42 protein-coding genes, 3 tRNA genes and 1 other RNA gene (1 of these 46 running past the window's edge) are annotated in these 57,671 nt (G+C 71.8%); 34 read left to right on the top strand and 12 right to left on the bottom strand.

Annotated features, from left to right (window positions below; genetic code table 11):
* Positions 1 to 1,799 carry the 3' portion of a helicase HerA-like domain-containing protein gene (locus tag DEJ29_RS12300; RefSeq protein WP_111095129.1) on the top strand. The gene continues 238 nt to the left of window position 1, outside the view, so the window shows 1,799 of its 2,037 coding nt (coding positions 239-2,037); its start codon lies beyond the left edge, outside the window; it ends in the stop codon at positions 1,797 to 1,799.
* A 70-nt stretch (positions 1,800 to 1,869) separates the two neighbouring features.
* Here DEJ29_RS12300 and DEJ29_RS12295 read toward each other — a convergent pair whose 3' ends face one another.
* Positions 1,870 to 2,511, bottom strand: coding sequence for a YdbT family protein (locus DEJ29_RS12295; RefSeq protein WP_110863379.1), 642 nt, complete (start codon positions 2,509 to 2,511; stop codon positions 1,870 to 1,872).
* Positions 2,512 to 2,811: 300 nt separating this feature from the next.
* Positions 2,812 to 2,896 (bottom strand) — tRNA-Ser (locus tag DEJ29_RS12290).
* A 121-nt stretch (positions 2,897 to 3,017) separates the two neighbouring features.
* On the opposite strand from DEJ29_RS12290, the gene pta reads away from it, so the two are divergent.
* Both pta and DEJ29_RS12280 read left to right on the top strand, forming a co-directional pair.
* A complete protein-coding gene (pta, locus tag DEJ29_RS12285; protein ID WP_111095128.1) occupies positions 3,018 to 5,126 on the top strand; it encodes a phosphate acetyltransferase in 2,109 nt (702 codons plus the stop codon).
* A 49-nt stretch (positions 5,127 to 5,175) separates the two neighbouring features.
* On the top strand, positions 5,176 to 6,372 hold the full coding sequence (locus tag DEJ29_RS12280; RefSeq protein ID WP_027466390.1) for an acetate/propionate family kinase: 1,197 nt from the start codon (positions 5,176 to 5,178) through the stop codon (positions 6,370 to 6,372).
* An 810-nt stretch (positions 6,373 to 7,182) separates the two neighbouring features.
* Here DEJ29_RS12280 and DEJ29_RS12275 read toward each other — a convergent pair.
* On the bottom strand, positions 7,183 to 7,857 hold the full coding sequence (locus DEJ29_RS12275) for an SDR family oxidoreductase (protein WP_071405018.1): 675 nt from the start codon (positions 7,855 to 7,857) through the stop codon (positions 7,183 to 7,185).
* Between the two features lie 37 nt (positions 7,858 to 7,894).
* Here DEJ29_RS12275 and ffs point away from each other — a divergent pair.
* From ffs to DEJ29_RS12210, 13 genes are all read left to right on the top strand, one after another.
* Positions 7,895 to 7,991, top strand: an RNA gene (ffs, locus tag DEJ29_RS12270) — signal recognition particle sRNA small type.
* 233 nt (positions 7,992 to 8,224) lie between these two features.
* Positions 8,225 to 15,823 carry a choice-of-anchor G family protein gene (locus DEJ29_RS12265; RefSeq protein WP_111095127.1) on the top strand — a complete coding sequence of 2,533 codons (7,599 nt, stop codon included), beginning with the start codon at positions 8,225 to 8,227 and terminating at the stop codon, positions 15,821 to 15,823.
* A 164-nt stretch (positions 15,824 to 15,987) separates the two neighbouring features.
* A complete protein-coding gene (locus DEJ29_RS12260; protein ID WP_111095126.1) occupies positions 15,988 to 18,810 on the top strand; it encodes a DNA polymerase III subunit gamma and tau in 2,823 nt (940 codons plus the stop codon).
* Positions 18,810 to 19,409 carry a recombination mediator RecR gene (recR, locus tag DEJ29_RS12255; protein ID WP_017888680.1) on the top strand — a complete coding sequence of 200 codons (600 nt, stop codon included), beginning with the start codon at positions 18,810 to 18,812 and terminating at the stop codon, positions 19,407 to 19,409. Before DEJ29_RS12260 ends, recR begins: the two co-directional genes overlap by 1 nt.
* Positions 19,410 to 19,525: 116 nt before the next feature.
* The gene (locus tag DEJ29_RS12250) at positions 19,526 to 20,791 is read left to right on the top strand and encodes an aspartate kinase (protein WP_017888681.1); all 1,266 of its coding nucleotides are present in this window, start codon (positions 19,526 to 19,528) and stop codon (positions 20,789 to 20,791) included.
* A 43-nt stretch (positions 20,792 to 20,834) separates the two neighbouring features.
* Positions 20,835 to 21,887 carry an aspartate-semialdehyde dehydrogenase gene (locus tag DEJ29_RS12245; RefSeq protein WP_111095125.1) on the top strand — a complete coding sequence of 351 codons (1,053 nt, stop codon included), beginning with the start codon at positions 20,835 to 20,837 and terminating at the stop codon, positions 21,885 to 21,887.
* A gap of 98 nt (positions 21,888 to 21,985) precedes the next feature.
* Complete coding sequence (locus DEJ29_RS12240) at positions 21,986 to 23,473, top strand: malate:quinone oxidoreductase (protein WP_111029411.1); 1,488 nt, start codon at positions 21,986 to 21,988, stop codon at positions 23,471 to 23,473.
* Between the two features lie 58 nt (positions 23,474 to 23,531).
* Positions 23,532 to 24,686, top strand: coding sequence for an Rv2578c family radical SAM protein (locus DEJ29_RS12235; protein WP_111095124.1), 1,155 nt, complete (start codon positions 23,532 to 23,534; stop codon positions 24,684 to 24,686).
* Between the two features lie 170 nt (positions 24,687 to 24,856).
* Entirely contained in the window at positions 24,857 to 26,077 is a 1,221-nt protein-coding gene (locus DEJ29_RS12230; RefSeq protein WP_111095123.1) for a sensor histidine kinase, read from the top strand.
* Positions 26,074 to 27,321, top strand: a complete 1,248-nt coding sequence (locus DEJ29_RS12225) for a hypothetical protein (RefSeq protein WP_111095122.1) — start codon at positions 26,074 to 26,076, stop codon at positions 27,319 to 27,321. The genes DEJ29_RS12230 and DEJ29_RS12225 overlap by 4 nt, the downstream gene beginning before the upstream one ends.
* Entirely contained in the window at positions 27,308 to 28,009 is a 702-nt protein-coding gene (locus DEJ29_RS12220; RefSeq protein ID WP_035808846.1) for a response regulator transcription factor, read from the top strand. Before DEJ29_RS12225 ends, DEJ29_RS12220 begins: the two co-directional genes overlap by 14 nt.
* Complete coding sequence (locus DEJ29_RS12215) at positions 28,009 to 28,635, top strand: thymidine kinase (protein WP_111095121.1); 627 nt, start codon at positions 28,009 to 28,011, stop codon at positions 28,633 to 28,635. Before DEJ29_RS12220 ends, DEJ29_RS12215 begins: the two co-directional genes overlap by 1 nt.
* A 403-nt stretch (positions 28,636 to 29,038) precedes the next feature.
* On the top strand, positions 29,039 to 30,082 hold the full coding sequence (locus DEJ29_RS12210; protein ID WP_111095120.1) for an LLM class flavin-dependent oxidoreductase: 1,044 nt from the start codon (positions 29,039 to 29,041) through the stop codon (positions 30,080 to 30,082).
* A 75-nt stretch (positions 30,083 to 30,157) separates the two neighbouring features.
* Here DEJ29_RS12210 and DEJ29_RS12205 read toward each other — a convergent pair whose 3' ends face one another.
* The 5 genes from DEJ29_RS12205 to DEJ29_RS12185 all read right to left on the bottom strand — a co-directional run bounded on the left by DEJ29_RS12205 (position 30,158) and on the right by DEJ29_RS12185 (position 35,645).
* Positions 30,158 to 30,775: a response regulator transcription factor gene (locus tag DEJ29_RS12205; protein ID WP_111095119.1), complete on the bottom strand. Its 618-nt coding sequence runs from the start codon at positions 30,773 to 30,775 to the stop codon at positions 30,158 to 30,160.
* Positions 30,772 to 31,806 (bottom strand): sensor histidine kinase, encoded by a 1,035-nt coding sequence (locus tag DEJ29_RS12200; protein ID WP_146248348.1) that lies wholly within the window; start codon positions 31,804 to 31,806, stop codon positions 30,772 to 30,774. Before DEJ29_RS12200 ends, DEJ29_RS12205 begins: the two co-directional genes overlap by 4 nt.
* 157 nt (positions 31,807 to 31,963) lie before the next feature.
* A tRNA-Pro gene (locus tag DEJ29_RS12195) sits at positions 31,964 to 32,037 on the bottom strand.
* A gap of 93 nt (positions 32,038 to 32,130) precedes the next feature.
* Positions 32,131 to 33,087, bottom strand: a complete 957-nt coding sequence (locus DEJ29_RS12190; RefSeq protein WP_071405008.1) for a metallophosphoesterase — start codon at positions 33,085 to 33,087, stop codon at positions 32,131 to 32,133.
* On the bottom strand, positions 33,084 to 35,645 hold the full coding sequence (locus tag DEJ29_RS12185; protein ID WP_111095117.1) for a transglycosylase domain-containing protein: 2,562 nt from the start codon (positions 35,643 to 35,645) through the stop codon (positions 33,084 to 33,086). Before DEJ29_RS12185 ends, DEJ29_RS12190 begins: the two co-directional genes overlap by 4 nt.
* A gap of 50 nt (positions 35,646 to 35,695) precedes the next feature.
* Here DEJ29_RS12185 and sp36 point away from each other — a divergent pair, with 50 nt between their 5' ends.
* Positions 35,696 to 35,854 (top strand): Sp36 family protein, encoded by a 159-nt coding sequence (sp36, locus tag DEJ29_RS12180; RefSeq protein WP_017888699.1) that lies wholly within the window; start codon positions 35,696 to 35,698, stop codon positions 35,852 to 35,854.
* Positions 35,851 to 36,312 (top strand): RidA family protein, encoded by a 462-nt coding sequence (locus tag DEJ29_RS12175; RefSeq protein WP_111095116.1) that lies wholly within the window; start codon positions 35,851 to 35,853, stop codon positions 36,310 to 36,312. Before sp36 ends, DEJ29_RS12175 begins: the two co-directional genes overlap by 4 nt.
* A 79-nt stretch (positions 36,313 to 36,391) precedes the next feature.
* Here DEJ29_RS12175 and acs read toward each other — a convergent pair whose 3' ends face one another.
* On the bottom strand, positions 36,392 to 38,344 hold the full coding sequence (gene acs, locus DEJ29_RS12170) for an acetate--CoA ligase (RefSeq protein ID WP_111095115.1): 1,953 nt from the start codon (positions 38,342 to 38,344) through the stop codon (positions 36,392 to 36,394).
* A gap of 577 nt (positions 38,345 to 38,921) precedes the next feature.
* Between acs and DEJ29_RS12165 the strand changes: the two genes are divergently transcribed.
* The 16 genes from DEJ29_RS12165 (at position 38,922) to DEJ29_RS12090 (ending at position 53,769) form a co-directional block, all read left to right on the top strand.
* Positions 38,922 to 39,998, top strand: a complete 1,077-nt coding sequence (locus DEJ29_RS12165) for a TadA family conjugal transfer-associated ATPase (RefSeq protein WP_375334808.1) — start codon at positions 38,922 to 38,924, stop codon at positions 39,996 to 39,998.
* Positions 39,995 to 40,828, top strand: a complete 834-nt coding sequence (locus tag DEJ29_RS12160; protein ID WP_181438206.1) for a type II secretion system F family protein — start codon at positions 39,995 to 39,997, stop codon at positions 40,826 to 40,828. Before DEJ29_RS12165 ends, DEJ29_RS12160 begins: the two co-directional genes overlap by 4 nt.
* Positions 40,829 to 40,912: 84 nt before the next feature.
* Positions 40,913 to 41,155 (top strand): DUF4244 domain-containing protein, encoded by a 243-nt coding sequence (locus DEJ29_RS12155; RefSeq protein ID WP_111095112.1) that lies wholly within the window; start codon positions 40,913 to 40,915, stop codon positions 41,153 to 41,155.
* 10 nt (positions 41,156 to 41,165) lie between these two features.
* The gene (locus DEJ29_RS12150; RefSeq protein ID WP_181422574.1) at positions 41,166 to 41,471 is read left to right on the top strand and encodes a TadE family type IV pilus minor pilin; all 306 of its coding nucleotides are present in this window, start codon (positions 41,166 to 41,168) and stop codon (positions 41,469 to 41,471) included.
* Between the two features lies 1 nt (position 41,472).
* A complete protein-coding gene (locus DEJ29_RS12145) occupies positions 41,473 to 41,952 on the top strand; it encodes an Rv3654c family TadE-like protein (protein WP_111095111.1) in 480 nt (159 codons plus the stop codon).
* Positions 41,928 to 44,759, top strand: a complete 2,832-nt coding sequence (gene topA / locus DEJ29_RS12140; RefSeq protein WP_071405000.1) for a type I DNA topoisomerase — start codon at positions 41,928 to 41,930, stop codon at positions 44,757 to 44,759. Before DEJ29_RS12145 ends, topA begins: the two co-directional genes overlap by 25 nt.
* Entirely contained in the window at positions 44,756 to 45,391 is a 636-nt protein-coding gene (tmk, locus tag DEJ29_RS12135) for a dTMP kinase (protein WP_111095110.1), read from the top strand. Before topA ends, tmk begins: the two co-directional genes overlap by 4 nt.
* A 25-nt stretch (positions 45,392 to 45,416) precedes the next feature.
* A complete protein-coding gene (locus DEJ29_RS12130; RefSeq protein WP_111095109.1) occupies positions 45,417 to 46,559 on the top strand; it encodes a DNA polymerase III subunit delta' in 1,143 nt (380 codons plus the stop codon).
* Between the two features lie 24 nt (positions 46,560 to 46,583).
* Positions 46,584 to 47,219, top strand: coding sequence for a TetR/AcrR family transcriptional regulator (locus tag DEJ29_RS12125; protein WP_111095108.1), 636 nt, complete (start codon positions 46,584 to 46,586; stop codon positions 47,217 to 47,219).
* A 44-nt stretch (positions 47,220 to 47,263) separates the two neighbouring features.
* Positions 47,264 to 47,336: transfer RNA gene (locus DEJ29_RS12120), tRNA-Thr, on the top strand.
* A gap of 181 nt (positions 47,337 to 47,517) precedes the next feature.
* Positions 47,518 to 48,315, top strand: a complete 798-nt coding sequence (locus DEJ29_RS12115; RefSeq protein WP_071404996.1) for a glycoside hydrolase family 16 protein — start codon at positions 47,518 to 47,520, stop codon at positions 48,313 to 48,315.
* Between the two features lie 188 nt (positions 48,316 to 48,503).
* Positions 48,504 to 48,944: a BLUF domain-containing protein gene (locus DEJ29_RS12110; RefSeq protein ID WP_111031954.1), complete on the top strand. Its 441-nt coding sequence runs from the start codon at positions 48,504 to 48,506 to the stop codon at positions 48,942 to 48,944.
* A 95-nt stretch (positions 48,945 to 49,039) separates the two neighbouring features.
* Positions 49,040 to 50,035 carry a Gfo/Idh/MocA family protein gene (locus DEJ29_RS12105; RefSeq protein ID WP_111095107.1) on the top strand — a complete coding sequence of 332 codons (996 nt, stop codon included), beginning with the start codon at positions 49,040 to 49,042 and terminating at the stop codon, positions 50,033 to 50,035.
* A gap of 73 nt (positions 50,036 to 50,108) precedes the next feature.
* Positions 50,109 to 51,620: a D-alanyl-D-alanine carboxypeptidase/D-alanyl-D-alanine endopeptidase gene (gene dacB / locus DEJ29_RS12100; protein ID WP_111095106.1), complete on the top strand. Its 1,512-nt coding sequence runs from the start codon at positions 50,109 to 50,111 to the stop codon at positions 51,618 to 51,620.
* A gap of 23 nt (positions 51,621 to 51,643) precedes the next feature.
* Entirely contained in the window at positions 51,644 to 52,264 is a 621-nt protein-coding gene (locus DEJ29_RS12095) for an isochorismatase family protein (protein ID WP_181438205.1), read from the top strand.
* Complete coding sequence (locus DEJ29_RS12090; RefSeq protein ID WP_111095104.1) at positions 52,261 to 53,769, top strand: NAD-dependent succinate-semialdehyde dehydrogenase; 1,509 nt, start codon at positions 52,261 to 52,263, stop codon at positions 53,767 to 53,769. Before DEJ29_RS12095 ends, DEJ29_RS12090 begins: the two co-directional genes overlap by 4 nt.
* 70 nt (positions 53,770 to 53,839) lie before the next feature.
* Here DEJ29_RS12090 and DEJ29_RS12085 read toward each other — a convergent pair whose 3' ends face one another.
* The 3 genes from DEJ29_RS12085 to DEJ29_RS12075 all read right to left on the bottom strand — a co-directional run bounded on the left by DEJ29_RS12085 (position 53,840) and on the right by DEJ29_RS12075 (position 57,618).
* On the bottom strand, positions 53,840 to 55,693 hold the full coding sequence (locus DEJ29_RS12085) for an ABC transporter ATP-binding protein (protein ID WP_111095103.1): 1,854 nt from the start codon (positions 55,691 to 55,693) through the stop codon (positions 53,840 to 53,842).
* 7 nt (positions 55,694 to 55,700) lie between these two features.
* The gene (locus DEJ29_RS12080) at positions 55,701 to 55,916 is read right to left on the bottom strand and encodes a hypothetical protein (protein ID WP_027466417.1); all 216 of its coding nucleotides are present in this window, start codon (positions 55,914 to 55,916) and stop codon (positions 55,701 to 55,703) included.
* Positions 55,917 to 56,238: 322 nt separating this feature from the next.
* The gene (locus DEJ29_RS12075) at positions 56,239 to 57,618 is read right to left on the bottom strand and encodes an MFS transporter (RefSeq protein ID WP_284173641.1); all 1,380 of its coding nucleotides are present in this window, start codon (positions 57,616 to 57,618) and stop codon (positions 56,239 to 56,241) included.
* Between the last annotated feature and the right edge of the window lie 53 nt (positions 57,619 to 57,671).

Here is a 57,671-nt window from a genome sequence, read left to right as displayed (position 1 = left end):
CACCGGCTCCCACGACCCCTGCCGCGCCGGTTCACGCGACCACCCCTACCGCGGCGGTCGACACGACCGCCCCGGATCCGGTGGCGACGATGCCCACCGGCACCGTGCCTCCCGTCCGCTCCGAAGGAGGCCCGCTCGGACCGGATGCGGTCGCGGCGATCCGTGACGGCTACGCCGTCGACGGAGGCGCGATCGAACTCGGTGCCCTCGTCAACGGCGCAGCGGTGCCCGACGTGCAGGTCCGGATCCCGCTCGCGATGCTGAACCGGCACGGGCTGGTGGCGGGGGCGACCGGCACCGGCAAGACCCGCACGCTGCAGGTGCTCGCCGAGCAGATCGCGGCGAACGGGGTGCCGGTGTTCGCCGCCGACGTGAAGGGCGACCTGTCGGGTCTGGCCGTCGCGGGGCAGGCGAACGACAAGCTGCTCGACCGCACCGCGGGCATCGGCCAGCAGTGGCAGGGTGTCGCGAGCCAGGCCGAGCTGTTCTCGCTCGGCGGGCAGGGCACCGGCGTGCCGATCCGCGCCACCGTCTCGGGCTTCGGGCCGCTGCTGCTGTCGAAGGTGCTCGGGCTGAACGACACGCAGGAGTCCTCGCTCGGTCTGGTGTTCCACTACGCCACGCAGCAGGGTCTCGCGCTGGTGGACCTCGACGACCTGCGGAGCGTGCTGACGTTCCTGGTGAGCGAGCAGGGCAAGGGGGAACTCGCCGAGCTCGGGGGCCTGTCGAAGCAGACCGCCGGGGTGATCCTGCGGGAGCTCGTCACCTTCGCCGACCAGGGTGCCGACCAGTTCTTCGGCGAGCCCGAGATCGACACGCAGGTGTTCCTGCGGACGGCGGCGGACGGGCGGGGGATCGTCAGCCTGCTCGAGGTGCCCGGTGTGCAGGACCGGCCGGAGGTCTTCTCGACGTTCCTGATGTGGTTGCTGGCGGACCTGTTCAACGAGCTGCCGGAGGTCGGCGACCAGGACGAGCCGAAGCTGGTGTTCTTCCTGGACGAGGCGCACCTGCTGTTCAGCGGGGCGTCGAAGGACTTCACCGAGCAGATCGTGCGGACCGTGCGGCTCATCCGGTCGAAGGGCGTCGGGGTCTTCTTCGTGACGCAGACCCCGAAGGACGTGCCGAACGACGTGCTGGCGCAGCTCGGGTCGCGCATCCAGCACCAGCTCCGCGCCCACATCCCGGACGACGCGAAGGCGCTCCGGGCGACGGTGTCGACCTACCCGACGAGCGACTACGACCTGGGCGAGGTGCTCACGTCGCTCGCGACCGGCGAGGCCGTCGTCACGGTGATGAACGAGCGGGGCGCGCCGACCCCCGTCGCGTGGACCCGGCTGCGCGCACCCCAGGGGTCGATGGACCCGATGCCGGCCGACGAGATGGCCGCACGGGTGCAGGCCTCACCGCTCCTGGCGACCTACGGCACCCGCGTCGATCCGGACTCGGCCCGTGAGGTGCTCGCGCGCCGGATGGAGGCGGCGGCCGCTGCTTCCGACGCCGCCGCTGCAGCCGACGAGGCCGCCGCCGCCGCGGCGGACGCGTCGGCGGATGCCCAGCAGGAGTACGAGCGGCAGCAGCGGGAGTTCGAGCGGGCCGAGCGAGCGTCGGAGGCGCGGCGTTCCGATCGGTCCGGCGGCTCCGGTCGGTCGGGCGGGACGCGGCGATCCGGGACGCAGCGGTCCGGGACGCGGCGAACCGCGGATGACCCGCTGTCGGACCTGCTCGGCTCCGGGCTGGGCGGGACCATCGCGAAGGAAGTGGTGCGCGGGATCTTCTCGACGCTGCGGCGTCGGCGCTGACCGGTGCCGCGTCGACGGGTGCCGTGCTGACGGGTGCCGTGCGGTGGCCGCTGACCGGTCCGCCGGTGGGTCAGCGGGCGTTGAGGCCGGCGAACTCGACGGCGAGCAGCCCGCCGACGACCAGCACGACGAGGCCACCCACGAGCAGGAACGCCGACCGCTGCTCGTACCAGGCGCGGCTCGTCGGGTAGCGCTTCGCGAAGGTGCGGGCGGAGACCGGCCGCGACTCTTCGACGACCTGCACGCCGAGCGCGTCGACGACCCGGTCGAGCCCGTCGTCGCCCCACACGTCGGCGCGGAGCCGGAAGAGGTGGGTGCCGGTCCGGTCGAACGCGACGAGTTCCCGGACGGTCCGGTCCACCGACGAGCCGAAGGTCGTGGCGAGCACCAGGCTGTGCACGCGCTCGCGGGGGATCCGCCGGTGCGCCGTGAGGACCCCGCGGATCGTCAGGCCGTCGTCGTCGATCCCGATGAACGCGGTGTGCAGCCGGACGAACACGATGCCGACGGCCGCGGCCATCGCGACGACGATCCCGGCGAACACGGCCCACGTGCGGAACGGGAACGAGACCCAGACCAGGGCGACGGCGAGCGGCACTGCCGAGAAGGCGATGCTCAGCGCGGTGGAACGGACGAGGGACCGGCGCGGGCGGAGGACCGTGTCGAAGACGGCGGGCCGCACGGGCACTGCGGGCACGGTGGTGTCCCCCATGGCGCGTCTCCTCGTCCCCTCGGGTGTTCCGGGCACGCTGATCAGCACGCCCTCCGAGCGACGCCCCTGCCGCTCGATGCACCGCGGTCGGCTCGTCCCGGAGCCGTTCGCTCGGCCAGCATAGGCGACCGGCGGGTACCGGGGACAGCCCGTTCCACCCCTGGTCGGCGTTTCCCGGCCAACCGAGGGGGAACAGGGCACGCGCTCGTCCGCAGGGTGGGGGACCGATCGACTGTGGAACGACGAAGGACCCGCACCGATCGGTGCGGGTCCTTCGTGGTGGTTCGGTGTTGCTCGCTGCGGAGAATGGGGGATTCGAACCCCCGAGGGCTTGCACCCAACACGCTTTCCAAGCGTGCGCCATAGGCCACTAGGCGAATTCTCCTGACACCGTCTCGCGACGGCGACACCCAATGGTACAGGTTCTCCGAGGTGCTCACGACCGCGTGTCGTCGGCGACGGTGCTCCCAGATGTCGTGACATGTGCGGCGACTACCCTGGGCCTCGTGTCGACCCGCATCTACATCACGTCAGCAGAAGGGCACACGGGCAAGAGCACCGTCGCCCTCGGTGTCCTCGAGACCCTCGCCCGGTCCGTCGGCCGCGTCGGCGTGTTCCGGCCCGTCGCCAGATCGGTCGTCGAACCCGACTACGTGCTCGAGCTGCTGCTGCAGCACACGGGCGTCGGCATCTCGTACGACGACGCGGTCGGGGTCACCTACGACGACGTGCACGCCGACCCCGAGGCGGCCCTCGGCACCATCGTCACCAGGTTCGCGCAGGTCGAGCGGCAGTGCGACGCCGTCGTGGTGCTCGGGTCCGACTACACCGACGTGGGCAGCCCCACCGAGCTGTCCTTCAACGCGAAGGTCGCCGCGAACCTCGGCGCTCCGGTGCTCCTCGTGCTCGGTGGCCGAGACGCCGCCGAGCGTGCGGCCCGTACCCCCGAGGGCATGGCGCAGGTGGCGGACGTCACGACGAGCGAGTTGCGGGCGGCACACGCGCAGCTGTTCGGCGTCGTGGTGAACCGTGCCGACCCGGACGCCCTCGCCGCCATCGTGGCGAGCGTCGAGCAGGCCGTGCACGACGACCACCCGGACGTGCCGGTGTGGGCGATCCCCGAGGACCGCGTGCTCGTCGCCCCGACCGTCCGTGCCCTGCTGCAGGCCACCGGCGCCACCCTGGTCCGCGGTGACGACGCCCTGCTCGACCGCGAGGCCCTCGGCACCGTCGTCGCGGGCATGAGCATGGAGAACGTCCTGCCCCGGTTGATCGAGGGCGGCATCGTCGTCGTCCCGGGTGACCGGAGCGACGTCCTCATCGCCACGCTGCTCGCCAACCAGTCCGAGACGTTCCCGAGCCTGGCCGGCGTCATCCTGAACGGCGGGTTCGAGATCGCCCCGCAGGTGTCGCGGCTGCTCGAGGGCCTGTCGAGCTCGCTGCCGATCGCACAGAACGACCTCGGCACGTACGACACCGCCCTCCGCATCACCCAGACCCGTGGCCGCCTGGCCGCCGACTCGCCCCGGAAGGCCGACCTCGCGCTCGCCCTGTTCGAGCAGCACGTCGACGCCGAGGCCCTGCGCGACCGCCTGCAGCTCGCTCCGTCCGGGGTCGTCACCCCGCTCATGTTCGAGCACGGCCTGCTCGACCGGGCCCGCGGCTACGGCAAGCGCATCGTCCTGCCCGAGGGCGAGGACGACCGCATCCTCCGTGCCGCCTCCACCCTGCTGCAGCGCCAGGTCTGCGAGCTGACGATCCTCGGCGACCCCGCCGCGATCCGCACCCGGGCGACCGAGCTCGGCCTCGACCTCGAGGCCGCGCAGCTCGTCTCGCCGTTCGACCCCGAGCTGCGGGAACGCTTCGCCGATGAGTACACCCGGCTCCGCGCCCACAAGGGGATGTCGATCGAGCTCGCCCGCGACACCGTCACCGACGTCTCGTACTTCGGCACGATGATGGTGCAGCTCGGGCTCGCCGACGGCATGGTCTCCGGCGCGAAGCACACCACAGCCCACACCATCCGGCCGTCGTTCGAGATCATCAAGACCCGTCCGGACACCTCGATCGTGTCGAGCGTGTTCCTGATGGCCCTCGCCGACCGCGTGCTCGTCTACGGCGACTGCGCGGTGATCCCGGACCCGACGAGCGAGCAGCTCGCCGACATCGCGATCTCGTCCGCCGAGACCGCGACCCAGTTCGGCATCGACCCCCGCGTCGCGATGCTCAGCTACTCCACCGGCGACAGTGGCTCCGGCGCCGACGTCGACAAGGTGCGCGCCGGCACCGCGTTCGTGCGGGAACGCCGGCCCGACCTGCTCGTCGAGGGCCCGATCCAGTACGACGCCGCAGCCGACCCCACGGTCGCGTCGACGAAGATGCCGGACTCCCCGGTCGCCGGTCGCGCAACGGTGTTCATCTTCCCGGACCTCAACACGGGCAACAACACGTACAAGGCTGTTCAGCGCTCGGCCGGCGCCGTGGCGATCGGCCCCGTCCTGCAGGGCCTGCGGAAGCCGATCAACGACCTGTCGCGCGGCGCCCTGGTGGGCGACATCGTGAACACCGTCGCGATCACCGCGATCCAGGCCGGCACCGCGACCGACGCGGCCTGACCGCCCGACCCGCACCGCGCCTCCAGGCCCGACAGAAAGTGACCACCCCGTGACCGCAGCCCTCGTCGTCAACTCCGGCTCGAGTTCGTTCAAGTACCAGCTCATCGAACTCGAGGACGAACGCACGCTCGCCTCCGGGCTCGTGGAGCGCATCGGCGAGTCCGCCGGGGCCTGGAAGCACACCAACGCGCTGACGGGGGAGTCGTCGTCCAACGACGCCGCGTCGGTACCCGACCACGCCGCCGGGTTCCAGGCGATGATCGACGCCTTCGCGAAGGTCGGGCCGTCGTTCGACGAGCACCCGCCCGCCGTCGTCGGCCACCGCGTCGTGCACGGCGGCACCACCTTCGACCGCGCGACGGTCGTCACGGACCAGGTCGAGCAGCAGATCGAGGACCTCAACAGCCTCGCACCGCTGCACAACCCCGCGAACCTCGAGGGGATCCGCGCCGCGAAGCAGGTCTTCTCGGACGTCCCGCACGTCGCCGTGTTCGACACCGCGTTCCACCAGACGATGCCGCCGCACGCGTACACGTACGCGATCCCCGCCGACCTGGCCGCCGAGTACGGGATCCGCCGCTACGGCATGCACGGCACCAGCCACAAGTACGTCTCCGAGCAGGCCGCGGAGTTCCTCGACCGGCCGCTCGCCGAGCTCAAGACGATCGTGCTGCACCTGGGCAACGGCGCCTCGGTCGCGGCGATCGACGGCGGCAAGTCCATCGAGACCTCGATGGGGCTCACCCCGCTCGAGGGGCTCGTCATGGGCACCCGCTCCGGCGACCTGGACCCCGCGGTGCTCATCCACCTGCACCGCGAGGCCGGGATGACCTTCGACGAGCTCGACACCATGCTCAACAAGCGGTCCGGTCTGCTCGGCCTGACCGGCAACGGCGACATGCGGGACGTGCAGGACGCCGCCACCAAGGGCGACGAGCAGGCGGAGGCGGCGCTCGCCGTGTACCGCCACCGCATCCGTCGCTACGTGGGCGCCTACACGGCACAGCTCGGCGGGCTCGACGCGGTCGTGTTCACCGCGGGGGTCGGCGAGAACAACGCGCTGCTGCGGCGGCGCGTGCTCGCGGGGCTCGAGCACCTGGGCATCGAGATCGATCCGGACCGGAACGAGCTGGCATCGCGGGACGCCCGCCGCATCTCCACCGACGGCTCACGGGTCGCGGTGCTCGTGATCCCGACGAACGAGGAGCTCGAGATCGCCCGGCAGTCGGCTGCGGTCGCGCTCTGACGCGTGGCGCCGTGCCGCCGCGTGACGCGGCGTCGGGGCGTCGGGGCGTTGCGACGGCACGGTGCGGTGTTCGTGGGCTGGTGCGGGGTTGCCTGGTGGGTGCGCGCTTGCAGCGCGGCACGGGGCGCGGAAGTCCGCACGGGGTGAGCAGGTGCGCACGGTGCGGACGGGAGGCGCGGGGCGGGCTGGCGCCGTGCCTCCCGTCCGCCCGTGGGTCGCGTCCGGCGCATGGTGCGGGGCTGCCTGCTGGGTGCGCGCTTGCAGCGCGGCACGGGGCGCGGAAGTGCGCACGGGGTGAGCAGGTGCGCACGGTGCGGACGGGAGGCGCGGGGCGGGCGGGCTCCGTGCCTCCCGTCCGCCGGTGGGTCGCGTCGCGGCGCACGGTGCGGCGTTCGTCGGTGGGTGCGGGGTTGCCTGTTGGGTGCGCGCTTGCAGCGCGGCACGGGGCGTGGAAGTCCGCACGGGGTGAGCAGGCGCGCACGGTGCGGGGGCGCCTGCTGGGTGCGCGCTTGCAGCGCGGCACGGGGCGTGGAAGTCCGCACGGGGTGAGCAGGTGCGCACGGTGCGGACGGGAGGCGCGGGGCGGGCTGGCGCCGTGCCTCCCGTCCGCCCGTGGGTCGCGTCGCGGCGGCACGGTGCGGCGTTCGTCGGCTGGCGCGGGGTTGCCTGGTGGGTGCGCGCTTGCAGCGCGGCACGGGGCGTGGAAGTCCGCACGGGGTGAGCAGGTGCGCACGGTGCGCGGCCCGGCACCTTCGGCGAGGAGCTCACACGGTGTGACGAAGCGCGCACGGTGCGCGACGCGCGGACGGGTCAGGTGAGCGCGTTCAGCGCCGCTGGGATCGGGGTGTCGCCGCTGGTGACCTCGAACTGCACGCCGACCGCGGCGTCGTCGAGCAGGGCGTGCAGGACGACGGTCGCGACATCCGCGCGGGGGATCGAGCCGCGCGGCACCGTCCGGCCGACGTGGACCGTGCCCTGCGGCGGCGTGTCGAGCAGGCCGCCGGGGCGCACGATCGTCCAGCGGAGGCGTCGGGCCCGCAGGTTCGCGTCCGCCTCGGCCTTCGCCCGCAGGTAGACCTGGAACACCGCGGCGTCGTCCTGCGCTGGCACGACGGCGAGCTCGGGGTCGTAGGTGTCGGCCGCCATCGCGGAGATCATCACGTACCGCTCGATGCCAGCACGCTCGGCGGCGTCGGCGAGCAGGATCGCACCGTCGCGGTCGACGGTGAGCTTCCGTTCGGCGCCGCTGTTCGGCCCGGCACCGGCGGCGAACACCACGGCATCGACACCGCGCAGGCGGAGCGCGAGGTCGTCGTCGCCGAGCTGCTCCAGGTCGGCGACGATCGCACGCGCCCCCTGTTGCTCGACGTCGGCCACGTGCGCGGGGTTGCGGACGATCGCGACGGCATCGTGGCCGGCGTCGGTGATCTGGCGGGCGAGGAGCAGGGCGATCTGGCCGTGTCCTCCGGCGATGGCGATCTTCATGTGTTCGAGTCTGCCCGTCGCGTCCGGTAGACTTCTCGGCGGCTCCTCACGTGACGCCATCCAGGCCAACTCCCCCAGGGCGGAAACGCAGCAAGGGTAACCAGGCTCTGGCGGGTGCGTGAGGAGTCTTCTTCGTTCCGGGTCGAGTCGGCTCCCCGGTGTCCCCCCCCCGTTCGGGAGGTCTCGCGTCCTTTTTCGTCGATGCTTGCGGACAGCTTCCTGATCATGTGTAAAGATCTGCCTCAGGAATCCCCAACCAGGGTTCCGACCCTCCACCGCCTCACCAGCGGAGGAGCCTCCGCCGCCTCACCAGCGGTGGATTCCGAGGATCAGGTGGCGGGCGCGCCCGCCAGGAAAAGAGACACGCATGCGCAGGCACGCGTCGCTGCCCGGTACCCCCGTACCCTCCGCAGCGGACGAACGGACACGACGGATCACCCGCGCCGACGGCCGAGCTCGAGGACGAGCGACGGACGGTCGGCGGTTCCTCCTGCGCGGCGGCGTCGTCGCCACGGTGACGGCGCTCATCGCCGCCACCGTGGCGATCCAACCCGCTGCGGCCGCCCAGACCGACGTCGCCGAGGCCGAGGGGCTGCTGCTCAGCGGCTCCGGCATCGTGAACGCCGACGCGGTCGCCCAGCTCGGCGGCGCGTACTCCGCGCGGGGTGCGACCTCGGGCGGCGGCACCACGAACCAGCCGCTCAACCTGACGGCGCTCAACGCGGTCGGGGTGAACCTCGGCAATGATGTCAACCTGCTGGGCCCGAACGGCATCCTGACCCTCGGCGTCGACGGTCAGTACGCCACGACCTCGGCCACGGGTGCGACCGCGTCGTCGGGGCTCCTGACGAACGACGGCGGCATCGGGGTCGGCACGGGGTCCGGCACCGGCGCCGCGACGCTCGACCTCAACCCGCTGTTCTCGCGCGTCGGCGCCGACACCACGGTGCTGTCGAACGCGCAGCTGCGGGTCGGGGCCCTGGCGTCCCGGATCCAGGCGACGCGCGGCACCACGGTCGGGACGACGACGGACTACCGGATCGCCGGCGCGGACCTGAACCTGACGAGCCCGGCCATCGCCGGACTCAGCACCGCGCTCCGGAACGACCTGCGCACCTTCTCGGGCACGGTGAACTCCGCGGTCGGCGCGAACGGTGCCCTCTCCGGCACCACGACCGCCCTGACCGCCGACATCCAGCGGCTGCTCCGTGGCACGACCCTCGGCCTGGTGAACGTCAACGGCACGAACGTCACCGCGACCGTGGACCTGAACCTCGACGACACCCTGACCCGGGTCCTGCAGGAACCCCTGACCGACGGCGCCGTGACGATCACACCGGCGACGGGCGCGATCACGGTCGACCTCGACCAGCTGACCACGCTGAACGGCCAGCCGGCGAACACGTCGGTACTGACCGAGGCGGCCGTGAGCTCGATCAACCGGAGCATCACGACGATCCTCGGCACCCAGCTGCCGACCGCACTGCAGACGGCGGTCGTCAACACGATCAACTCGACCGCCGTGCGGGTGAACGTCACCGCGAACGTCAACCTCGCGGGCATCCCGCTCACCGCACTGGCCCTCCGCGCGGACACCACGCTCGGCGCCCTCGCCGGCACGTCGCCCGCCACCGCCACGGTGACCGCGACCGGTGGCCCCCTCGGCCTGAACGCGCTCGGCACCCTGCTCGCCCCGGCGGTCAACACCGTCGTCGTCCCGGCACTGCAGACCATCGTGCGTCCCCTGGTCACGGGCACGGCCCTGACGAACCTCGGCACGACGCTCACGGCGACGACCTCGGCCGTCTCCACCCTGCTGAGCCCCGTCGTGCTGCTGCTCCGTCAGGTCGTCGACCTCACCGTGAACGCGCAGGACACCACGGGCTTCCGGGACCCCCGCGGGTACGACACCGGATCGCGGAGCGTGCACGCCCTGCGGCTCTCCGTGCTCCCCGGGGTGAACGTCGCCACCGTGGACCTCGCCACCTCGACCGTGCGCGCCACGGCGTTCGCGGCTCCGACCATCACGGCGCCCACGGCCGGACAGCAGTTCACCGTGCCGTCGGCGACCTCGACCCGCAGCGTCGTCGTGAGCGGGGCCGGCGAGCCCGGCGCCGCCGTGGCCGTCAGCCTCGGCGGAGACCTGACCGGCACTGCGACCGTCGCTGCCGACGGGACCTGGACGACGACCATCGCCGACGTCCCCACCGGTGCGTACACCGCCACCGCGACCCAGACGGTCGGCGGCACCGCAGCAGGCACCGCGACGCAGGAGTTCTCCGTCGTCGCCCAGCGCGCCCTGACGATCACCACCCCCACGGCCGGTCAGACCTTCACCACCACGGGGGAGACCGCCCCGGTCACCCTGACGGGCACCGCGACGGCGAACGCGCGCATCAACGTCGACCTCGGCGGCGGCGTGACCGCGACGGGCACGGCGGACGACGCCGGCGCCTGGAGCGTCACCGTCCCCGAGGTCCCGGTCGGCGAGCAGACGGCGAGCGTCACGCAGACCGTCGGCGACACGACCTCGGCACCCGTGACCCGGTCCTTCCGGGTCGTGGCCGCAGCCGGCCTGAACGTCGACACCCCCACGGCGGACCAGGACTTCCCGCTCGCCGGCGACACCCGGTCCGTCCCGTTCTCCGGCAGCGCACAGGCCGGTGCCCGCGTCGACGTCGACCTCGGTGACGGCCTGACCGCCACCACCCGCGCGAACGCCGACGGCACCTGGTCGACGAGCGTCACGGACGTCCCGGCCGGGGAGTACTCGGCCGAGGTCACCCAGACCGTCGGCGGCACCACGAGCGCCGCGGTCACCCGGGACTTCACCGTGACGGCGGCCCCCGCGCTCAGCATCGACGAGCCGGCCGACGGCAGCACCATCACCGTCGCCGACGACAGCTCGACCACCCCGGTGACGGTGTCCGGCTCGGCCGCTCCGAACGCCCGGGTCACCGTCGGCATCGGTGGTTCCTTCACCGCCGCGGTCACCGCGGACGAGGACGGCGCCTGGACGACGACCTTCGCCGACGTCCCGGTCGGGGAGCGCACCGTCACGGCGCGTCAGAGCGTCGACGGCACCACGTCCGGCCCGGTGGGTACCACCTTCACCGTCGAGGCGGGCGACCCGCTCGCGATCGCCGCGCCTGACGACGGCGACGTGGTCACGGTCCTCGACGCCGACACCACCACCGACCTCGACCTGGCCGGCACGGCCGAGGCCGGCGCCCAGGTGCGGGTCTCGCTCGGCGACGGGCTGACCGCCACCACGACGGCCGACGACGACGGCACCTGGACGCTCACCGTCACCGACGTCCCGGTCGGTCGGTACACGATCTCGGCGACGCAAACCGTCGGCGGGACCACCTCGCCGGCCGTCCGCCAGGTCGTCACGGTGCAGGCGGGCGCTCCGCTCGCCGTCACCGCTCCGGCGCAGGACGCCACCGTCACGGTCGCCACCGACGACTCCGTCGTCGACGTCACCGTGCGGGGCACCGCGCAGCCCGGCGCCCGCATCGAGGTCGTCCTGGACGACGGCGACGCGGTGTCCACGACGGCGAACCCGCAGGGCGCCTGGTCGGTGGTCCTCACCGACGTCGGCACCGGCGACCACACCGCGACGGTCACCCAGACCGTCGACGGTGCGACCTCGGCACCGGTGGACCGTGACTTCGCGGTCGAGGCCGGCGACGAGCTCGTCATCGTGGCACCGGGTGACGCCCAGCAGGTGCCCGCCGGCACCGGCGGCCAGGCCAACGTGGTCGTCCGCGGCACCTCGGAGCCCGGCGCGACCGTCGCCGTCACGATCGACGACGGCGACCCCGTCGAGGTCGTCACGGACACGGCCGGCAACTGGGAGCTCCCGACCACGCAGCTCGGCATCGGCGAGCACACCGTCGAGGCCGTGCAGACCGTGAACGGCACCGACGGCCCGGTGGTCACGCGTGACTTCACCGTGGTCCCCGGCAACGCCATCGTCATCGACACCCCGGCGAGCGGCGCACGCTTCGTCGTGGTCGACGCCGACGCCACCGCGACCGTCCGGATCACCGGCACGGCCGAGCCCGGCGCCGCGGTGACCGTCTCGGTCGGCCCCGGCACCCGGTTCACCACCACGGCTGACGACGACGGGCGGTGGGCGGTCGACGCGACCGGTCTCGCCCCGACCGGCGTCTCCACGGCGTCGGCCAGCCAGGAGGTCGAGGACGTCGTGACGAGCGCCGTCCCGATCACCTTCGAGGTCGTCACGGCCAACGCGCTGACGATCACCGGTCCGGACACGGACCCGATCACGGTCGCCGGACCGGACGTCGAGCGCGACGTCACGGTCACCGGCACCGGCCAGCCCGGCGCCACGGTCACGGCGACCCTCGCCGGCTCCGAGGACCGGGAGACGACGGTCGGGGCCGACGGCACGTGGTCGGTCACGTTCCCCGACCTCGGCGTCGACGTGCACCGGGTCACGGTCACCCAGACCCTGGCCGGCACCGTCTCCGACCCGCGCACCTCCGACCCGGTCGAGCGCACGGTCACGATCGAGGTCGCCGAAGCCGTCACGATCACCGCACCGGGGACCGACGCGGTCCTGCTCGTGCCGGACGCCGACGCGACGCGCGACGTCGTGGTCACGGGTTCGGCGGAGCCGGGCGCGCCGGTGACGGTGCGACTCGGCGACGACGAGGCGACCACCACCGCGGACGCGGACGGCGACTGGACGGTCACGTTCGGCGGGGTCGGTGTCGGCACCCCGACGCTCACCGCCAGCCAGACGGTCGGCGGGACCACCGCCTCCGGTCCGGACCAGACCGTCACCGTGCGGGCCGGGACCGCGCTCGCCATCGTGACCCCGGAGGACGGCGACGTCCTGACCGTCGCCGACACGTCCGGCACCGCCGACGTCGAGGTGACCGGTCGGGCGCAGCCGGACGCCGAGGTGACGGTCCGGATCTCGACCGGCGAGACCGAGACGGTGACGGCGGACGAGGACGGCCGGTGGGAGACCACCTTCCAGGACGTCCCGGTCGGTGACCACCGCGTCACCGCGACGCAGGTCGTCGGCGGAGAGACCTCGACGCCGGTGACGGCGGCGGTGTCGGTCCGTGCCGGAGCCCCGCTCGTCGTGTCCACGCCGCGGGGTGCCACCACCGTCACGGTGGCGGACGACGACGCCACCACCGGGGTCGACTTCGCGGGTACCGGTGAGCCGGGCGCGACCGTCACGGTCGACCTCGGCGACGGTGGGAGCGCCACGGCGACCGTGGACGAGGACGGCCGCTGGGCGACCACGGTCGAGGACGTGCCGACCGGCTCGTTCACGGCCTCGGTCACGCAGGCCCTGAACGGCACCACGAGTGCGGCGGTCGAACGACCGGTGTCCGTGGTCGCGGCTGCCGACCTGGTCATCCGTGAGCCCGGCGACGACCCGATCACGGTGGCCGACGGTGACGCGACGACGACCGTGACGGTCGCCGGTGACGCCCAGCCCGGCGCCACGGTGACGGTCACCGTCGACGACCGCGACCCCGTTGAGGTCACCGCCGGTGACGACGGCTCGTGGAGCGTCGACGTGCCGGACCTCGGTGTCGGCGAGCACACCGTCGAGGTGACGCAGACCGTGGACGGCTCGACCTCGACCACCCCGGTCGGGACGACGTTCGAGATCGAGGCGGGCGCGCCCGTCGTCATCACCGAGCCGACGGCCGACCAGGAGTACACGGTCGCCGACGGGGACGGCACGACGACGGTCGACGTCGCCGGCACCGCCGAACCGGGCGCGACCATCGTGGTCGACCTGGGCGACGGTCGCACCGAGTCGACCACCGCGGACGACGACGGCGCGTGGAGCGTCTCGGTCCCCGGTGTGCCGGCCGGCACCACGACCGTCAGGGTCACGCAGCGCGTCGACGGCACCGAGTCCGCGCCGGTGACGGTGGACGTCCGCGTCCTCGTCGCCGACCCGATCACGATCGCCACCCCGGCGGACGGGGCCACCATCCGGGTCGCCCAGCGCGACTCGCTCGCGACCCTCACCGCCGCCGGGGCCGCCGAGCCCGGTGCCGAGGTCCGTGTCACGATCGACGGCGGCGACGCCCGGACCGTGACCGCGACCGACGCCGGCACCTGGAGCGTCGACCTGCCGGACACCGCCGTCGGTGAGCACACGATCCGTGCGACCCAGACGGTCGACGGCTCGACGTCCGCAGCGGTGCGCAGCACCTTCACCGTGGCACCCGGTGCCGCGCTGACGGTCACCGCCCCGGCTGACGACACCACGTTCACCGTGCCGAGCACCGACCCCACCGCGACCGTCCCGGTCAGCGGCGAGGGCCAGCCCGGCGCGACGGTCCGCGTCGTCCTCGACGACGCCGACCCGGTCGTGGTCCGTGTCGGCACCGACGGACGGTGGGAGACCACGCTGGTCGACGTGCCGGCGGGCGAGCACACGCTCGTCGTCAGCCAGGTCGTCAACGGCACGACGTCCGATGCGATCGAGCGCGACGTGACCGTCGTGGTCGCCGCCGCGGACGCGATCGTCGTGACCAGCCCGGCCGACGGCACCGACCACCGGGTGCTCGGCGGTTCGACCGACGTGCGCGTGACCGGTACGTCCGCACCGAACGCCACGGTCTCGGTCCGCATCGACGACCGCACCGCGGTCACCACGACCGCGGACGACGACGGTGCATGGTCCGTGACGGTGCCGGACGTCGCCGAAGGGGCCCACACCATCGCCGCCAGCCAGACGGTCGACGGTGCCACCACCGACGCGCCGCGGGTCGGCTTCACCGTGACGGCCGCGACGCCGGTCGTCATCTCGAGCCCGACCGACGGCCAGGCGTTCCCGACCACGGGTTCGACGAGGTCGGTCCCGGTGAGCGGCACCGCCGAGCCGGGTGCGACCGTCACGGTCGACGTCGACGGCCGGACCGCCACGACGACCGCCGGCGACGACGGCTCGTGGACGGTCACGGTCGGTGGGGTCCCCGTCGGGGAGCACACGGTGTCGGTGACGCAGACGGTCGGCGGTCGGACCTCCGACCCGGTGACCGCCGACGTCACGGTCGTGGCCGCGCAGGAGACGGGCATCGTCATCACGAGCCCCGACCCCGGGCAGTTGATCCAGGCCGACGGCTTCGGTGACACCGGCTCGTTCACGGTGACCGGTCAGGCCACCCCCGGCGCCGCGGTGACGGTGACCCTGTCCACCGGGCAGGTCCGCGCCACCACCGCCGACGACGAGGGCGCGTGGAGCGTCGTGTTCGAGCGCGTCCCCGAGGGGGAGTGGATGATCAGCGCCACGCAGTCGGTGAACGGCACGACCTCGGCGGCACCCCGGGTGCCGATCGTGGTCGACACCCTGGAGCCGCTCGCGGTCACCTCGCCGACACCGGGTTCGCAGTACATGGCGGACGAAGACGGTGACCACGACCTGATGGTCACGGGCACCGCCGAGCCCGGCGCGACCGTCACCGTGCAGCCGATGGGTCGCGACGCGGTCGCCACGACGGCGGACGAGGACGGCGAGTGGTGGGTCATGGTGGCGCTGCCGGTCGGTGGCCACATGCTGCGGGTCACCCAGTCGGTCGGCGGGTTCACCTCGCAGGCGCAGATGGTCCGCGTCATGGTGATGGACGACGCCGTCGACCCGGAGGAGCCGGGCACGCCCGGCACCCCCGGCACCCCGGGGACGCCCGGGACGCCCGGAACGCCGGGTGCGCCCGGACTGCCCGGCACGCCGGGGGCCGGCGGTGGCTCCGGGACCGGCATCGGCACCGGCGGTGGCTCCGGGAACGGCTCCGGCACCGGGATCGGTGGCTCCGGCAACGGCACCGGTGACCTCGCCTGGACCGGCGCGGACGTCGTCCCGGTCGCCGGCACCGCGGCGGGCCTGGTGGCCCTCGGGTTCCTGCTGCTGGGGCTCTCCCGCCTCGCCCGCGGGTTCCGTCGCCGCACCCGCGGCTGAGTCCGCACCAGCGTCACACACCGCGCCTCTCGCCCGTCGACCAGACGGACGGGAGGCGCGGTGCCGTCCGGGCGCTCGGCCCACCGCCTGAGGGTGGTCCGGCCCGGCGGGACGACCTGTGGACGGGCACGCGGGTTGTCGGTCGTGACGGCTACCCTTGTCGCGTGGTCACCGCCCTGTATCGCCGTTACCGGCCCGAGAACTTCGCCGAGCTGATCGGGCAGTCGCAGGTCACCGACCCGCTCCGCACGGCGCTCCGCACGAACCGCGTCAACCACGCCTACCTGTTCAGCGGCCCGCGTGGCTGCGGCAAGACGACGTCGGCCCGCATCCTCGCGCGCTGCCTGAACTGCGCCGAGGGCCCGACCGACACCCCCTGCGGTGTCTGCCCGAGCTGCGTGGAACTCGCCCGCGACGGCAGCGGCTCGCTCGACGTCATCGAGATCGACGCTGCGAGCCACAACGGTGTCGACGACGCCCGTGACCTGCGCGACCGGGCCGTGTTCGCCCCGGCGCGCGACCGCTACAAGATCTTCATCCTCGACGAAGCGCACATGGTGACGCCGCAGGGCTTCAACGCGCTGCTGAAGCTGGTCGAGGAACCCCCGGAGCACGTCAAGTTCATCTTCGCGACGACCGAGCCCGAGAAGGTCATCGGCACCATCCGGTCGCGCACCCACCACTACCCGTTCCGGCTCGTCCCGCCCGCGGTCATGCTCGAGTACATCGAGCAGCTCTGCACGCAGGAGTCCGTCTCGGTGGCCCCCGGTGTCCTGCCCCTGGTGGTGCGTGCCGGCGGCGGATCCGTCCGTGACACCCTGTCGCTGCTCGACCAGCTGATGGCCGGCAGCGAAGACGGTGCGATCGCCTACGAGCGTGCCGTGGCCCTGCTCGGCTACACCGACGCCGCCCTGCTCGACGACGTCGTCGACGCCCTTGCCGTCGCCGACCCGGCGTCCGCGTTCGCCGCGATCGACCGTGTCGTGCAGACCGGACAGGACCCCCGCCGCTTCGTCGAGGACCTGCTCGAGCGCCTGCGCGACCTGATCGTCGTCGCGGCGACCAACGAGAGCGCCGCCGCGGTCCTGCGCGGGGTCTCACCGGAAGAGCTCGACACCATGAGCCGCCAGGCCGGGGTCTTCGGCGCGACCGGGCTCTCCCGTTCCGCCGACATCGCGAACCGGGCCCTCACCGAGATGACCGGCGCGACCTCGCCCCGCTTGCACCTCGAACTCATGACGGCCCGGATGCTCGTGCCCGAGGCCGACGACACCCAGCGCGGAGCCCTCGCCCGCGTGGAGCGACTGGAACGACGCGTCGGGGTCGGCGACGCCGGTGGACACCAGGCCGGCGCCGGCGAGCAGTCCGCTCCCGCCGTCGCCGCTGCACCGCGTCGCGAGCAGCCGGCAGCCGCGGCAGCCGCGGCTCCTGCTCCCTCCCTCGCCCCGACGCCCGCTCCGGCAGCGGCTCGCACCACGCCCGAGCGTCCCGTCGAGCAGCCCGTCGCGCCGCAGGCCGACTCCGGAGCCGTGGCCCGTGACGCCGCAGCGTCGTGGGCAGCGGTCGCTCCGAGCACTCCTGGAGCGCCCGCGCAGACCTCGACCGGGCCCGCGAAGTCCGAGCCCGCGCCCGCGAAGGCCGCTGCCGCGAAGGCCGCTGCCGAGCCGGTCAGTCCATCGTCCACCGGTCAGGGCACGACGATCGGTGACGAGCCCGCCGTCCGGACCGTCGGTGCCGTCGGCTTCCAGCAGATGCGCGATTCGTGGCCGCAGATCGTCGAGCACGTGCAGCACGCCAAGCGTTCGGCATGGTCGGTGGTCGTCACGGCGCAGGTCACCGCGCTCCGCGACGACGTGCTGACGCTGACGTTCCCGAGCCAGCAGGACGTCGCCTCGTTCAAGGAGATGTCCGACCCCTCGGCCAGCGTCAGCGAACTGCTCCGTGCCGCCATCGTGGACGTCCTCGGGCTCCGCGTGAAGTTCGTCGCCCGCGGGCCCGGACAGCAGCAGCGTCCCCAGCAGCAGCAGCAGCAGCAGCAGTCGGCTCCGGCACAGCAGGCCGCACCGGCCCAGCGTCCGGCGCCCGCTGCCCAGGCGCCCGCGGCCCCGGCGCCGGCCCCGGCGCCCGAGCCCGCAGCACCGGAGTCCCCGGCGCCGGCTTCCGCTGGTGAGCCCACGCCGACGGCTGCCCCTGCCGCCGAGCCGAAGGCCGCGTCGGCAGCACCCGGGTCGACGGCACCTCCTGTGCCGACGGCAGCGCCCGCGCCGAAGTCCGCGCCCGCGCCGAAGTCCTCGCCGGCGCCGAAGTCCGCGCCCGAGCAGAAGGCAGTGCCGACCGCGTCCGCCCCGCAGCGCGACCAGGCACCGGCCGAACCGGCCCCCGCTCCCTCCGGTGCGCCGGTGACGGACTGGGCGGTCGCGACCATCCCCGCCAGCGACCCCACCACCGACGCCGTCCCGGAGTCCGTCGAGCCCAGCTGGGCAGCACCCTTCGGCACCGTGCCGGCGTCCGCGCCGGTCGCCCCCGCCGAGACGAGCACGCCCCAGCCGGCCGAGTCGGCACCGTCGGCCGCACCCGCGCGGTCTGACGCTGCCACGGCGGGGCAGCCCGACCAGCCGACCACCCCGGGTCCGCAGGCGGCGTCCGGAGCGGGAGCCGTGCCTCCCGGCGGTCCCGTCGTGCCGGGCGTCCCGGTCGACGACTACCCGCTCGACGACGAACCGTACGACGACGGCGCCCCGTTCCCTGACCCGGGGATCGGACGCGGCGCAACGCCCGCAGCCGCAGCGTCCGCAGCCGCGGCGCCGGCAGCCCCGACGCAGCAGCCCGCACCGCAGCGTGCGGCCCAGCCCGCCGCCGCTCCCGCGCGCACCGCACCGCCCGCACGCCGCGCCCCGGTCGCCGGCCGGTACGGCGAAGCCGTCGTGCGTGAGATCCTCAACGCCCAGTTCATCGAGGAGACCGCTCTCCACCAGGACGGTGCCTGATGTACGACGGGATCGTCCAGGACCTCATCGACGAGTTCGGCCGCCTGCCCGGCATCGGCCCGAAGTCGGCGCAGCGCATCGCCTTCCACATCCTGCAGACCGAGTCGTTCGACCCGAGCCGACTGTCCGAGCTGCTGGCCGACGTCAAGGAGCGGGTCCGCTTCTGCGAGATCTGCGGCAACGTCACCGAGAACGTCCAGTGCAGCATCTGCCGTGACCCGCGCCGCTCGCCGGCCACGATCTGTGTCGTGGAAGAGGCGAAGGATGTCGCGGCGATCGAGCGCACACGAGAGTTCCGCGGGCTGTACCACGTGCTCGGCGGGGCGATCAGCCCGATCGACGGCATCGGTCCGGACGACCTGCGCATCCAGCAGCTCATGACGCGTCTGGCCGACGGCACCGTGGCCGAGGTCATCATCGCGACCGACCCCAACCTCGAGGGCGAGGCGACGGCGACGTACCTCAGTCGGCTGCTCGTCCCGATGGGCATCCGCACCACGCGGCTCGCGTCGGGCCTGCCGGTCGGCGGCGACCTGGAGTACGCCGACGAGGTCACGCTCGGTCGTGCCTTCGAAGGGCGCCGCGTCGTCGGCGGCTGATCGCCACGCAGGATCCTTGCGTCGGGGCCCGCTCGCACGCAACATCCCCGAAACACCGACTACCATTGTGAGACCGCGTGACCTCGCGGTGTCGCCGTCTCCGGGAGTACCAGCCAGTGGCCTTGATCGTGCAGAAGTTCGGTGGTTCATCCGTCGCGGACGCCGAGAGCATCAAGCGCGTGGCGAAGCGGATCGTCGAGACGAAGAAGGCCGGCAACGACGTGGTCGTGGCGGTGTCGGCGATGGGCGACACCACCGACGAACTCGTCGACCTGGCGCACTCCGTCACGCCGATCCCCGCCGGCCGTGAGCTCGACATGCTCCTGACCGCGGGGGAGCGCATCTCGATGGCGCTGCTCGCGATGGCGATCAAGAGCCTCGGGGTCGAAGCGTCGTCCTACACCGGCAGCCAGGCCGGCATGCTCACCGACGCCCAGCACGGCAAGGCCCGCATCGTCGACGTCACCCCGAAGCGCGTGCGCGAGGCGCTCGACTCCGGCCACGTCGCGATCGTCGCCGGGTTCCAGGGCTTCAACCGCACCACGGGCGAGATCACCACGCTCGGCCGCGGCGGCTCGGACACCACCGCCGTCGCCCTCGCCGCAGCACTCGACGCCGACGTCTGTGAGATCTACACCGACGTCGACGGCATCTTCACCGCCGACCCCCGCGTCGTGCCGAAGGCCCGCAAGGTCGACCGCGTCACCAGCGAGGAAATGCTCGAGCTCGCAGCCTCGGGTGCCAAGGTCCTGTACATCCGCGCCGTCGAGTACGCCCGGCGGCACGGCGTCACCCTGCACGTCCGGTCCTCGTTCAACAACAACGAGGGCACCATCGTCTACAACCCTGCCGAGGGGGAAACCGTGGAAGAACCGATCATCACCGGGATCGCCGGAGACCTCTCCGAGGGCAAGATCACCGTCGTGGGGGTCCCGGACCAGCCGGGCAAGGCCGCCGAGATCTTCACCAACGTGGCACGCGCCGGGGCGAACATCGACATGATCGTCCAGAACGTGTCGGCGGCGTCGACCGGGCGGACGGACATCTCGTTCACCCTGCCGAAGGACCAGGGCCAGACCGTGCTGACGGCGCTCGAGGTCGCGAAGGCCGACATCGGCTACGAGAGCATCCAGTACGACGACCAGATCGGCAAGCTCGCCCTGGTCGGCGCCGGCATGCGCACGAACGCCGGCGTCTCGGCGCAGCTGTTCCGCGCCCTGCACGACGCGTCGATCAACATCGAGATGATCTCCACGTCCGAGATCCGCATCTCGGTCGTGACCCGTGCCGACACCCTGAACGAGGCGATGCGCGTCGTGCACAGCGCGTTCGGCCTCGACGCCGACGCCGAGGCCGTCGTCTACGCCGGCACCGGCCGCTGACGCCCGCCGACCCGTCGATCCGCTGAACCACCAGGAGCACCGCATGAGCACCCTCACCGTCGCCGTCGTCGGCGCCACCGGCCAGGTCGGCGCCGTGATGCGTCGCCTGCTCGAAGAGCGCGCGTTCCCGGCCGACCGGGTCCGCTTCTTCGCGAGCGCCCGTTCCGCCGGCACGACGCTGCCGTTCCGCGGCGAGCAGATCGTGGTCGAGGACTCCGAGCTCGCCGACCCGTCCGGCATCGACATCGCGCTGTTCTCCGCCGGGGCCACCGCCTCGCGGGCCCTCGCGCCGAAGTTCGCCGCCGCCGGGGCACTCGTCGTCGACAACTCGAGCGCCTGGCGCATGGACCCCGACGTCCCGCTCGTCGTGAGCGAGGTGAACCCGCACGCCATCGACCAGGCGCCGAAGGGGATCATCGCGAACCCGAACTGCACGACCATGGCGATCATGCCGGTGCTCAAGGTGCTCGACACCGAGTCCGGGCTCCGCCGACTCGTCGCCACGACCTACCAGGCGGTCTCGGGTTCCGGGCTCGCCGGGGTCGAGGAACTCCTGGGCCAGGCGAAGGCCGCGCTCGAGCAGGACACCGCTGCGCTGACGCACGACGGAGCAGCCGTGACGTTCCCCGAGCCCGTCAAGTACGTCCGCCCGATCGCCTTCGACGTCGTGCCGCTCGCCGGCAGCATCGTCGAGGACGGCCTGGGCGAGACCGACGAGGAGAAGAAGCTCCGGAACGAGAGCCGGAAGATCCTCGAGCTGCCCGACCTGCTCGTCGCCGGCACCTGCGTGCGCGTCCCCGTGTTCACCGGGCACTCCATCTCGGTGCACGCCGAGTTCGAGCGTCCGCTGTCGCCCGAGCGTGCGACCGAGGTCCTGTCGAGCGCACCCGGAGTCGAGCTCTCCGACGTCCCGACCCCGCTGCAGGCCGCCGGCCAGGACCCGGCGTTCGTCGGACGCATCCGTGCGGACCAGTCCGCGCCCGAGGGCCGCGGCCTCGTCCTGTTCGTCAGCAACGACAACCTGCGGAAGGGCGCCGCGCTCAACGCGGTGCAGATCGCCGAGACGATCGTCGCGCGCCGCTCCGTCGACGCGTAGCGCGCCCCGAGCGCGACCAGCAGACGGACAGGAGGCCCGTGGCGACACCGCCACGGGCCTCCTGTCCGTCTGTCGGATGCCGCCGGTAGGATCGACGGGTGGCAGAGCAGCAGGTGGACCCCATCGACGTCGTCCTGATCGGCGGAGGCATCATGAGTGCCACGCTCGGGGCCATCATCCACAAGCTCGAGCCGAGCTGGAAGATCCGCGTGTACGAGCGGCTCGGCACGGTGGCGCAGGAGTCCTCCAACCCGTGGAACAACGCGGGCACCGGGCACTCGGCACTGTGCGAGCTGAACTACACGCCGGAACTGCCGGACGGCCGCGTCGACATCGCGAAGGCCGTCACGGTCAACGAGCAGTTCCAGGTCTCGCGGCAGTTCTGGGCGCACCTGGTCGAGACCGGCGTGCTGCCGGAGCCCACGAACTTCATCAACCCCACGCCGCACATCTCCTTCGTGTGGGGCGAGGCCAACGTCGCCTACATGCGCGCCCGGTACGAGGCCATGCGGGACCACCCGCTCTTCGCGGGCATCGAGTTCTCGGACGACCCGGCGCAGATCCGGAAGTGGGCGCCGGCGCTCATCCCCGGCCGCAAGAAGGACCAGCCGATCGCGGCGACCTACTCGGCAGCCGGCTCGGACGTCGACTTCGGGTCGCTCACCCGCCAGCTCTTCGACCAGCTCGAGATCGACGGTGTCGAGTTCGAGCCCTCGCACCAGGTCACCAACCTGACCCGGTCGAAGGTGTCCGAGGGCTGGGTGCTCAACGTGCGCAACGAGATCGGCCGGTCGACCCAGCGCATCGCCGCGAAGTTCGTCTTCGTCGGCGCCGGCGGCGGAGCCCTGCACCTGCTGCAGAAGTCCGGCATCCCGGAGATCCGCGGCTACGGCGGCTTCCCGGTGTCGGGCGAGTTCCTGCGCACCGACGACCCCGAGGTGGTGCAGAAGCACTCCGCCAAGGTCTACGGCAAGGCCAGTGTCGGTGCTCCGCCGATGTCGGTGCCGCACCTCGACACCCGCATCGTCGACGGTGGGTCGTCGCTGATGTTCGGGCCGTACGCGGGGTTCAGCCCGAAGTTCCTGAAGCAGGGTTCGGTCCTCGACCTGTTCCGCTCGATCCGGCCGCACAACCTCCGCCCCATGCTGAGCGTCGCGTTCTCGAACTTCGACCTGGTCCGCTACCTGGTCGGCCAGCTCCTCGCGTCGAAGCACACCAAGTTCGAGGCGCTCCGCGACTTCATGCCGAGCGCCGAGCCCGAGAACTGGCACCGCATCACCGCGGGGCAGCGTGTCCAGGTGATCAAGCCCGACAAGGACAAGGGCGGTGTGCTGCAGTTCGGCACCGAGGTCATCACCGCCGCCGACGGCTCGATCGCCGGCCTGCTCGGGGCGTCGCCGGGTGCCTCGACCGCCGTGCCGATCATGCTCACGATGCTGCGCCGGTGCTTCCCGGACCGGTGGGACGGCTGGCAGGACGACGTCCGCGCGATGGTGCCGACCTACGGGCAGGACCTCGGGGACGACCCGGCTCTGGCCGACGCCACGCTCGAGCGCACCGCGAAGGTGCTCGGCCTGCACCACTGAGGCCTGTCGTGGTCCGGGCCGGTTTGCGGTCTGTTCGAACGTGTGTTCGAATGACGGCATGCGGTGGAGTGGACAGGCGATCGACGCCGAGCAGAGCGACGCGCTGCCCGGGATGGAATCGAACAGCGGGTTCGTCCGGAGCGTGACGACGCCCGAGTTCGCTGGGGTGACCTTCCACGAGGTCCTCGCGAAGAGCGCCCTGAACCGGGTGCCGAGCGCGGACGGGTCGGGCACGTACGGCTGGACGATCAACCCGTACCGCGGGTGCAGCCACGCCTGCGTGTACTGCTTCGCCCGCCCGACCCACACGTACCTGGAGTTCGACGGCGGCGCCGACTTCGACCAGCAGATCGTGGTGAAGACGAACGTCGCCGACGTGCTGCGTCGTGAGCTCGGCAAGCCCTCGTGGGACCGTCACCCGGTGGCGCTCGGCACGAACACCGACCCGTACCAGCGGGCCGAGGGGCGGTACCGGCTGATGCCCGGCGTGATCGAGGAGCTGGCGGAGTCGCGCACCCCGTTCAGCATCCTGACGAAGGGCACGCTGTTGCGCCGCGACCTGCCGCTGCTGGCCGAGGCGGCGAAGGTGGTGCCGGTCGACCTCGCGATGTCGATCGCCGTGTACGACGACTCGCTGCAGCAGTCGGTCGAGTCCGGCACCCCGACGACCTCGGCCCGGCTGGCGACCGTGCGGTCCATCCGCGACGCGGGGCTCGACTGCGCTGTGTTCCTGATGCCGGTGCTGCCCTACATCACTGACACCCGGGCGCACCTCGACGACGCCATCGGTCGGGCGACCGCGGCCGGCGCGACGAGCATCATGTACTCGGCGCTGCACCTGCGGCCCGGCGTGAAGCCGTGGTGGTTCGAGTGGCTCGGCCGCGAGCGACCCGACCTGGTGCAGCGGTACCGCGCGATGTACCTCGACAACACCTACGCGCCGAAGGACTACCGGCGGTGGCTGTCGGAGCGCATCCGCCCGATCCTGGCGGCGCACGGGGTCGGACTGGGGCGCGTGGACCCGGCGACGGGGTCGATGGGCTTCTCGGAACCGCGAACGCTGCAGCGGGGGATGCCGCAGGGGCTGGGTCCGGGCCTGCCACAGGCGCTGCCGCAGGAGCAGTCGGTGCCGACGGTGTCACCGCTGAAGCGCGCCGATCCCGGGTTCGACCAGCGGCTGCTCCGGCCGACGGCGGCACAGACGCTGTTCTGAGGAGCGTCCGCCCGGGTCGTGTCCGGTCCACGTTCGGGGGACAGCAAGACCCCGGTCCGGGCCGCTATCATCGTGCGGGTCGCCGCACGGCCCCGGATTCGGGGTACACGGCCGCTGCTCCGGTGGTTGGATCGTGGACGGCGCCCTCGCCACCCGGAAGGATCCACCTCGTGCTCGGCATCCCCACGCACCTCGCACCGCGAGTGAACGCGTGGTCGACCGTGCGCGCATTCCACGCCGGCGCCATCGGGTCGCTGGTGGCCGCGGCCATCACCCTCGTGCTCTACGGTCTGTCCGAGCCCGGGGTGCAGGTCGTCGGCACCGTGCTGGCGGTCGTCCCGATGCTCGCCATGATCGGCGTGCACGTGCAGTTCGGCACCCGTGTCTCCGCGATCGCGTTCCTGGCGGTCGGCGGCGTCTGCGCCTGGTGGTTCGCCGTCGGGGTCCAGCAGCAGGTGCCGACCGGGTGGGTGACCTCGTACCTGATGTCCCTCGTCGTGATCCCGCTCATCCTGGTCGGGGGAGCCGGTGCCGTGCCGAGCCGCGTCGTGCTGTGGTCCTTCGTCGGCTTCCTGACCGGACGACTCGCGACCTGGATCGCCATCGTGCAGGCCGACCTGTCGCCCCGTCCACTCATCCTCGCCTGGGTCACGCTGGGTTTCGTGGTCGCGCTCGTGCTCTTCACGACCCGCAGCACGGCGCGGAGCGAACGGGTGCAGCCCGAGCTCCTGCGTTCTGCTCGTGAAGAACACGTGTCCGCGTACCGCGCCGGGGTCGAGGCCGAGGCGTCCGCGATCCTGCACGACACCGTGCTCAACCACCTGGGCGCCATCGCCCTCGCGCCCGACGGCCCGATGGACCCGCACCTCGCCGAGACGGTCGACGCCGACGTCGCGGTGCTCACCGGGAAGGGGTGGCTCGCGCCGGCTGCCCGCCCGCGTCCCGGGGCCGCGGCCGAGGCGTTCGGCGCCATGGTCGACGAGCACCGGACGCTCGGGCTGGACGTGACCGTCTCCGGGGACACCTCCGCGCTCGAGCGCCTGGACCAGCGTGCGCTGTCGGCGGTCGTCCGGGCCGTCGGCCAGTGCCTGGCCAACGTGCGGAAGCACGCGGGGACCGACGCCGCAGAGGTCAGCGTGTTCGACGACAGCGCGTCCTGCACCGTGATGGTCGTCGACGACGGTCGTGGGTTCGACGAGGACGCCACCGGAGCCGACCGGATGGGCCTCCGCGGTTCGGTGCGAGAGCGGATCGGCCGGGTCGGCGGTGACGTCCAGATCTGGTCGTCGCCCGGTTCCGGCACGAGCGTGATGATGACCGTGCCGTACGGACCGGTCACCGGCGCGGTCACCGTGCCGGCGGTCAGCGGCGACCGGGGGATCGAGCGATGACGGCGGCTCGGCAGCGCGGGTCCCGCCGCACCGCCCAGCAGTACGACCCGCTCGGCGCGATGGGGTCGCGGCCCCTGGCCGTCGTGCTCGGGGCCGGCAGCGTCGTCTGGGCCCTGCTCGTGTCGATCTTCGACCGCGACGTCGTGGGCAGCCCCACCCTCAGTGCCCTCACCGTGCTGCTCGTCGCTGCCTCGGCGGTGGTGGTGCTCGCTGCCTCGAGCCCGTTCCGAGCGCCGTTCCCGCGGTCGGCGTTCGTCGCGCACGTCGGGTTGCTCGGCCTGGCGTCGGTCGCGAGCGTCGCGGCGCAGTGGGGGCCGGACCGCAGTGCCCTGAACGACTTCATGTCCCTGATCACGGCGACCGGCATCGTCATGGTCGCGCCGTACCGTCCGTGGACCGACCTGACGATCGGCGGGCTCGTGCTGGCCGCGGTGAACGCCGTGACCTGGGGTGCCGGTGCTGCAGAGTTCCCGCACGAGGTGCCGGTCGCCGTCGCGGCGTTCCTGGCCGCGGCCCCGACGCTCGTGCTGACCGCGGCGTCCGCGGTGTTCGCCTGGACCTTCGCGGGGCTCGCCGAACGGGTGCAGATCCGTGCCGGGTCGTACTCCGTCGCACGCGCCGAGCGGGACGGTATCGCGGCGAGCGTGCAGCAGGACCGCTCGACGATCCTGTCCCGCGACGTCGCCCCGTTCTTCGCCGAGCTCCGCACACGCGACGTCATCACCGACGCCGACCGTGCCCGGGCCCGTGCCATCGCCGACGGCATCCGCGCGTCCATGGTCGCCGACGCCGACCGCACCTGGTTCGAGCACGCCGTCCGGGTCGACGGCGGCCAGGCGCCGGTGGTCGACGACCCCGACGGCCTCATCGCGACGCTCGACACCGACCAGCGGGCGGTCGTCCGCACCTTCGTCCGTGCGGCCCTCCGTGCCTCGACCGTCGACCCGGCCGGCTTCCGCGCGACCGTGCGACGAGCCGACACTCTGGCGGACCCGGCACCCCAGGCCCGCCCGGCGGACCACGCCGCCCCCGCGGCTCGGGCAGCCGCGGCGTCCCGACCCGCGCAGGCACCGGCACGCGCTCGTGTGTCCGTCGACGTGGAGCTCGCCGTCGCGGACTCCGACATCGGCATCCACCGCACCTTCGACCCCTACTTCGCCGTCCTCCGCGTGACGTTCCCCGACCTCGACGTCGCGGTCCGCCCTTCCGCCCTCGCACTAAGGTTCTCCTATGACCAGCACTGACCCGAACAGGCTCTCGGAGGGGTCGCCGTCCCTCCCGAACCCGGGAGCACGGCGTGTTCGGTTGGCCATCCTCGACGACCACGAGGTGCTGCTGGACAGCCTGTCGAGCTGGATCGCGGTGAACGCGTTCGACTTCGACCTGGCCCTGACCGCGCACACCTGGCTCGAGATGGTCCACAGTGACAGCTTCCCGACCGACCTGGTGTTCCTCGACTTCCAGCTCAAGGAACCGGTCTCCATCGAAGCCCGCGTCCGCACCTGCCGCGCGGCCGGCGCGAAGGTCATCGTGCTCTCGAGCGTCGACAGCCGTGAGTCCCGCGACCGCGCCCTGGCCGCCGGCGCCGCGGCGTTCCTGTCGAAGTCGCTCCCGATGCGCGAGGTCATGGACGTCGCGCGGGAGATCATGGGCGTTGCCCGCGAGACCCCGCAGCCCCGTGAGTGGCGTCCGCTGCCGACGGGTGCCGCCGCGCACCAGCGGCCGAAGCTCAGCGCCGGCGAGGAAGAGGCGCTGCGGCTCTACGTGTCCGGCTACTCGACGAACGAGGTCGCCGCGCAGATGAACGTGCAGTACGAGACCGCCAAGACCTACCTGCGTCGCGTGCGCGAGAAGTACAGCAAGGTGGGCCGCCCCGCCTCGAAGAAGTCCGACCTCATCCGTCGGGCCGCCGAGGACGGGTTCCTCGCGTAGTGGCGAAGCTCTACTTCCGCTACGGCGCGATGAACAGCGGCAAGAGCACGGGCTTGCTGCAGGCCGCCTACAACTACGAGGAGCGCGGGCACCGGGTGCTACTCGCCAAGCCCGCGGTGGACACCAAGGGCGACCGTGAGATCGTCTCCCGCCTGGGTGTCACCCGGACCGTCGACATCGTGTTCTCGCCGGATGCCGACGTGCGCCAGGCGGTCACCGCCGCCGGGGCCGTCGACCCCGAGTCGGACCGCCTGGACGGCATGGTGCGGCCCGTCAGCTGCGTGCTCGTCGACGAGGCGCAGTTCCTCACCCCGCGGCAGGTCGACGACCTGCTGCGCATCGCGGTGCTCGACGAGGTCCCGGTCATCACCTACGGCATCCGCACGGACTTCCGCACCGAGGCGTTCCCCGGCAGCGCCCGCCTGCTCGAGGTCGCGCACTCCCTCGAAGAGCTGAAGACCATCTGCCGCTGCGGCCGCAAGGCGGTCTTCAACGCCCGGACGGTCGACGGCCGGTTCGTCTTCGACGGCTCCCAGGTCGCGATCGACGGTGTCGACGTCGCCTACGAGTCGCTCTGCGCCAACTGCTACCTGACGGAGTCCGGCGGCCGCCTCGACGGCGCCTGACCCGTCGACCGGGCGGAGACGACAGCCGCTCGGTTCGTCGGGCGGTCACGACACCCCGCTCGGGTTCGCCGTGCGGTCACGTCGCGTCGGCGGTGCGCCTGTCGGGCGACCGGACGTGACCGGTCCGCGAGGTACGCGCGGCACGTCGTGACCGCTCGGCGTCCGAGACGGAACCGACAGTCGGCCTGGAGGCGCGGTGCGGCCCCGCCACGGGCCTCCAGGCCGTCGCGCCGCACGTCCAGGGCGGGCAGCGTGCGTCAGCCGAGTGATCGCGAATCGTCGCTGCCGCGACTTCCGGGCGACGCCCGGTGACCGGGCGGCGGCTGGACGACGGCATGTCGTGACCGGTCGACGTCCCGGTCCCGGGCGGAATGCGGGTGCGCCGGCGTGCGTTGGTGACCACATGACCGACGACACCCTGCACCTGTCCGTCCTCGACCTGGCCACCCGCGAGTACGGCCAGTCCAACACCGAGGCCCTGCAGGGGTCCATCGACATGGCCGTGCACGCCGAGCAGCTCGGGTACGAGCGGTTCTGGGTCGCCGAGCACCACGGGATGCCGGGCATCACCTCCTCGGCCCCGGCGGTGCTGCTGAGCGCCGTGGGTGCCGCCACCTCGACCATCCGCATCGGATCCGGTGGCGTCATGCTGCCCAACCACGCGCCCCTCGTCGTCGCCGAGCAGTTCGGCACCCTCCGTGCGCTGTACGGCGACCGGGTCGACCTCGGTCTCGGGCGCGCTCCCGGCACCGACGGCGCGACGGCGATGGCCCTCCGCCGCACGGACCGACTCGACGTCGACGACTTCCCGGACCGCCTGGCCGACCTGATCGGGTTCTTCACCGGCATGGGCGCGGAGAACCCGCTGGCCGGCATCCGCGCCGTTCCGGGCTACGGCGACGTGCCGGAGTTCTGGCTGCTCGGGTCCTCCGGCTACAGCGCCCAGGTCGCCGGTGCGCTCGGCATCTCGTTCGCCTTCGCCCACCACTTCGCGTCGGACAACACCGAGGCGGCACTCGCCCTGTACCGCGATTCGTTCCGTCCGTCACGCTTCCGCCAGACGCCGAACGCGCTGATCGGTGTGCAGGTCGTCACCGACGAGGACCCCGCCGTCATCGACGAGCAGAGCGCCCCGGGCATGATCTCGTTCATCCGGATGCGCTCCGGCCGGAAGCCCGAGCCGGTCTCGATGGACGAGGCGCGTGCGTACGAGTTCAACGACCTCGAGCGTCGGTTCATCGCGGCCCGCACCGAGCGTCAGGCCTACGGCAACGCCGAGCAGGTCGCGGAGAAGATCAACGCACTCGTGGCGTCGACCGGGGCGAACGGCGTGATCGTGTCGCCCGGTGCCGCACAGGCGCGGTACCGGCACCAGGCGCTCGACGTCGTGGCCGGGCTGCACGCCGCCGGCAAGCTCGTGCCTGCGGGTGCTGCAGTCTCCGTCTAGTTCGCTTCGTGAGCAGGAATGGTCGGGTGTCCGCTGGGCACCCGACCATTCCTGCTCACGAAGTTCCGTGGTGCCTCAGGTGAGCAGGCCCAGGCGCGTGGCGGCGGCGACCGCCCCGACGCGGGAGCCGACGTCGAGCTTCCGGAACACGTTGTAGACGTGGCGCTTCACCGTGCCGATCGCGAGCTGCAGGTCGGCGGCGATCTCGGCGTTGGTGCGGGCGGCGGCGATGAGTCGCAGGACCTCGAGCTCGCGGTCGCTCAACGGTGAGCCGGCACGGGCCTCGGTCACCAGGTCGACGGGGAACGTGACCGGTGCCGCATCGGCGTGGGCTGCCCGGGCGATCCGGTCGACGAGTTCGCGGCTCGGGGTGTCCTTCGTGACGAAGTCGACCGCGCCGGCATCGAGCAGGGTCCGGCGGAGGACGGCGTCCCGGTGCATCGTGAGCACCACCACCCGGATGTCCGGGCGGGTGCGGCGGACCGTGGCGATCGTCGTCCGAGCCGGCGGGCCGTCCAGCTCGACGTCGAGCAGCAGGACGTCGATGGCGGCGGCCTCGGGGGAGTCGAGCACCTCGGCCGGCCGTTCGCCGTGTGCGACCACGCGGATCGTGGGGACCGCGGCCAGGATGGTCGCGAGTCCTTCGCGGAAGAGCCGGTGGTCGTCGACGATCGCGACGTGGGTGACGGTCACAGGGTGCCCCTCGGGATGGTCAGGCGGACGGTCGTGCCGTGGTCTCGGCTGCCGCGGACGCTCTCGACGTCGAGCCGGGCGCCGATCACCGCGGCACGCTCGCGCATGGTCTGCTGCCCGAGGCGGCCGTCGGCGTCGCCCTCCACCTCGAAGCCCGGACCGTCATCGGCGACCGTCACCACCAGTGCTGCGCGTGACCAGAGGAAGCGCACCGAAGCCGTCGCTCCAGGCGCGTGTTTGCTGCGGTTCGTGAGCGCCTCGAGCAGGATCGTCAGCGCTTCCTCGGCCTGCCAGTTCGGCAGGGGACCGGAGACGCCCGTCGACTCGATGGACAGGAGGTCGTCGTCGGGGAACAGGTCGCGCACGTGCCGCCGGAGCGCGTCGTCGAGCAGGGCATCCCCGACCCGGGCGTGCAGGCTCACTGCGAGGTCCTGTACGTCGCCGAGCGCGCTCCGGAGCAACCGCGCTGCGTCGTCGAGCTGGCCGGCTCGTTCGTCCGCAGGCGGGTCCGTCAGCAGGACGAGGTCGAGGCGCTGCAGCCCGGCGAGGATGCCGTGGGCGACGCGGTCGTGCAGGTCCCGCGCGATCTGCGTGCGGGAGTCCAGGTGTGCCGTGGTGAGGCGTTGGCGCAGCGCTTCCGTGTACGCGACCGCCCCGGCCGGGAACCGGCTCCAGATGCCGGCGTGCAGGGCCCTCGTGGCCCGCAGGACCTCGGCGGTGGACTCCGCGCCGACCTCGTCGACGAAGACCGGCAGGTAGGCGTCGAACAGCATCTCCGCCGCGAGCATGGCGCCGGCCGGGTGCTGGGCGTGCTCGGCGTGCAGACTGCCGGTCGCCAGGTGCTCGGGGTCGAGGAACGCGTGGCTCACGACGCTGCCGTCGGTCCCCGCGGCGTAGCGCTCGTGGGCCTCGGCGATCATCGACGAGACGTTCTCGGTCAGGCTCTGCGCCAGGGCCGGGTCGTCCGCGAGGTCGGGGAACTCGGCGGCGATCGCGGCGAGCACTGCGGCGAGGGGATGGTCGTTCTGCATGGCGCTTGCGAGCGTAGCGGGAGGGGCTGCTCGCGATGGGGCGGGGACCGGCTGACTGGGTCGTGCGACCCATCGGGCGGCCGAGACGCATCCGGGGAAAGCAGAAGGCCCTGGTTCCGGAGAACCAGGGCCTTCTTCGTACTGTCTCAACACAGTGTCGGGGTGACAGGATTTGAACCTGCGACCTCCTCGTCCCGAACGAGGCGCGCTACCAAGCTGCGCCACACCCCGCGGTGTGATCACTCCGTACCGGAGCAACCAGACAATACTATCCGATGATCGGGGATGCTCACGACCATCCGGTGAACTCCCGGGCGCGTCGGCTCAGGAAGCCCGCGCGGTCAGGGTGACCACGACGGCCTCGGGCCGGCAGGCGAACCGGACGGGCGCGTAGATCGAGGTGCCGAGACCGGCCGAGACCTCGAGCCACGACCAGTGGTTGCGGTGCTCCCACTTGTGCAACCCGCTGGCGTACCGGCGGGGGAGGTCGCTGTTCGTGACGAGCGCGCCGACCCCGGGGACCGCCACCTGACCGCCGTGGGTGTGCCCGGCGAAGATGATGTCGGCACCCTGGGTCACGAAGGCATCGAGCACGCGACGGTAGGGCGCGTGCGTGACACCGATCGCCACCGGTGCGGGGCCGTCCTCGTCCTCGGACCACGGCACGTCGCTGCGCATCTCGTCGACGTTGGTGGGGAGGAGGTCGAGGCGGTCCCAGTCGCGGTGCGCGTCCGAGGTGCCGAACAGCTCGAACCGGGAGCCGCGGAGTTCGATCGCGTGCGCCTGGTCGTTCAGGTCGAGCCAGCCGAGCGACTCGAAGAACGCCGTCTGCCGATCGATGTCGAGACCGACGGGCTCCGCAGCCTTGTGCATCCGGCTCGGCCCCGAGAAGTACTTGAGCGGGTTGCGCGGGGAGGGCCCGAAGAAGTCGTTCGACCCGTAGGCGAAGACACCGGGCACCCCGCGGAACGGCTCGAGCGCGTACTCCACGGCGGCGTTCGCGGTCGCGTGGCCGAGGTTGTCCCCGGTGTTCACGATGAAGTCCGGTTCGACCAGGCTCAGGTCGCGCAGCCACTGCTGCTTGTCGGCCTGCCACGGGGCCATGTGGATGTCGGAGAGGTGCAGGACAGTGACGTCACGGGATCCCGGCGGAAGCACCGGGACGGTCTCCCACCGGATCCCGAAGCGACGACGCTCGACGAGCGAACCCCACGCTGCCGAAGCAGCTCCGACGGCCGCGCCGGCAGCGAGGACACCGAGTGCGGTGCGACCGCGGGTCACTTGCAGTCCTTGGGCGCCTTGCCGTTCTTGTCGCCGTAGAGCTGGATCGTCACGTTGTCGTTCTTGTTCGCCGTCGCGTTGATCGCCGGCTCGACCGCGGCGACCTTGCAGGTCTTGCCACCGCCGCCCTTGGCGTAGCTGTCGGCGAGGTTGACGCTCGTGAACCCGGCATCGTTCAGGGCCGAGCGGGCGTCCCCGAGGGAGTCGCCGCCGATCTCCGGAACGGTCGCCTGAGTGCCGTCGGACGTGTAGACGGTGACGCTCGAGCCCGAGGACAGGAGCGCACCCGCCGCCGGGGACGTCGAGGTCACGGAGCCGGGGTTCCCCGGGCCGGGACGCGCGCCGCCGTCCACGTAGGTGAACCCGGCGCCCGAGATCGCCGCGCGGGCTTCGTCAGCCGTCTTGCCCTGCAGGTTCGGCAGTGCCTTGGCGTTGCCGCGGATCGCGTTCTGCTGCGGGTCCGTGAACGGGCCGGCGGGGTAGATCGCGTTGATCGGGGTCATCGCCTCGCGCCAGACCTTGGCGCGGTCTCCGGCGTACGTTCCGCCGACACCGTTGCTGTAGTGACGGAGGTTGTTCTTCTTGCCGTCGGTGTTGCCCTGCCAGTAGGCGGTGGCGACCCGCGAGCTCGCGCCGACGAGCCAGATCTGGTCAGCCTCGTCGGTGGTACCCGTCTTGGCGAACAGCTGGGTGCCGTCGGGCGTCTGCGCGCCCACTGCCGTACCGCTCCTGATCGTGCCCTTCATCGCGTAGATCGCTGCCTGGGCGAAGGCCGGATCAACGGCCTGCTGGCAGTCCTTGGTCTGGCCACCGAGCTTCTTGCCGGACGGCGAGGTGATCTCGTCGATGGCGATCGGCTTGCAGTAGATGCCGTTGTTCGCGACGGCCGCATAGGCCGCGGCCATCGTCATCGGAGCGATCTCGTTCGTGCCCAGGATCGCGGAGGGGTTCTGGTACTGCAGCTCTCCGCCGTCCGCACGGTGGACACCGAGCGACTGCGCGATGTCACGGATGTCGCAGAGATCGAGCTTCTGCGCCATCGAGGCGAACGCACCGTTGATCGACCCCGCCGTGGCTCCCATCACGCTCCAGTTGCCGCCCTCGCCGGGAGCGTCGTTGGACACCGGGAAGGGGGTTCCGACCGTCTGGCCACAGATGGTCCAGGGGGACACCGTTCGTTCGGCACCGCTCACGGTCTCGTTCAGGCCGTGTCCGGCCTTGACCCAGTCGAGCAGCGTGAACAGCTTGTACGTCGAGCCCGTCTGGAAGCCGCCCGAGCTGCCGTACTTGTAGTCGACGCTGTAGTTGATGCTGGTCGACGTGGGTGCGGACCTCAGCGACTCGTCGAAGTCCTTGTTCTGCGCCATCGTGATGATGCGCCCCGAACCTGCCTCGATCGAGTTGAGCGTCGACCCCAGGGCCAGGTTCGTCTCGGCCTTGTTGTCGTAGGTGTTCAGCAGGCCCTTCTGCTCGGCGTTCAGGTCGATGTTCAGCGTCGTCTGGATCTTGTAGCCGCCGTTGCGCCACGCGGTGTCACGTGCCTTCTGCGACGAGCCGAGCTGCGACATCTCGAGCACGACCTTCTTGGCGTAGTCGCAGAAGAACTGCGAGCCGTCACCGACCGAGGACCGGCAGCCCTGCGAGGGCTGCGTCAGGTGCACGTAGTCCGCCGGCTTCGACTGGCGAGCCTTGCGGTACTCGGCCTCGGTGAGGTTCTTCTGGTCGTACATCGAACGGAGCACGACGTTGCGCCGGGCGACGTTGGCGTCGTACTTCTTCGGGCTCGACAGGTTGCGCGCCTCGGGGTACTGCACGATCGCGATGAGCGACGCGGCCTCGGCCGGGGTCAGGTCGGTCGCGCTCTTGTTGTAGTAGTGCTGCGCCGCGGCCTGCACGCCGTAGGTCTGGTCGCCGAAGTAGGCGATGTTCAGGTAGGCGGTGAGGATCTCCTTCTTGGAGTACTTCTTCGCCAGCCCAATCGCGAGCTTCATCTCCTCCAGCTTGCGGGGGATGGTCTGCTCGACGGCCTCGTTGTAGGCCTTCTCCTGCTCCTTCTTGGTGGGGAGGTTCAGGGCTTCGTTCATCTTGATGTTGCGGACGAGCTGCATGGTCAGCGTCGACCCACCGCCCGAGTCGCCGAGGCCGCCCGCGATGCTGCCCACACCGGCGCGGATGAGCGACGTCATGTCGACGCCGCCGTGGTCGTAGAAGCGCTTGTCCTCGCCGTCGATCGCCGCGTTCTTCAGCTGGTCGCTGATCTGGTCGAACTTCAGCTCTTGGCGGTTCTGGTCGTACAGGGTGGCGAAGTGCACCGACTTGCCGCCCGAGTACGCGTACAGCTCGTTGCGCTGCGGCAGGTCACCGATCTCGATGTACTCCGGCAGGGACTCGAACACACCGATCGTGGACGTCGTCGTGACACCGGCGACGGCGATGGCCGGGGTGACCCCGATCGTGACGAGCAGGCCGGCGAGGGCACTGAACCCGACGAATCCGATGAAGGCGCCGACTGCTGAGACGGGCTTGGTCCGCGATGCAGACGTCTTCTGGGCAGACATAGGATGCAGCCTAAACGACACCCCCGACTGAAAGGCTGGCAAGGAACCGCATGACTCGCTGGGAGTACTTCACCACGCCGCTGATGATCCACAACACCACCGCGATCCTCAACAACTACGGGGACGAGGGCTGGGAGCTGGTCCAGATCGTCACCGGGCCCGAGGGCGGTCTCGTCGCCTACCTGAAGCGCCCCAAGGCTGACGCATGAGCGTCTCCGACCGGCTCGCCGAACTCGGCCTGACGATCCCCGCGGTCGCCGCGCCCGTCGCCGCCTACGTGCCCGCCGTCGTGACGGGGCAGTACGTCTACACGGCCGGCCAGCTGCCGTTCGTCGACGGTGCCCTGCCCGTCACCGGCAAGGTCGGCGCCGACCTGGACGCCGAGACCGCCGCCGCCCAGGCCCGTGTGGCCGCGCTGAACGCCCTGGCCGCCGTGCAGTCGGTCGCCGGTTCGCTCGACCGCGTGGCTCGCGTCGTCAAGGTCACCGTGTTCGTCGCGTCGGACCCGTCGTTCACCGGTCAGCCCGGTGTCGCGAACGGCGCGTCGACCCTGGTCGGCGACGTCTTCGGGGACGCCGGCGTCCACGCGCGGAGCGCGGTGGGCGTCGCGGTGCTGCCGCTGGACGCACCGGTCGAGGTCGAGCTGGTGGTGGAGCTCACCGCCTGACGGCAGCGACCGACGGAACGAACGTGAGCAGGGCCTCCAGTCTGTATCTGACTGGAGGCCCTGCTTCCGTCTGGCGGGACTACATGAGTTCCGCGATGGTCGCCATGATCGTCGGGTCGGCCAGCGTCGTCGTGTCACCGATACGGCGGCCTTCGGCGGCGTCGCGGAGCAGACGCCGCATGATCTTGCCGGAGCGCGTCTTCGGCAGTTCGGGCACGATGACCACCTGACGGGGCTTCGCGATCGCACCGATGCGCTTGCCCACCCAGTTGCGGAGTTCGGTCGATGCGGATTCGCGGTCGACGTCCGCTGCTGCCTCCGCGGTCAGGATGACGTACGCGACGACCGCCTGACCGGTGGTCTCGTCGGCGGCTCCGACGACGGCGGCCTCGGCGACGCCCTCGTGCCCGACCAGGGCGGACTCGATCTCGGCCGTCGACAGGCGGTGGCCGGAGACGTTCATGACGTCGTCGACGCGCCCCTGCACCCAGATGTCGCCCTGCCCGTCGAGCCGCGCGCCGTCGCCGGCGAAGTAGCGGCCGGGGAACCGCGACCAGTACGTCTCGACGAACCGGTCCGGGTCGTTCCAGATCCCGCGGGCCATCGACGGCCACGGCTCGGTGATCGTGAGGTAGCCGCTCTCGCCAGGTTCGGCACGGTTGCCGTCGTCGTCGACGATCTCGGCGACGATGCCCGGCAGGGGCGTCTGCGCGGCGCCGGGCTTGAGCTTCGTGACGCCGGGCAGCGCGGAGATCATGATGGCGCCGGTCTCGGTCTGCCACCACGTGTCGACGATCGGCGTGCGGTCGTGGCCGATGACCTGGCGGTACCACTGCCACGCCTCGGGGTTGATCGGTTCGCCGACGCTGCCGAGCAGGCGGAGGGTCTCGAGGCTGCGCGCCTCCGGGATCTCGCGGCCGGCCTTCATCGCTGCGCGGACCGCCGTGGGTGCGGTGTAGAGGACGGTGACACCGTACGCGTCGACGAGGTCCCACCAGCGGCCGGGCTTCGGCTCGTCGGGGGTGCCCTCGTAGAGCACCTGCGTGACGCCGTTGGCGAGCGGGCCGTAGACGACGTAGGAGTGGCCGGTGATCCAGCCGATGTCGGCGGTGCACCAGTAGACGTCCTTCTCCGGGTGCATGTCGAACACGTTCTTGTGCGTGTACGCCGCCTGGGTCAGGTAGCCGCCGGAGGTGTGCACGATGCCCTTCGGCTTCCCGGTCGTGCCCGAGGTGTACAGGATGAACAGCGGGGTCTCGGCGGGGAACGCCTGGGCCTCGTGGGTCGGTGCCGCCTTCGCCAGCTCGTCGTGCCACCAGACGTCGCGGTCGTTCCAGGCGATGTCGTTGCCGCCGCGCTTGACGACCAGGACGTGCTCGACCGTGTCGGTGCCCTCGCCGGTCAGCGCCTCGTCGACCGCGGGCTTGAGCGGTGAGACGGCACCGCGCCGCCACCCGCCGTCCGCGGTGACGACGAGCTTCGCGCCGGCATCCTCGATGCGGGCACGGAGGCTCTCCGCGCTGAACCCGCCGAAGACGACCGAGTGCACGGCGCCGATGCGGGCGACGGCGAGCATCGTCACGACGGCCTCGGGGATGAGTGGCAGGTACACGACCACCCGGTCGCCCTGGCCCACGCCGAGGTCGGTGAGCATGTTCGCTGCGCGCTGCACCTCGGCGGTCAGCTCGGCGTAGGTGATCCGGCGCGTGTCGCCGGGAGCGCCCTCGAAGTGGATCGCGACCCGGTCCCCGTTGCCGGCGCGGACGTGTCGGTCGAGGCAGTTCTCGGCGACGTTGAGCGTGCCGTCGGCGAACCACTTCGCGAACGGGGCGCCCGACCAGTCCAGGGTCTGCGTGAACGGGGTGCGCCAGTCGAGCAGGGAGCGGGACTGCTCGGCCCAGAACGCCTCGCGGTCGGCTGCTGCTGCGCGGTGGAGGTCCTCGCCGGCGACCGCGTCGGCCACGAACTCGGGCGGCGGTGCGAAGGTCGCTCCGTCGTCGCCTCGGGGGTCGGTCTGGGTCGGAGTGGACATCGATGTCCTTTCGCGTCGTTGCGGCCTCTGGTGGCATCCGTCGCCGGTGCCTGCGTGCATCCGGAGACTACCCCTCGGCCGGGTCGGGGCGCGGCACGCCCGGAGGTCGTGTCCGGGGTTGCCCTGGAGGGCCGATCGTGGGGTACAGTAGATCCCGCTGGACTCGTTTCCGGCGGCATCGAATCGGATTCCCCCCAATCCCTCGATGTCAAGGCGGCACCTGTTCCCCCCAACCGGTGCCGCCTCTTCTGTTTCCCGGGGTCCGACTCGAGCGATGGTGGCTCGTCGGGCTCCGCCGTGTGCCCCGATCCGCGCAGGCACGCCGGTCGCGTGGACAGACCGGTCCATGCTCGTGCATGCATTCTGCATGTTCTTGCGTAGCAGGTGCTACGCACAGTCCGGCCGGGGGAAGCGGGGGTGGTGGGTGGCACCGAGCGCGTCGGTGTCGCATCATCGACCGGGGTACGGCTTTCCGTTTCGGGGGACAAACCGGTCCGTTGGTGGGGCACTCCGACGCTGTCCACAGAAGTGGGGACCGTCTCGGCTGAAGGTCGAAGTGCTCCCTACCGTCGGCGGCATGCCCCTGCACCGTGCTCCACTGCTTCCCCGCGCGTCGGCGCCGTCCGCGTCGACATCGCCTGCGTTCTCGGCACCGGCGCGGGCGCATGCTCCGTCGGCGCCGTTCCTGCCCGGAGCAGCGCCTGCGGCTCGTCGCCGGGCGTCCGTGGTCGTCGAGTTCGAGGAACTCGCCGCCCTGGTGGCTGATGCCACCGTGACGGACGTCCTGGTGCTCGGCGGCGTGGGGACGTGGGTCGACCGCGGCACCGGCCTCGAAGCCGTCCAGCCGCGACTGACCGAAGCACGTACCCGCGAACTCGCGACGCGGCTCGTCGCGCTCGGCGGTCGCCACGTCGACGAGACCACCCCGTGCGCGGACGTCCGGCACGGCGACGGCGTCCGGGTCCACGTCGTCCTCGCGCCGGTGTCCGTCGGGGGCACCGCGGTGTCGATCCGACTGCCACAGGTCCATCGACCCTCCCTCGCCACCCTCGAGCGCGGCGGGACCTTCGCGTTCGTCCCGCGGTCGGTCGTCGAGGACGCCGTCGCGGCGCGCCGGAACGTCCTGGTCACCGGCGCGACCGGCAGCGGCAAGACCACGCTGCTCGCGGCGATGCTCGGGAACGTCCCCGTTGACGAGCGCATCGTGACGGTGGAGGACGTCGCCGAGCTCCGGATCGCCCATCCGCACGTCGTCGCGCTCGAGGCGCGGCAGGCGAACGCCGAGGGGGTCGGCGCGCTCGGCCTCGACCGGCTCGTGCGTGAGGCGCTGCGGATGCGCCCCGACCGGATCGTCGTGGGGGAGTGCCGCGGCGCCGAGGTCCGTGAACTCCTCTCCGCCCTGAACACCGGGCACGACGGGGGAGCCGGCACCGTGCACGCCAACGGCATCGCCGACGTGGCCGCGCGCCTCGAAGCGCTCGGTGCGCTCGCCGGCCTCGGTGCCGAGGCGCTGGCCCGGCAGGCCGTCAGCGCGTTCGACCTGGTCCTGCACGTGGAGCGACGCGCAGGCCAGCGGCGGCTCGGTGGTGTGGGCACGTTGTGCGTCGGCCCGGACGGGAGGCTCGAGGTGCGCCCGGTGGACGGGCTGCGGTGAGACGACCCACACCCGACGGCCCGGCGCGGGTGGCCGGGGTGCTCGACCGGGTGGCGACGCTGGTCGCGGCAGGCGTCCCGCCGCCGCGGGCCTGGCGGCTCGTCGGCGGGCTGCCCGGGGTCGGAGGACCCGCCCAGCAGGACATCGTCGTCGTCCTCCGCGTGGCGGACCGGACGGGAGCGCCCGTCGCGGAGACCCTCCGCGGGCTCGCCGGTGCGCTCCGGCGCGCCGCAGCATCGGACCGGGCGATCCGGGTCGCCCTGGCGGGACCGCGGACGAGCGCCCGGGTCGTGCTCGCGCTGCCGCTCTTCGGGTTGGGGCTCGGTGCGGCCTGGGGTGCCGGTGCCGTCGAGGTCCTGGTCGGCTCACCGGCCGGTTGGGCGTGCTCGTGCACCGCGGCGGCCCTCGTGCTGGCCGGGCGACGGTGGACCGCCCGGCTGGTCCGTTCCGCGACCCCCGACGGCCGAGTCCCCGGGGTGCTCCTCGACGCCTGGGCCGTGGCGGTCGCCGGAGGCGGGTCGTGGAGCACCGCCGGGCAGGCAGTCGCCGAGGCGTCCGCGGGAGCCGCCCCGCCCGCCGGGGACGTGCACCGGCTGCGGGAGGTCCTCGACCTCGCCCGGCGCGCCGGGGTGCCCGCCGCGGGGTTGCTCCGCCGCGCCGCCGAGGACGTGCGCGACGAGGCCGCTGCCGACGGGCTCGTGGCTGCGGAACGACTGGCGGTCCGACTGGTGCTGCCGCTCGGGGTCTGCGTCCTGCCGGCGTTCGTGCTCGTGGGGGTGGTGCCCGTGGTGGTCGGGGTCCTCTCCTCCACGGTGGGCGGGGCCGCGTGACCTCTCCACAGATGGCGCCGAGGCCTCGTCGTCGACACCCCGGCCAGGACACGCTTGTCCCACCGAACAGAAAGGACGGACTCCATGAGCACCACGTCATCCCCCGACCGCCGCACCCGTCGGGCCATCCGCCACCACCGTCGCCCGCGTCGCCCCGTCGCCCGGTGGTCGTCGCGGCTGCGGGACGACCGGGGATCGGCCACCGCCGAGTACGCGGTCGTCATCCTCGCCGCCGTGGCCTTCGCCGGTGTGCTCGTCGCGGTCATGCGCTCCGGCGAGGTCCAGACCATCCTCACCGACCTCGTCCGTGGCGCGCTCTCGCTGTGAGCGCGGCGCGGTGACCGTCGAGTTCGCGGTCGCGCTCCCCGTGGTGGCGATCGTGCTGACCGCCCTCGTCGCGGCCGTCCTCGTCGTCGACGCGCAGGGCCGTCTGCAACTCGCCGCAGCCACCGCCGCCCGGGCGATCGGGCGCGACGACGAGCGCCTGGGCCGGTCCGCGGCCGACCGGCTCGCCCCGGGGGCGGCGGTCGTCGTCCGGTCGGACGGTGACCTGGTCTGCGTCGACGCCACGCGCGGCGGGACCGGTCCCTTCGCGGCGCTCCCACTGACCGCGACGGCGTGCGCCGCGGCCCGAGGGGGCTGACGTGACGATCCCCGACGGCCAACGCGGCTCGGCGACCGTGCTGCTCGTGGCGGTCCTCGGCATGGGGGTCCTCGTCGGGTCGACGGCGCTCGCCGCCGCCAGCCACCGCACGCAGGCCCTCCGCGCCCAGGGCGCCGCCGACGCCGCCGCCGTGGGCACCGCGGCGGCCGCCACCGGGCTGGTACCGGGGGAGCCGTGTGCGGTCGCGACCCGGATCGCCACGGCGAACGGGGCCGCCCTCGACGCCTGCGAACTCGTCGCCACCACGGCCCGCGTCCGCGTGGTCGTGGGCACCGGACCGTTCGTCGTCGGCGCACTCGCGGTGGCCGGTCCGGCAGGCGGCCCGCCCGAACACTATGTGTATGGTGTGCCTGTCGGCCCGCGGTCACCGATGTCCCGGTCGACCCGGACACGCTCGTGGCCAGGGCCGATCAGCACCATCGATCAAGGAGACACGTGCCAGGCACGAAGAAGCTCGTGATCGTCGAGAGCCCTGCGAAGGCGAAGACGATCGCGCAATACCTCGGTGACGGATACGAAGTCCAGGCCTCGGTCGGACACATCCGCGACCTCGTCGAGCCGAAGAACCTGCCGCCCGAGCTCAAGAAGGGCTCCCTCGGCAAGTTCTCGGTGGACGTCGACAACGGCTTCGAGCCGTACTACGTCGTGTCCGACGCCAAGAAGAAGACCGTCTCCGAGCTGAAACGCGCCCTCAAGGACGCCGACGAGCTCTACCTCGCAACAGATGAAGACCGCGAGGGTGAAGCGATCGCGTGGCACCTGCTGCAGGTCCTGAAGCCGAAGGTCCCCGTCAAGCGGATGGTCTTCCACGAGATCACGAAGGAGGCGATCCAGCGCGCGCAGGAAGCCACCCGTGAGCTCGACACCGCCCTCGTCGACGCGCAGGAGACCCGCCGCATCCTCGACCGGCTGTACGGGTACGAGGTCTCCCCGGTCCTGTGGCGCAAGGTCGCCCCCGGTCTGTCCGCCGGCCGTGTGCAGTCCGCCGCTACCCGGCTCGTCGTCGACCGCGAGCGCGAGCGCCTGGCCTTCGTGTCCGCCAACTACTGGGACCTCTCCGCCCGGTTCGAGAAGGCCGGCGAGTCCTCCTTCTCGGCGCGACTCGCCCGGATCCACGGCACCCGCGTCGCCTCCGGCCGTGACTTCGACGACCGCGGCACGCTCAGCGGTGACGTCGTCCGGCTCGACGAGGCCGCTGCCGCGTCGCTGACGACGGTCCTCGAGCGCGCCGGTGACGCCACCGTCCGCAGCGTCGACTCGAAGCCGTACACGCGACGCCCCGCCGCGCCGTTCACCACGTCGACGCTCCAGCAGGAAGCCGCGCGCAAGCTCCGTCTGTCCCCGCGACAGACCGCTCGTGCTGCGCAGACCCTGTACGAGAACGGCTACATCACCTACATCCGTACCGACTCGGTCTCGCTCTCGAAGCAAGCCATCGACGCCGCTCGCAAGCAGGCAGCCGACCTGTACGGCTCGGCCACCGTGCCCGACAAGCCCCGCCTCTACGCGAGCAAGAGCAAGAACGCGCAAGAGGCGCACGAGGCGATCCGTCCCGCCGGTGACTCCTTCCGCACCCCGCAGGACCTGCAGGGCACCCTCACCGGTGTCGAGTGGCGCCTCTACGACCTCATCTGGAAGCGCACCATCGCGTCCCAGATGGCGGACGCCAAGGGTTCGACCGCGTCGATCGTGCTCGGCATCTCCTCCACCGAGTCGGTCGAGGGCATCGCCTCGACCGCGAACGGCACGGATGCCGAGTTCACCGCATCCGGCACCGTCATCACGTTCCGCGGCTTCCTCAGCGCCTACGAAGAAGGCCGTGACGAGGACCGCCACGAGTCGTCCGAGCGTGCGGGCCAGGACGTCGCCCTGCCGAACGTGGCCCAGGGCGAGCACCTCGCGGTCACCGACGTCGAGGCGAAGGGGCACGACACCACCCCGCCGCCGCGCTTCACCGAGGCGAGCCTCATCAAGACGCTGGAAGAGCTGGGGATCGGGCGTCCGTCGACCTACCCCACGATCAGCCCGACGATCATCGACCGCGGCTACGTCTCGCTCCGCGGCACGCAGCTGGTGCCGAACTGGATCGCGTTCAGCGTCGTGCGCCTGCTCGAGGAGTACTTCGGCGAGCTCGTGGAGTACGACTTCACCGCCGAGATGGAAGAAGACCTCGACCGCATCGCCCGCGGCGACGCCGATCGGGTGGACTGGCTCAAGGGCTTCTACTTCGGTGGCGGCGACGACGACCAGCGCGGCCTGCGGACCGTCATCGACAACCTCGGTGAGATCGACGCCCGCGAGATCAACTCGGTCGAGCTCGCTCCGGGCCTCACGCTCCGGATCGGTCGGTACGGCCCCTACATCGAGGTGCCGAGCGACGACCCCGAGAAGCCGCGGCGCGTGAACGTGCCCGAGGACCTCGCTCCCGACGAACTGACCGTCGAGAAGGCGAAGGAACTCGTCGACGCCCCGGTGATCGGCGACCGTGTCGTCGGGATCAACCCGGAGACCGGCAAGGAAGTCCTGGCGAAGGACGGCCGCTTCGGCCCCTACGTCACGGAGCGCACCCCGGAGCCCGAACCCACCGTGGACCCGAAGACCGGCGAGGTCGTCGAAGCGCCCGCAGCGGCAGAGGCCCCCGTGGCCGACGCGGCTGCTGCGACCGCGACGAGCGAGACGGCATCGGCGACGGCGACGGCGAAGAAGGCCCCCGCCAAGAAGGCGCCTGCGAAGAAGACGACGAAGAAGGCCGCGGCGCCGAAGGAACGCACCGCTTCGCTCTTCAAGTCGATGGACCCGCAGACCGTCGACCTCGAGACCGCGCTGAAGCTCCTCGACCTGCCCCGCGTCGTCGGCCAGGACCCGGAGACGGGCAACGACATCACGGCGCAGAACGGCCGGTACGGGCCGTACCTGAAGAAGGGGACCGACACCCGGACCCTGCCCGGCGAGGACGCGATCTTCGACATCGACCTGCCCGGTGCACTCGAGCTGTTCGCGCAGCCGAAGTACGGCGGCAACCGCACCGCGAGCGCCGCGCTCAAGGAGTTCGACGCCGACCCAGTGTCCGGCAAGCCGATCAAGATGAAGGACGGCCGGTTCGGGCCGTACGTCACCGACGGCGAGACGAACGCGACCATCCCGAAGGGCGAGGACGTCGAGGCCGTCGACCACGCCCGCGCGGTCCAGCTCATCGCCGACAAGCGTGCCAAGGGGCCGGTCAAGAAGAAGACCCCGGCCCGTCGGACGGCGGCCAAGAAGAAGTGACCGGTCGCTTCATCACGCTCGAGGGCGGCGACGGCGCGGGCAAGACGACCCAGGCGGAGCTGCTCTCGGCGTGGCTCGGTGCGCACGGTCGGACCGTTGTCCGCACCCGCGAGCCCGGCGGCACCGACCTCGGCGTCCAGATCCGGCAGATGGTCCTGCACGAGCGGGGCCACGTCGCACCCCGGGCCGAGGCGCTCCTGTACGCGGCCGACCGAGCCCAGCACGTCGAGACGGTCGTCCGTCCGGCGGTCGCACGCGGCGAGGTCGTCCTGCAGGACCGCTACATCGACTCGTCCGTCGCCTACCAGGGCGTCGCGCGCGGGCTCGGCGCCGACCAGGTCCGGTCCGTCTCGGAGTGGGCAGCGGACGGTCTGGCACCGGACCTCACGATCCTGCTCGACCTCGACGTCACCGTCGGACGCGCCCGGGTGGCCGCGGCGCGGGGCGACACCTTCGACCGTCTCGAGTCCGAGGCTGCGGCGTTCCACGAGTCCGTCCGTCAGGCCTTCCTCGCGATGGCCGAGGCCGAGCCGGTGCGCTTCCTGGTGGTCGACGCCTCGGCCCCGACGGACACCGTGCAGGACGCGGTCCGTCGAGCGGTGGCCCCTCTCGTCGGGATCGACCCGGCATGACGGTGGTCACTGACAGGATGGTCCCGTGAGCGTGTGGGACGGCCTGACCGGGCAGGAAGAAGCGGTCGCGTCGCTGCGCAACGCGGCCGAGTCCACCGACGGCACCGGCGGCATGACGCACTCGTGGCTCATCACCGGCCCGCCCGGGTCGGGACGGTCGAACGTGGCGACCGCCTTCGCGGCGGCGCTCGTGGGCAACGGCCCCGACGACGACCACACCCTGCGGCAGATCACCGCGAAGACCCACCCCGACGTCTCGGTGCTCACGACCCAGCGTGTGATCATCACGATCGACGAGATCCGGCAGCTCGTCACCTCGTCGTACTACTCGCCGTCGGTCGGCCGCTACCGCGTCGTCATCATCGAGGACGCCGACCGCATGACCGAGCGCACCTCGAACCTGCTGCTCAAGGCGCTCGAGGAACCCCCGGAGCGCACGGTGTGGATCCTCTGCGCCCCGAGTGAGGCCGACCTGCTGCCGACGATCCGGTCGCGCGTCCGCTCGGTCCGCCTGCGCGTGCCCGGCATCGAGTCCGTCGCCGACCTGCTCGTCGCCCGGACCGGTGTCGACCGTGCCCTCGCGATGGATGCTGCTCGTCAGGCGCAGAGCCACATCGGCATGGCACAGCGCCTCGCCACGAGCGAGCCGGCACGAGACCGTCGCCGCCGGACCCTGACGACCGTGCTCGGTGTGCGGAGCGTGGGCGATGCCGTCATGGCGGCCGCCGAACTCCTCGCCGTCGCCGACGAGGACGCCAAGTCCATCACCGAGCAGCGCGATTCCGAAGAGCGCGACGCAGCCCTGCGCTCGCTCGGGGTCGAACCCGGGGGGACGATCCCGCCGGCGCTCCGGTCGCAGCTCCGTTCCCTCGAGGACGACCAGAAACGCCGGGCCACCCGGAGCCTGCGCGACGGCCTCGACCGGATCCTGGTCGACGTCTCGTCCCTGTACCGCGACCTGCTCCTGCTGGGGCTCGGAGCCCCGGCGGAACCGGTCAACCTGGCCATGCAGGACCAGCTCGAACACGCGCTGCCGACGACACCGCCCGCTGCCGCGCTCGAGGTCCTCGACGCCGTGGCCCTGGCGCGCCAGCGCATCGCGGCGAACGTGGCGGCACTCCTGGCGCTCGAAGCACTGCTCGTCACGATCGCCCGCGCCCGCCGCTGAGGCCCGGCGTGCGACAATCACGGCATGCCCGACGCTGAACCCGGCCTGCGCGAACGGAAGCGCCGCGCCACCCGGCGCGCCATCCAGCAGGCTGCGCTCCGGATCGCCATCGAGGACGGCCTCGGCGCGGTGACGGTGGACGAGATCTCCCGGCGGGCCGACGTCTCGCCCCGGACGTTCTTCAACTACTTCCCCAGCAAGGAGCAGGCGATCCTCGGGGACGACCCGCAGCTGCCCGACGACGCGGCGTTGCAGGCGTTCGTCGACGGTGGTCCGAGCGGTGACCTGCTCGCGGACATCGGCACGCTGCTCGTGCACTCCACGCGCGAACTGATCGAGGAGCGCGGGCTCATCGAGGAGCGGCAGCAGGTCCTCCGCGCGAACCCGGAGCTGTTCAGCCGTCGCATGGCGTCGATGAAGGAGTTCCAGGCGGAGCTGCAGGCGGCCGTCACGCGCCGGCTCGAACACGCCGACCCGGAGCTCGCCGCCGATGCCGAGGCACTCCGCCGCCGCGCGGGTCTCGCGGCCATCGTCGCCCTCGCCGCCCTGCGCCACGCGTGGTGGGAGTGGTCGGGTTCCGAGGCAGGAACACACCTGGTCGACGAGCTCGAACGGTCCTTCTCCGAGCTCGGCATGCTGGTTTCGCGTTCACTCGTCTGAACCTGTATAGTCATTGCTCGTGCCACTCCGGACATGGAGTGTGCGCCGCCTTAGCTCAGTCGGTAGAGCGATTCACTCGTAATGAATAGGTCGTCGGTTCGATTCCGACAGGCGGCTCCGTGAACACCCCGGTCAGGCCCACTCGAAGTGGCTCTGACCGGGGTTTTCGTATTCCGGACGAAACCCGTGTCCCTCGCCCGAGGGACAGACGTCGGGCGCGTTCGCGGGCTACCCTTGTCCGCGAAACGGGGGACACGATGACCGACCACCAGCCCAGCGCTCCACCGGCGGTGCCGCCGTGCTGAAGCGTGTCCTGGTCATCGTCGTGGTCGCTGCCACCGCCGGAGCCCTCGCGGTCACCGCGGCAGCCGTGCCCGAGTCCCGTGCCACGTCCGCATCGACCTCGTCGCCGAGCACCGGTCCGTCCGCGACCCCGACGGCGTCCGCGACCGGTCCCGCGTACCTCGCGGACCGCGAGCCGACCTTCTCCGAGGACTTCGACACCCCCGCCGCAGCGGGCGGCCCCTTCGCCGAGACGTACCGGAACTCGTGGCAGCCGTACCCCGACGGTACGGGCGGCAAGTACTACTCGGACAAGCTCATCAGCGCCCACGACGGCTACCTGGACGTCGCGATGGACGGAGAGCACGGCGCTGCCGGAACGTTCGGCACGCCCACCGGCGCCTGGTCACACGTCGGCGGCACCTTCAGCATCCGTGCGCGGGCGACCGGTGGCGACGGCAACGGGATCGCGGTCATGCTCTGGCCGACGTCGAACGCCTGGGCGGACGGCGAGCTGAACTACCCGGAGGGGCAGTTCAACGGCTCACCGCGCGTCTTCCACCACTCGATGCTCCAGGGGCTCGAGAAGCGGACCGAGCACTACAACACCCGGGTGTCCTGGAACGACTGGCACACCTACACGACCGAGTGGGTGCCGGGGAAGATCATCCGGTACTACCTCGACGGCAAGCTCGTGTTCACGGTGCCGCGCAACGTGCCCACCACGCCGCATCGCTACATGTTCCAGATCGGCAACTGGGGCGACCCCGGGCACGTGCAGATCGACTGGGTCCGCACCTACGACACGGAGTGACCAAACCCCCCGGACGGGGGCTCCGAATCAGTCCGGTCGTACGACCCGACACCCGTGTGCTCGCGTCGATGACCCGAACCTCGACGCGGGTGCGCGGGCGGGAACGATCCCCGTTCTGGGGCTGCCCGACGGCGTCGGTGCGGTCCACGATGAGAGGGAACCCGTTCCGTCGTCACCGAGAGGTCGTCATGCTGCTGTCCCTGGTCTACATGAGCGCAGCGAACGAGGTGTTCGACCAGGAGCGGCTCGACGCACTGCTCGAGCACGCACGGGTCCGCAACACCGCGTCCGGCCTGTCCGGTCTGCTCGTCTACAAGGACGGCCGGTTCATGCAGCTGCTCGAGGGCCCCGAGTCAGCCGTGCTCGAGACGTACCAGCGCATCATCGACGACCCGCGGCACACCGACGTCGGCCTGCTCGTCGAGGAGCGCATCCACACCCGGCGTTTCGGCGAGTGGAAGATGGCGTTCCACCGGGAGGCCGAAGCCGACCTGCCCGACGGCTTCGACTCGTTCCTCGCCGAGGGCGATGCGAGCGCCGACACGAGCCGTGCCCGTGAGCTCCTGCGCTGGTTCCGGAACCACCCGATGGCCGCCCCGGACGCCGCGCTCGGCAAGCACCGCCGCTGACGACCCGAGGCGGGCACCGCCGCTGACCGCCCGACGCGGACCCCGCTGACGACCGCCGCGGGCCGCGCCACACCCCGCGCTGGTAGACAGGACCCATGACGGTTCGCTGGGGAGTCATCGGCACAGGCGGCATCGCACGGTCCTTCGTGGGTGACTGCACCGCGGCCGGCATCGTGTTCACGGCCGTGGGCAGCCGCACCCGCGAACACGCCGAGGCCTTCGCCGCCGAGTTCGGCATCGAGCGGGCCCACGGTTCCTACGAGGACCTGGTGGCGGACGACGATGTCGACGCGGTCTACGTCGCGACCCCGCACGTCCGGCACGCCGAGGACGCCCTGCTCGCGATCCGGGCGGGCAAGCACGTCCTGGTCGAGAAGGCCTTCACGATGACCGCGGACGAGGCCCGTACGGTCGTCGATGCGGCTCGGCACGCGGGCGTCGCGGTGATGGAGGCGATGTGGACCCGGTTCCTGCCCCAGATGGCGATGATCCGCGAGGTCGTTGCCGAGGGCCGGATCGGCCGCCCGGTGGTCGTCGAGGCGACCCACCACCAGGCCCTCCCGACGGACCCCGGCCACCGGTTGCGCGACCCGGCACTCGGCGGGGGAGCGATGCTCGACCTCGGGATCTACCCCGTGTCCTTCGCGGTGGACGTGCTCGGGGTGCCGACCGCGCTGGTCGCAGCCGGGACGCTGAGCGAGCAGGGCGTCGACGAGCAGATGGGCCTGGTCATGACGCACGAGGGCGGTACGCAGTCGATGATCCACTTCGGGATGGACCTGCGGAGCCCGAACACGGCGTCGATCATCGGCGAGACCGGCCGCATCGACCTCGACTCCACCTGGTACACGCCGACCACCTGGCGGATCCGAGACCGCGACGGTGCCGTCGTCGAGGAGTTCGACGGCCGCGAGGAACTCGCCGGCTACGAGCACGAGGCCCGCGCCTTCGAGACGATGATCACGTCTGGCCGCCACGACGGCGGCCCGATGGACCCGGACGAGACCGTCGCGATCATGGCGGTGCTGGACGAGGCGCGACGCCAGGTCGGGGTCCGGTACCCGGCCGACGGTCCCGTCACGGCTCCCTGATCCGGCTCCCGTCCGCCACGGATCCCGGATCCGGCCTGGAGGCTCCTGCCGCAGTTCCGTAGGATCGGTCGCGATGTCCGAGCAGCAGCCCAGCCCGCGTTCCGTCCCGGAGCGGTTCCGCGCCGCCGTCACCGCGGTGCGTGCCTCCGCCGCGCGCCGCCCGGTTCCCTGGATCGCCGGTGGCCTCGCGGCGCTGCTCGTGGTCGGCTCCGGTGGGGCCGTCGCCGTCGCGGCGGCCACGACCCCGGACTCCCGGACCGCCGCGGCGCCGAGCCCGACCCGGACCGCGTCCTCGGCTCCGGACCGGACGACCACCACGAAGCGCCCGACGACGAAGCCGTCCCCCACCCCGACCCCCGATGCCCGCGCGGTGCCGGACGACCTCGCCGGTCCGTCCGCGCTCCGGACCTGCTCGATCGCGACGGCTGCGTCGGCGAGCGGCCTCGGCGACTTCGAGGGGTACGTGATGGACGCGAAGACGGGCAAGGTCCTGTTCTCCCAGCACGGCGAGCGGGCCGCCCAGACCGGCAGCGTCATGAAGACCCTGACCTCGGCGACCGCGCTCTCGGTGCTCGGGGGTGACCACCGCATCCCGACGACCGTCGCGCGGGAGTCCGCGAACACCGTCGCCCTGGTCGGTCACGGCGACGCGACGCTGTCCGCCGGCGGTGGCACGGTGTACCCGGGCGCCCCGACCCTCGCCCAGCTCGCGCAGCAGGTGAAGGCGAAGGTCGGCGACACCCCGGTCACCACGATCGTCACCGACGACTCGTACTGGAGCGACGCCGACGCCTGGGACCCCACGTGGCCGGTGTCCGAGCGCACCATCGGGTACCAGCCGGAGGTCACGGCGCTCATGGTCGACGGTGACCGGGCGAACCCCGCAGCGGCGACCTCGCCCCGGTCGGAGGACCCGGTCGGACGCGCGGGCATCGCGTTCCGGACGGCACTGGCGAACGCTGGCGTCGCTGGCGCCTCGTCCGCGCAGATCGTCAAGCGGGCGACCACCGGCACCGAGACGATCGCCACGGTGTCGTCGCAGCCGGTGTCGACACTCATCGGGCAGATGATCCCGAACTCGGACAACACCCTGGCCGAGATGCTCGCCCGGGTGTCCTCGAAGGAGTCCGGCTCGAACGGCTCGGCGGCGTCGCTGTCGTCCGTGTACCAGTCGGCACTGCGCTCCTACGGCCTCGACCCGGCCGGCATCGTGATCAAGGACGGCTCGGGCGAGAGCGCCTCGAACGCGGTGTCGCCGGAGTTCGTCGCACACCTCATGGTGCAGGTCGCCTCCGGCGCGAAGGGCCTCGGCACGCTCGCGAACGCCCTGCCGGTGTCCGGCCAGTCCGGCACCCTGGCCAGCCGGTTCACCGGCGCGAACGCGGTCGCCCGCGGCAAGGTGCACGCGAAGACGGGCTGGATCGACAGCGCCAACACCCTCGGCGGCTACATCGACGCCGCCGACGGGTCGCGGCTGACCTTCGCCTTCTACGCCATCGGTTCACCGCGTGCAGCGGCACTGCCGGCACTCGACGCGGTGACCGCCGCGACCTACTCGTGCGGGAGCAAGCTCACCGGCTCCTGAGCCGACGGGTGTTGGATGGACCCATGGCAAGAGCACTGCTCGTCGTGGACGTCCAGAACGACTTCACCGAGGGCGGAGCGCTCGCGGTCACCGGGGGAGCGGCGCTCGCGAAGCGCATCACCGCGTTCCTCGGTCGGCACGGGGACGAGTACGACCTGATCGTGGCGTCCCGCGACTGGCACCACGGCGACGACGACAACGGCGGACACTTCGCCGGACCCGACGGACCCGACTTCGTCGACACGTGGCCGGTGCACTGCGTCGCCGGCACACCCGGCGCCGATTACCACCCCGATCTCGACACCGCACTGATCGACGTCGACGTCCGCAAGGGGCAGGGCACGCCGGACTACTCGGCGTTCCAGGCCCGGACCGAGGCGGGCGTCCCGCTGGCCGAGGTGCTCGCCGAGCGCCGCGTGCACACGATGGACGTCGTCGGCATCGCCACCGACCACTGCGTCCGTGCCTCGGCGCTCGACGCCCGTGCCGCGGGCCTCGACGTCGCCGTGTACGAGGACCTGGTGGCCGGCGTCGACGTCGAGCGCAGCGCCCGGGCGCTCGACGAGATCCGGGCGGCCGGCGGACACGTCGACCGCAGCGACATGGACGAGGGCCTCGCGAACCCAGGAGGAGCACGACTGTGACCGACACCACCACGAACGAAACCACCACCACCACCGTCGCCGACGAGCACGTCCGCGTCGAGGGCGTCCCCACCGGACTCTTCATCGGCGGCACCTGGCGCGCCTCGTCGAGTGGGTCCACCTTCGCCGTGCACGACCCGTCGACCGGTGCCGTCCTGGCCGAGGTCGCCGACGCCACCCCCGAGGACGGCCTCGCGGCCCTCGACGCAGCCGCCGCGGCGCAGGAGTCGTGGGCAGCGACGGCCCCGCGCACGCGCTCGGACATCCTGCGCCGGGCCTTCGACCTGGTGCACGAGCACGCCGACGACCTCGCGGCCCTGATGTCGCTGGAGATGGGCAAGCCCCTGGCCGAGGCCCGCGGCGAGGTCACGTACGGCGGCGAGTTCCTGCGGTGGTTCTCGGAGGAAGCCGTCCGCATCACCGGCGACTACCGCACGAACCCCGAGGGCACCGGCCGCGCGATCGTGCTGAAGCGTCCGGTCGGCCCCGTGTACGCGATCACGCCGTGGAACTTCCCGCTCGCGATGGCGACACGGAAGATCGGTCCGGCGCTGGCCGCCGGCTGCACGGTCGTCGCGAAGCCGGCCGACCTCACCCCGCTGACGACCCTGTTCCTGGTGGAGCTGTTCCGCCGTGCCGGGTTGCCGGACGGCGTGCTCAACGTGATCCCCTCGAGTGACGCCAAGGCGCTGTCCGAGCCGATCATCGCCGACCCGCGCCTGCGGAAGCTGACGTTCACGGGCTCGACCCCGGTCGGCTCAGCGCTCCTCAAACAGGCCGCCGACAACGTGCTCAAGACGAGCATGGAGCTCGGCGGCAACGCCCCGCTGCTCGTGTTCGACGACGCGGACCTCGACAAGGCAGTGGATGCCGCGATGCTCGCGAAGTTCCGGAACACGGGCGAGGCCTGCACCGCCGCGAACCGGTTCTTCGTGCAGGACGGCATCGCCGACGCGTTCGTCGCGGCCCTCACCGCGAAGGTCGACGCGCTGCGCGTCGGTCGGGGCACCGAGGACGGCACGACGCTCGGACCGCTCATCGACGACCGTGCGGTGGACAAGGCCGCAGGGCTCGTCGACGACGCCCTGGGCCGTGGCGCCCGGCTCGTCACCGGCGGACACCGGATCGACCGTCCGGGCACGTTCTACGAGGCGACGGTCATCGACGACGTGCAGCCCGGGTCGGAGATCATGACGACGGAGATCTTCGGACCGGTCGCCTCGGTCACGCGCTTCACCACCGAGGACGAGGGGATCCGGCTCGCGAACGACACCGAGTACGGTCTCATCGCCTACGCCTTCACCACCGACTTCCAGCGCGGCCAGCGGCTCGCCGAGCGCCTGGAGACGGGCATGCTTGGGCTGAACACGGGTGTCGTGTCGAACGCGGCGTTCCCGTTCGGTGGCGTGAAGTCCTCCGGCCTCGGCCGTGAGGGTTCGCACGAGGGCATCGAGGAGTACCTCGAGACCGTCTACGTGCTGACGCCGGACCCCTTCGCCGCCTGAGCCAGAGCCAGAGCCCGAGCCCGAGCCTGGATCGACGGTACGGCCGCGGTACTCGCGGCCGTACCGGCAATCACACCAGCAGCTGGTGCTTCGCCAGGTCGCGGTAGAGCGGCGTCGACTCCACGAGCTCGGAGTGCGTGCCGCTGCCGACGACGCGGCCGTGCTCGAGCACGACGATCACGTCGGAGTCGACCACCGTCGACAGCCGGTGGGCGATCACGAGCAGGGTGCGGTCCTCGGCGACGGCGTCGATCGCGAGCCGCATCTTCTGCTCGTTGACGCCGTCGAGTGACGACGTCGACTCGTCGAGCAGCAGGATCGGGGGAGCGGCGAGCAGCGCGCGGGCGATGGCCAGGCGCTGCCGTTCCCCACCGGAGAGCATCACGCCGTCCTCACCGACCTGCGCGTCGAGACCGCGGGGGTCGCGGTGCAGGACCTCGCCGAGGTTGACCGCCTCGAGCACCCGGACGCAGTCGTCCTCGGTGGCGTTCGGCGACCCGAGCAGCAGGTTGGCGCGGATCGTGCCGGCGAGCACGGGGGCGTCCTGCTCGACGTAGCCGATCTGAGCCCGGAGCTCGTCGCGGTCCATGCCGCGGACGTCGATGCCACCGAGGCGGATGACGCCGCCGGTGGGGTCGTAGAACCGCTCGATCAGCGCCAGGGTCGTCGACTTGCCGGCACCGGACGGACCCACGAGTGCAACACGCGAGCCGCGGGGCACCCGGAACGACACGTCGTGGAGCACCACGTCGTCGGCCGGGCGCTCGTCGTCGACGCGATCCGGGCCTCCTGGACGGTCCGCGGGGTCGAACGCGACCGCGCCGTCGGCACCCGAGGCGTCCGCCTGGGCGCGGTACCGGAACGAGACGTGCTCGAACGCGATGGCGTCGTCGGTGGCGACGGCCGCGGCGGGCCGGACCGACTCGTCGTCCTGCGACTCCGTCGGCAGGTGCAGGATCTCCTCGATCCGGCCGAGCGCGCCGAGCGCCTGGGCGACGGCGACGGCCGCGCCCATCGCCTGGCCGAGCGGCATGATCATCATGAAGAGCAGCAGGATGAACGTGATGAGCGTCGCGATGGTGATGGTGCCGGCTGCGACCTGTGCACCGCCGACGCCCAGGACGGCGATGAACGCGACCTGCATGACGATGCTCGCGACGGGGACGACGAAGGCAGACATCTTGGCGATGTCGAGGCCGCGCTTGTAGGCCTCGGTCGCGTGGCTGTCGACCTCGCGCACCTCGCGTTCGGTGGCGCCGGCCGCACGGATCGTGCGGACCGCACCGATGCCGCGTTCGACGGCGGCGGTGAGGTCGCCGACCTTCTCCTGCGCACGCTTCGAGGCGACCCGGATGCGACGGCTCAGCCCGCCGACGACGACGATCGCGATCAGGACGATCACGATCACGATGCCGAGCAGCAGCGGGTCGATGATGGCCATCGCGACGATGGCGCCGATGAACGTGAGCGCGCCGCCGATCGACTCGATCAGCCCCTGGGTCAGGACGGCCCGCAGGAGCGTGGTGTCGCTGCCGACGCGGGACACCAGGTCGCCGGTGCGCCGCGTGTCGAACTCCGAGATCGGCAGGTTGAGGATGCGGGCGATGAGCTTGCGGCGGGTGGAGAGCACGACGCCCTCGCCCGCACGCTGCAGCAGGAAGTGCTGCACGCCGTTCAGCACCCCCGCGACGATGACGAGCCCGACCAGCAGCCACACGAGCGTGCTGAGGGTGTTGCCCTGCTGCACCGCGGTGATGACCTGGTTGACCAGGAGCGGCTGCGCGAGCGAGGCCCCCGCCCCGAGGACGCTCAGCACGATGATCACGACCATCGCGGGCTTGTTCTCGAACAGGTAGGACAGCAGGCGACCGAACGTGGCGCGGGGGCCGTCGGAGGTCTTCGGGCGTGCGAAGGGGAAGCTCATCGTGTTCCTAGTTTCTGCCGTACTTCTTGTGCACTGCCTGTCGGCTGACACCGAGCAGCGTCGCGATCTCCTGCCACGAGGCACCGGCGGTGCGGGCACGTCGCGCAGCGAGCTCTTCGGTCCGGTCGAGCTCACGGCGCAGCTCCCGCACGTTGGCGAGGGCGGAGAACGGGTCGTCCCCCGATGCTCCGGCCGCGAGGCTCGTGATGGTCGGTCGGTCCATGCCTGTCAACCTACATTGACGTACCGACATCCGTCAACCTGCGTTGACGGCGCGAGCCGTGCAGCATCGGGTGCGCAGACGCCGGCGTCTTCGTTCGACGCCGCCACGCGCGCGAGACGCCGCCGAATCCGGCGGCGTCTCGACGGGCATGCGGCGTCCCGCTGACACGACGGCGTGTTGCGCGGGGGGAGGCGCGCACACGACGGACGGGAGGCCCGGTGCCAGCTGGCACCCCTCCCTCGCAGGCTCGGTCGGCGCACCCCGCGCAACGCTTCGCGTCGCTGCTGAGCGGGGTGCGCCCGTCCCGCGGATGCGTCGCCGATCAGGCGTCGGCGATGTCCTTCGACTTCGTCTCGCGCACGAAGAGCAGCGCGACCAGCGTCACGACCGCGGCGATCGTCAGGTACAGGCCGACCAGGAAGATGTCGCCGTCCGGCTTCCAGAGCGCCAGTGCAATGGTCGGGGCGAGCGACGCACCGAGGATCGACGCGACGTTGTACGCGATGGCCGAGCCGGTGTACCGGACGTTCGTCGGGAACAGCTCGGGCAGCAGCGCACCCATCGGACCGAAGGTCAGCCCCATCAGCGAGAGCCCGACGATGAGGAAGGTCACCACGGTGATCGGGCCGCTCGACGCCGCGAACCAGAACTGGAACGTCAGGCCGAACAGCGCGATGCCGATCGTGGTCGGGATGAGGGTCTTGCGGCGGCCGAACTTGTCGGCGAGCAGCCCCGCGATCGGGGTGAAGATGCCGAAGAACACGACACCGATCATGAGCAGGGTCAGGAACTCGCCACGGCTGTACCCGAGGCCGACCTTCGGGACGAGTGCGCTGGCCTCGGAGCCTGTCGTGCCGTACGACAGGGTGAACGTCGTCATGAAGTAGAAGAGCACGTACGTGGCGACCATGCCGAACGTGCCGACGATGACGGCCCGCCACGAGGTGCGGAACACCCGGCCGAGCGGGACCTTCGCGACCGTGCCGGACTCCTGCACACCGCGGAACACCGGCGACTCGACGAGCTTGAAGCGCACGTAGAGACCGATGATGACGAGCACGGCGGAGAGCAGGAACGGGATGCGCCAGCCCCACGCCTGGAAGTCGGCGTTCGGGGTGCCGTCGGCACCGGCGGGCATCGCCGCGTTGATCGCGATGAACAGGCCGTTCGCGAGCAGGAAGCCGATCGGGGCACCGAGCTGCGGCATCGAGCCGAACACGCCGCGCTTGCCCTTCGGTGCGTTCTCGGTCGCGAGCAGGGCCGCACCGGACCACTCGCCGCCGAGCCCGACGCCCTGGGCGAAGCGCATGACGGCGAGGAGGACCGGGGCCCAGACGCCGATGGTGTCGAACGTCGGCAGGCAGCCGATCAGGAACGTGGCGGTGCCCATCACGAGCAGCGACGCGACGAGGGTGGTCTTGCGGCCGATCCGGTCGCCGAAGTGCCCGAAGATGATCGACCCGACCGGCCGGGCGAAGAACGCCAGGGCGAAGGTGACGAAGGAGGACAGCTGCGAGGCCGTCGGGTCCTCGTTCGGGAAGAACAGCGTCGGGAAGACGAGCACCGCGGCGGTCGCGTAGACGTAGAAGTCGTAGAACTCGATCGACGTGCCGACGAGGCTCGCGATGACGACGCGGGAGCGCGGGTTGCCGGCGGGTGGCGGAGCGGAGGTGGGGGTTGCGGGTGCCGGGGCGGCGGTCATGACAGGGCGGGGTCTTCCGTGCTGCGTGCTCCCGACGGGGAGCACGAGGATCC

This window comes from Curtobacterium sp. MCPF17_021 (genome assembly GCF_003234605.2).
Lineage (GTDB): Bacteria > Actinomycetota > Actinomycetes > Actinomycetales > Microbacteriaceae > Curtobacterium > Curtobacterium flaccumfaciens.
Note: the sequence above shows the minus strand (reverse complement) of the source record. Positions and strands in the feature narration are given on the sequence as shown.

Coding starts and splice junctions, on each gene's coding strand:
- DEJ29_RS12295 (WP_110863379.1), bottom strand. CDS start 2,511: ATGGGGGACACCACCGTGCCCGCAGTGCCCGTGCGGCCCGCCGTCTTC.
- DEJ29_RS12275 (WP_071405018.1), bottom strand. CDS start 7,857: ATGAAGATCGCCATCGCCGGAGGACACGGCCAGATCGCCCTGCTCCTC.
- DEJ29_RS12265 (WP_111095127.1), top strand. CDS start 8,225: ATGCGCAGGCACGCGTCGCTGCCCGGTACCCCCGTACCCTCCGCAGCG.
- recR (WP_017888680.1), top strand. CDS start 18,810: ATGTACGACGGGATCGTCCAGGACCTCATCGACGAGTTCGGCCGCCTG.
- DEJ29_RS12245 (WP_111095125.1), top strand. CDS start 20,835: ATGAGCACCCTCACCGTCGCCGTCGTCGGCGCCACCGGCCAGGTCGGC.
- DEJ29_RS12235 (WP_111095124.1), top strand. CDS start 23,532: ATGCGGTGGAGTGGACAGGCGATCGACGCCGAGCAGAGCGACGCGCTG.
- DEJ29_RS12225 (WP_111095122.1), top strand. CDS start 26,074: ATGACGGCGGCTCGGCAGCGCGGGTCCCGCCGCACCGCCCAGCAGTAC.
- DEJ29_RS12220 (WP_035808846.1), top strand. CDS start 27,308: ATGACCAGCACTGACCCGAACAGGCTCTCGGAGGGGTCGCCGTCCCTC.
- DEJ29_RS12210 (WP_111095120.1), top strand. CDS start 29,039: ATGACCGACGACACCCTGCACCTGTCCGTCCTCGACCTGGCCACCCGC.
- DEJ29_RS12200 (WP_146248348.1), bottom strand. CDS start 31,806: ATGCAGAACGACCATCCCCTCGCCGCAGTGCTCGCCGCGATCGCCGCC.
- DEJ29_RS12185 (WP_111095117.1), bottom strand. CDS start 35,645: ATGTCTGCCCAGAAGACGTCTGCATCGCGGACCAAGCCCGTCTCAGCA.
- sp36 (WP_017888699.1), top strand. CDS start 35,696: ATGACTCGCTGGGAGTACTTCACCACGCCGCTGATGATCCACAACACC.
- DEJ29_RS12175 (WP_111095116.1), top strand. CDS start 35,851: ATGAGCGTCTCCGACCGGCTCGCCGAACTCGGCCTGACGATCCCCGCG.
- acs (WP_111095115.1), bottom strand. CDS start 38,344: ATGTCCACTCCGACCCAGACCGACCCCCGAGGCGACGACGGAGCGACC.
- DEJ29_RS12165 (WP_375334808.1), top strand. CDS start 38,922: ATGCCCCTGCACCGTGCTCCACTGCTTCCCCGCGCGTCGGCGCCGTCC.
- DEJ29_RS12155 (WP_111095112.1), top strand. CDS start 40,913: ATGAGCACCACGTCATCCCCCGACCGCCGCACCCGTCGGGCCATCCGC.
- DEJ29_RS12125 (WP_111095108.1), top strand. CDS start 46,584: ATGCCCGACGCTGAACCCGGCCTGCGCGAACGGAAGCGCCGCGCCACC.
- DEJ29_RS12110 (WP_111031954.1), top strand. CDS start 48,504: ATGCTGCTGTCCCTGGTCTACATGAGCGCAGCGAACGAGGTGTTCGAC.
- DEJ29_RS12105 (WP_111095107.1), top strand. CDS start 49,040: ATGACGGTTCGCTGGGGAGTCATCGGCACAGGCGGCATCGCACGGTCC.
- dacB (WP_111095106.1), top strand. CDS start 50,109: ATGTCCGAGCAGCAGCCCAGCCCGCGTTCCGTCCCGGAGCGGTTCCGC.
- DEJ29_RS12095 (WP_181438205.1), top strand. CDS start 51,644: ATGGCAAGAGCACTGCTCGTCGTGGACGTCCAGAACGACTTCACCGAG.
- DEJ29_RS12085 (WP_111095103.1), bottom strand. CDS start 55,693: ATGAGCTTCCCCTTCGCACGCCCGAAGACCTCCGACGGCCCCCGCGCC.
- DEJ29_RS12080 (WP_027466417.1), bottom strand. CDS start 55,916: ATGGACCGACCGACCATCACGAGCCTCGCGGCCGGAGCATCGGGGGAC.
- DEJ29_RS12075 (WP_284173641.1), bottom strand. CDS start 57,618: ATGACCGCCGCCCCGGCACCCGCAACCCCCACCTCCGCTCCGCCACCC.